Annotated in this window: 50 protein-coding genes (1 of these 50 only partly in view); 36 read left to right on the top strand and 14 right to left on the bottom strand. The window is 57.4% G+C overall.

The window, feature by feature from the left end:
* Positions 1-12, bottom strand: partial view of a maltose/maltodextrin ABC transporter substrate-binding protein MalE gene (gene malE, locus AC1M2H_RS25940; protein ID WP_480149606.1) — the 5' portion only. The gene continues 1179 nt to the left of window position 1, outside the view; the window shows 12 of its 1191 coding nt (coding positions 1-12); the start codon lies at positions 10-12; its stop codon lies off the left edge, out of view.
* Positions 13-380: 368 nt separating this feature from the next.
* On the opposite strand from malE, the gene malK reads away from it, so the two are divergent.
* The 5 genes from malK to ubiA all read left to right on the top strand — a co-directional run bounded on the left by malK (position 381) and on the right by ubiA (position 5515).
* Entirely contained in the window at positions 381-1490 is a 1110-nt protein-coding gene (gene malK / locus AC1M2H_RS25935) for a maltose/maltodextrin ABC transporter ATP-binding protein MalK (RefSeq protein ID WP_480149605.1), read from the top strand.
* A 100-nt stretch (positions 1491-1590) separates the two neighbouring features.
* Complete coding sequence (locus AC1M2H_RS25930) at positions 1591-2901, top strand: maltoporin (protein WP_426813480.1); 1311 nt, start codon at positions 1591-1593, stop codon at positions 2899-2901.
* A 109-nt stretch (positions 2902-3010) separates the two neighbouring features.
* Positions 3011-3949 (top strand): maltose operon protein MalM, encoded by a 939-nt coding sequence (gene malM, locus AC1M2H_RS25925; RefSeq protein WP_480149604.1) that lies wholly within the window; start codon positions 3011-3013, stop codon positions 3947-3949.
* A gap of 186 nt (positions 3950-4135) precedes the next feature.
* Entirely contained in the window at positions 4136-4633 is a 498-nt protein-coding gene (gene ubiC, locus AC1M2H_RS25920; RefSeq protein ID WP_480149603.1) for a chorismate lyase, read from the top strand.
* 12 nt (positions 4634-4645) lie between these two features.
* Positions 4646-5515 carry a 4-hydroxybenzoate octaprenyltransferase gene (gene ubiA, locus AC1M2H_RS25915; RefSeq protein ID WP_480149602.1) on the top strand — a complete coding sequence of 290 codons (870 nt, stop codon included), beginning with the start codon at positions 4646-4648 and terminating at the stop codon, positions 5513-5515.
* 63 nt (positions 5516-5578) lie between these two features.
* On the opposite strand, the gene plsB is transcribed toward ubiA, so the two are convergent.
* The gene (plsB, locus tag AC1M2H_RS25910; RefSeq protein WP_480149601.1) at positions 5579-8002 is read right to left on the bottom strand and encodes a glycerol-3-phosphate 1-O-acyltransferase PlsB; all 2424 of its coding nucleotides are present in this window, start codon (positions 8000-8002) and stop codon (positions 5579-5581) included.
* A 129-nt stretch (positions 8003-8131) separates the two neighbouring features.
* Between plsB and AC1M2H_RS25905 the strand changes: the two genes are divergently transcribed.
* From AC1M2H_RS25905 to AC1M2H_RS25890, 4 genes are all read left to right on the top strand, one after another.
* Positions 8132-8500 (top strand): diacylglycerol kinase, encoded by a 369-nt coding sequence (locus AC1M2H_RS25905; RefSeq protein WP_426813475.1) that lies wholly within the window; start codon positions 8132-8134, stop codon positions 8498-8500.
* 214 nt (positions 8501-8714) lie between these two features.
* On the top strand, positions 8715-9323 hold the full coding sequence (gene lexA / locus AC1M2H_RS25900) for a transcriptional repressor LexA (RefSeq protein ID WP_045853459.1): 609 nt from the start codon (positions 8715-8717) through the stop codon (positions 9321-9323).
* A gap of 70 nt (positions 9324-9393) precedes the next feature.
* On the top strand, positions 9394-10710 hold the full coding sequence (gene dinF / locus AC1M2H_RS25895) for an MATE family efflux transporter DinF (RefSeq protein ID WP_480149600.1): 1317 nt from the start codon (positions 9394-9396) through the stop codon (positions 10708-10710).
* Between the two features lie 126 nt (positions 10711-10836).
* Positions 10837-11046 (top strand): CsbD family protein, encoded by a 210-nt coding sequence (locus AC1M2H_RS25890; RefSeq protein WP_480149599.1) that lies wholly within the window; start codon positions 10837-10839, stop codon positions 11044-11046.
* A 92-nt stretch (positions 11047-11138) separates the two neighbouring features.
* Here the strand turns inward: AC1M2H_RS25890 and zur are convergent, their stop codons facing one another.
* Complete coding sequence (gene zur, locus AC1M2H_RS25885; protein WP_480149598.1) at positions 11139-11654, bottom strand: zinc uptake transcriptional repressor Zur; 516 nt, start codon at positions 11652-11654, stop codon at positions 11139-11141.
* A gap of 114 nt (positions 11655-11768) precedes the next feature.
* Here zur and AC1M2H_RS25880 point away from each other — a divergent pair, with 114 nt between their 5' ends.
* From AC1M2H_RS25880 to pspG, 3 genes are all read left to right on the top strand, one after another.
* Complete coding sequence (locus AC1M2H_RS25880) at positions 11769-12257, top strand: cupin domain-containing protein (protein ID WP_426813470.1); 489 nt, start codon at positions 11769-11771, stop codon at positions 12255-12257.
* Between the two features lie 102 nt (positions 12258-12359).
* Entirely contained in the window at positions 12360-13358 is a 999-nt protein-coding gene (gene dusA, locus AC1M2H_RS25875) for a tRNA dihydrouridine(20/20a) synthase DusA (protein WP_480149597.1), read from the top strand.
* Between the two features lie 138 nt (positions 13359-13496).
* A complete protein-coding gene (pspG, locus tag AC1M2H_RS25870; protein ID WP_480149596.1) occupies positions 13497-13739 on the top strand; it encodes an envelope stress response protein PspG in 243 nt (80 codons plus the stop codon).
* Positions 13740-14206: 467 nt separating this feature from the next.
* Here the strand turns inward: pspG and AC1M2H_RS25865 are convergent, their stop codons facing one another.
* A complete protein-coding gene (locus AC1M2H_RS25865) occupies positions 14207-15190 on the bottom strand; it encodes an NADPH:quinone reductase (protein WP_480149595.1) in 984 nt (327 codons plus the stop codon).
* Positions 15191-15253: 63 nt separating this feature from the next.
* Between AC1M2H_RS25865 and dnaB the strand changes: the two genes are divergently transcribed.
* From dnaB to AC1M2H_RS25840, 5 genes are all read left to right on the top strand, one after another.
* Positions 15254-16669 carry a replicative DNA helicase gene (gene dnaB / locus AC1M2H_RS25860; RefSeq protein ID WP_426813452.1) on the top strand — a complete coding sequence of 472 codons (1416 nt, stop codon included), beginning with the start codon at positions 15254-15256 and terminating at the stop codon, positions 16667-16669.
* 137 nt (positions 16670-16806) lie between these two features.
* Positions 16807-17886: an alanine racemase gene (gene alr, locus AC1M2H_RS25855; RefSeq protein WP_480149594.1), complete on the top strand. Its 1080-nt coding sequence runs from the start codon at positions 16807-16809 to the stop codon at positions 17884-17886.
* A 220-nt stretch (positions 17887-18106) separates the two neighbouring features.
* A complete protein-coding gene (tyrB, locus tag AC1M2H_RS25850) occupies positions 18107-19300 on the top strand; it encodes an aromatic amino acid transaminase (RefSeq protein WP_480149593.1) in 1194 nt (397 codons plus the stop codon).
* Between the two features lie 288 nt (positions 19301-19588).
* On the top strand, positions 19589-20302 hold the full coding sequence (gene aphA, locus AC1M2H_RS25845) for an acid phosphatase AphA (RefSeq protein ID WP_480152037.1): 714 nt from the start codon (positions 19589-19591) through the stop codon (positions 20300-20302).
* 237 nt (positions 20303-20539) lie between these two features.
* Complete coding sequence (locus AC1M2H_RS25840) at positions 20540-20896, top strand: MmcQ/YjbR family DNA-binding protein (RefSeq protein ID WP_480149592.1); 357 nt, start codon at positions 20540-20542, stop codon at positions 20894-20896.
* On the opposite strand, the gene uvrA is transcribed toward AC1M2H_RS25840, so the two are convergent.
* Positions 20897-23722, bottom strand: a complete 2826-nt coding sequence (gene uvrA / locus AC1M2H_RS25835; protein WP_480149591.1) for an excinuclease ABC subunit UvrA — start codon at positions 23720-23722, stop codon at positions 20897-20899.
* Between the two features lie 252 nt (positions 23723-23974).
* On the opposite strand from uvrA, the gene ssb1 reads away from it, so the two are divergent.
* The 4 genes from ssb1 to AC1M2H_RS25815 all read left to right on the top strand — a co-directional run bounded on the left by ssb1 (position 23975) and on the right by AC1M2H_RS25815 (position 29092).
* Positions 23975-24505, top strand: a complete 531-nt coding sequence (ssb1, locus tag AC1M2H_RS25830) for a single-stranded DNA-binding protein SSB1 (protein WP_426813447.1) — start codon at positions 23975-23977, stop codon at positions 24503-24505.
* Positions 24506-24944: 439 nt separating this feature from the next.
* A complete protein-coding gene (locus tag AC1M2H_RS25825; RefSeq protein WP_480149590.1) occupies positions 24945-26033 on the top strand; it encodes a cellulase family glycosylhydrolase in 1089 nt (362 codons plus the stop codon).
* 45 nt (positions 26034-26078) lie between these two features.
* A complete protein-coding gene (locus AC1M2H_RS25820; RefSeq protein ID WP_480149589.1) occupies positions 26079-27473 on the top strand; it encodes an MFS transporter in 1395 nt (464 codons plus the stop codon).
* 275 nt (positions 27474-27748) lie between these two features.
* On the top strand, positions 27749-29092 hold the full coding sequence (locus AC1M2H_RS25815) for a carbohydrate porin (protein ID WP_480149588.1): 1344 nt from the start codon (positions 27749-27751) through the stop codon (positions 29090-29092).
* A gap of 332 nt (positions 29093-29424) precedes the next feature.
* Here the strand turns inward: AC1M2H_RS25815 and AC1M2H_RS25810 are convergent, their stop codons facing one another.
* Positions 29425-29775: a helix-turn-helix transcriptional regulator gene (locus tag AC1M2H_RS25810; RefSeq protein WP_480149587.1), complete on the bottom strand. Its 351-nt coding sequence runs from the start codon at positions 29773-29775 to the stop codon at positions 29425-29427.
* A gap of 398 nt (positions 29776-30173) precedes the next feature.
* On the opposite strand from AC1M2H_RS25810, the gene AC1M2H_RS25805 reads away from it, so the two are divergent.
* The 3 genes from AC1M2H_RS25805 to AC1M2H_RS25795 all read left to right on the top strand — a co-directional run bounded on the left by AC1M2H_RS25805 (position 30174) and on the right by AC1M2H_RS25795 (position 35198).
* A protein-coding gene (locus tag AC1M2H_RS25805; RefSeq protein ID WP_480151850.1) for an IS3 family transposase occupies positions 30174-31381 on the top strand; the annotation gives its coding sequence in 2 pieces (ribosomal slippage) (positions 30174-30495 and positions 30495-31381; 1209 coding nt in all).
* A gap of 395 nt (positions 31382-31776) precedes the next feature.
* On the top strand, positions 31777-34200 hold the full coding sequence (gene bamA, locus AC1M2H_RS25800; protein ID WP_480149586.1) for an outer membrane protein assembly factor BamA: 2424 nt from the start codon (positions 31777-31779) through the stop codon (positions 34198-34200).
* A gap of 303 nt (positions 34201-34503) precedes the next feature.
* Positions 34504-35198, top strand: a protein-coding gene (locus AC1M2H_RS25795; RefSeq protein ID WP_480147781.1) for an IS1 family transposase whose coding sequence is annotated in 2 segments (ribosomal slippage) — positions 34504-34750 and positions 34750-35198 — 696 coding nt in all. Because the reading frame shifts where the segments join, the coding sequence is not laid out codon by codon here.
* 179 nt (positions 35199-35377) lie between these two features.
* On the opposite strand, the gene AC1M2H_RS25790 is transcribed toward AC1M2H_RS25795, so the two are convergent.
* Positions 35378-36075 (bottom strand): IS1 family transposase gene (locus AC1M2H_RS25790; RefSeq protein WP_480149585.1). Its coding sequence is split into 2 segments (ribosomal slippage): positions 35378-35826 and positions 35826-36075, totalling 699 coding nucleotides; the frame shifts between segments, so codons are not numbered across the junction.
* 61 nt (positions 36076-36136) lie between these two features.
* Between AC1M2H_RS25790 and AC1M2H_RS25785 the strand changes: the two genes are divergently transcribed.
* From AC1M2H_RS25785 to AC1M2H_RS25770, 4 genes are all read left to right on the top strand, one after another.
* Entirely contained in the window at positions 36137-37186 is a 1050-nt protein-coding gene (locus AC1M2H_RS25785) for an ABC transporter ATP-binding protein (protein WP_480149584.1), read from the top strand.
* A 29-nt stretch (positions 37187-37215) separates the two neighbouring features.
* The gene (locus tag AC1M2H_RS25780) at positions 37216-38355 is read left to right on the top strand and encodes an ABC transporter substrate-binding protein (RefSeq protein ID WP_480149583.1); all 1140 of its coding nucleotides are present in this window, start codon (positions 37216-37218) and stop codon (positions 38353-38355) included.
* A gap of 68 nt (positions 38356-38423) precedes the next feature.
* Positions 38424-39254 (top strand): ABC transporter permease, encoded by an 831-nt coding sequence (locus AC1M2H_RS25775; protein ID WP_480149582.1) that lies wholly within the window; start codon positions 38424-38426, stop codon positions 39252-39254.
* Positions 39255-39268: 14 nt separating this feature from the next.
* On the top strand, positions 39269-40111 hold the full coding sequence (locus tag AC1M2H_RS25770) for an ABC transporter permease (protein WP_133601227.1): 843 nt from the start codon (positions 39269-39271) through the stop codon (positions 40109-40111).
* A gap of 53 nt (positions 40112-40164) precedes the next feature.
* On the opposite strand, the gene AC1M2H_RS25765 is transcribed toward AC1M2H_RS25770, so the two are convergent.
* Positions 40165-40446 (bottom strand): YjcB family protein, encoded by a 282-nt coding sequence (locus AC1M2H_RS25765; protein WP_480149581.1) that lies wholly within the window; start codon positions 40444-40446, stop codon positions 40165-40167.
* A 492-nt stretch (positions 40447-40938) separates the two neighbouring features.
* On the opposite strand from AC1M2H_RS25765, the gene AC1M2H_RS25760 reads away from it, so the two are divergent.
* Positions 40939-42543: an EAL domain-containing protein gene (locus AC1M2H_RS25760; protein WP_480149580.1), complete on the top strand. Its 1605-nt coding sequence runs from the start codon at positions 40939-40941 to the stop codon at positions 42541-42543.
* Here the strand turns inward: AC1M2H_RS25760 and soxS are convergent.
* The gene (gene soxS / locus AC1M2H_RS25755; RefSeq protein WP_041143630.1) at positions 42528-42857 is read right to left on the bottom strand and encodes a superoxide response transcriptional regulator SoxS; all 330 of its coding nucleotides are present in this window, start codon (positions 42855-42857) and stop codon (positions 42528-42530) included. The two genes, AC1M2H_RS25760 and soxS, sit on opposite strands and share 16 nt — an antisense overlap.
* Positions 42858-42943: 86 nt before the next feature.
* On the opposite strand from soxS, the gene soxR reads away from it, so the two are divergent.
* From soxR to AC1M2H_RS25735, 4 genes are all read left to right on the top strand, one after another.
* Complete coding sequence (gene soxR / locus AC1M2H_RS25750; RefSeq protein ID WP_480149579.1) at positions 42944-43402, top strand: redox-sensitive transcriptional activator SoxR; 459 nt, start codon at positions 42944-42946, stop codon at positions 43400-43402.
* Between the two features lie 257 nt (positions 43403-43659).
* Complete coding sequence (locus AC1M2H_RS25745) at positions 43660-44328, top strand: glutathione S-transferase family protein (protein ID WP_480149578.1); 669 nt, start codon at positions 43660-43662, stop codon at positions 44326-44328.
* 393 nt (positions 44329-44721) lie between these two features.
* Positions 44722-46071, top strand: a complete 1350-nt coding sequence (locus AC1M2H_RS25740; protein ID WP_464414989.1) for an NCS2 family permease — start codon at positions 44722-44724, stop codon at positions 46069-46071.
* Positions 46072-46220: 149 nt separating this feature from the next.
* Positions 46221-47867 (top strand): Na+/H+ antiporter, encoded by a 1647-nt coding sequence (locus AC1M2H_RS25735; protein WP_480149577.1) that lies wholly within the window; start codon positions 46221-46223, stop codon positions 47865-47867.
* 84 nt (positions 47868-47951) lie between these two features.
* Here AC1M2H_RS25735 and AC1M2H_RS25730 read toward each other — a convergent pair whose 3' ends face one another.
* A complete protein-coding gene (locus AC1M2H_RS25730; protein WP_426813435.1) occupies positions 47952-48836 on the bottom strand; it encodes a LysR family transcriptional regulator in 885 nt (294 codons plus the stop codon).
* A 103-nt stretch (positions 48837-48939) separates the two neighbouring features.
* On the opposite strand from AC1M2H_RS25730, the gene AC1M2H_RS25725 reads away from it, so the two are divergent.
* Together AC1M2H_RS25725 and AC1M2H_RS25720 are read left to right on the top strand one after the other, a co-directional pair.
* Entirely contained in the window at positions 48940-49350 is a 411-nt protein-coding gene (locus AC1M2H_RS25725; protein ID WP_480149576.1) for a CidA/LrgA family protein, read from the top strand.
* Positions 49343-50032 (top strand): LrgB family protein, encoded by a 690-nt coding sequence (locus tag AC1M2H_RS25720; protein WP_480149575.1) that lies wholly within the window; start codon positions 49343-49345, stop codon positions 50030-50032. The genes AC1M2H_RS25725 and AC1M2H_RS25720 overlap by 8 nt, the downstream gene beginning before the upstream one ends.
* 33 nt (positions 50033-50065) lie before the next feature.
* Here AC1M2H_RS25720 and actP read toward each other — a convergent pair whose 3' ends face one another.
* The 3 genes from actP to acs form a co-directional block, all read right to left on the bottom strand.
* On the bottom strand, positions 50066-51715 hold the full coding sequence (gene actP, locus AC1M2H_RS25715) for a cation/acetate symporter ActP (protein WP_480149574.1): 1650 nt from the start codon (positions 51713-51715) through the stop codon (positions 50066-50068).
* Positions 51712-52026 carry a DUF485 domain-containing protein gene (locus tag AC1M2H_RS25710; protein ID WP_480152036.1) on the bottom strand — a complete coding sequence of 105 codons (315 nt, stop codon included), beginning with the start codon at positions 52024-52026 and terminating at the stop codon, positions 51712-51714. The genes actP and AC1M2H_RS25710 overlap by 4 nt, the downstream gene beginning before the upstream one ends.
* A gap of 190 nt (positions 52027-52216) precedes the next feature.
* Complete coding sequence (gene acs / locus AC1M2H_RS25705; protein ID WP_480149573.1) at positions 52217-54172, bottom strand: acetate--CoA ligase; 1956 nt, start codon at positions 54170-54172, stop codon at positions 52217-52219.
* 414 nt (positions 54173-54586) lie between these two features.
* Between acs and gltP the strand changes: the two genes are divergently transcribed.
* Entirely contained in the window at positions 54587-55897 is a 1311-nt protein-coding gene (gltP, locus tag AC1M2H_RS25700) for a glutamate/aspartate:proton symporter GltP (RefSeq protein WP_464414988.1), read from the top strand.
* 904 nt (positions 55898-56801) lie between these two features.
* Here gltP and AC1M2H_RS25695 read toward each other — a convergent pair.
* Entirely contained in the window at positions 56802-57485 is a 684-nt protein-coding gene (locus AC1M2H_RS25695; RefSeq protein WP_480149572.1) for a tetratricopeptide repeat protein, read from the bottom strand.
* Positions 57486-57671: the final 186 nt, after the last annotated feature.

Genomic DNA, 57671 nt, shown 5'->3' with positions numbered 1-57671 from the left:
TTTGATTTTCATATACCAGTCCTTTTTGGTGACGTGCTTGTGGATACACTTAGGTGGCTTAACGGTGACGAGTTTCCTTTTTTAACAACCCCTTTCCATCCTCCCTATGTCTACGCCCCACCCCTGGTTTGTGTGATCTGGCTTGCAGAAACGCCGGTATTGGGGCGTGGAGCACATAAAAAGGCGGCTATTTTTGCAACCTGTGTCACGAAATTGACTTTGGCGCGCCGTCCCCGGCAGCGAGACGAAATCTCTCATCCTCCCGTCTCCTCCCCCATAAAAAAGCCGGGGGTGGAGGATTCACCAGGTTAATGAATGCCGCATAGTCAGCCCATCTTGAATGTGTCTTTAAGTGACAAGTTGTAAGGAAGGGAGATGGCATGGCGAGCGTACAGCTGCGGAATATAACGAAAGCCTGGGGAGACGTGGTGGTATCGAAAGATATCAATCTCGACATCCAGGAAGGGGAGTTCGTGGTGTTTGTCGGGCCATCGGGCTGCGGCAAATCTACCCTGCTGCGTATGATCGCCGGGCTGGAAACCATCACCAGCGGTGATTTGTTTATCGGCGATACGCGGATGAACGATATCCCACCCGCGGAACGCGGCATCGGCATGGTCTTCCAGTCTTATGCGCTCTACCCCCATCTCTCCGTCGCAGAAAATATGTCTTTCGGCCTGAAGCTGGCCGGCGCCAAAAAAGATGTGATCAACCAGCGCGTCACCCAGGTGGCTGAGGTGCTGCAGCTGGCGCACCTGCTTGAGCGTAAGCCGAAGGCGCTTTCCGGCGGCCAGCGTCAGCGCGTGGCAATCGGTCGTACCCTGGTGGCGGAGCCTCGCGTATTCCTGCTGGATGAACCGCTTTCCAACCTCGATGCCGCGCTGCGCGTGCAGATGCGTATCGAAATCTCCCGCCTGCATAAGCGGCTGGGACGCACGATGATTTACGTGACCCACGATCAGGTTGAAGCGATGACTCTGGCCGACAAGATTGTGGTGCTGGATGCGGGTCGCGTAGCGCAGGTAGGGAAACCGCTTGAGCTGTATCACTACCCGGCCGATCGCTTCGTTGCGGGCTTTATTGGCTCGCCGAAGATGAACTTCCTGCCGGTGAAAGTCACCGCAACCGCCATTGAGCAGGTTCAGGTGGAGCTGCCAAACCGCCAGCAGGTCTGGCTGTCGGTAGACAGCGCCCGCGTTCAGGTTGGCGCCAATATGTCCTTAGGCATCCGCCCGGAACATCTGCTGCCCAGCGATATTGCCGACGTGACCCTCGAAGGGGAAGTGCAGGTGGTTGAGCAGCTTGGTCACGAAACGCAAATTCATATCCAGATCCCCGCCATCCGTCAGAACCTGGTCTACCGCCAGAACGACGTGGTGTTGGTAAAAGAGGGAGCTACATTCGCCATCGGTTTGCCGCCGGAACGTTGCCATTTATTCCGTGAGGATGGCACGGCGTGTCGTCGGTTGCATAAAGAGCCAGGCGTGTAAGGCTTCCCATTAAAAAAAAACGCGAACCCCTTAGCGCTGCAGCAGCAGGCGGCACGACGGGCGAAGTGTTCAAAGAAAAGCAATGATCTCAGGAGATAGAATGATGATTACTCTGCGCAAACTTCCACTGGCGGTCGCCGTCGCAGCAGGCGTTATGTCTGCTCAGGCGATGGCCGTCGATTTCCACGGCTATGCGCGTTCCGGTATCGGCTGGACCGGCAGCGGTGGCGAACAGCAGTGCTTCCAGGCAACCGGTGCTCAAAGTAAATACCGTCTTGGTAACGAATGTGAAACCTATGCGGAATTAAAACTGGGCCAGGAAGTCTGGAAAGAAGGTGATAAGAGCTTCTACTTCGATACTAACGTTGCGTACTCCGTATCGCAGCAGAATGACTGGGAATCAACCAGCCCGGCATTCCGTGAAGCCAACGTGCAGGGTAAAAACCTGATCGACTGGCTGCCAGGTTCCACCATCTGGGCCGGTAAGCGTTTCTACCAGCGTCATGACGTTCACATGATCGACTTCTACTACTGGGATATTTCAGGTCCTGGTGCTGGTATCGAAAACATCGATCTGGGCTTCGGTAAGCTGTCTCTGGCGGCAACCCGTTCTTCTGAGTCCGGCGGTTCTGCCACCTTCGCTGAACGCGATGCGCTGGGCAACCGTATTTATGACAACCTGGTGCCGAACGACGTCTTCGACGTGCGTTTAGCGCAGATGGAAATCAACCCAGGCGGTACCCTGGAGCTCGGCGTCGACTACGGTCACACCAACGTTCCAGATAACTACTACCTGCAGCCGGACGCGTCTAAAGACGGCTGGATGCTGACCGCTGAACACACCCAGAGCATGCTGAAAGGCTACAACAAGTTCGTGCTGCAGTACGCCACCGACTCGATGACCTCCAACGGTAAAGGCGTTCCGCAGGGCGGCAGCATCAACAACGATGGCTCCCTGTGGCGCGTGCTTGACCACGGTGCGATCTCGCTGGGCGATAGCTGGGATCTGATGTACGTCGGTATGTACCAGGATATCAACCTGGACAACAACAACGGCACCAAATGGTGGACCGTCGGCGTACGTCCGATGTACAAATGGACGCCGATCATGAGCACCTTGCTGGAAGTTGGCTACGACAACGTCGAGTCGCAGAGAACCGGCGACAACAACAACCAGTACAAAATCACCCTGGCACAGCAGTGGCAGGCTGGCGACAGCATCTGGTCCCGTCCGGCAATCCGCGTATTCGCAACCTACGCCAAGTGGGATGAGAAATGGGGCTATGCGAACGGCGACTCCGGTGCCGGCTACACCTCCGGCGTGGCGTATAACGACACTTCCGCGAAGACCTTCAGCCGTGGCGATAACGACGAGTGGACCTTCGGCGCCCAGATGGAAATCTGGTGGTAATCCAGTCTGACCTGTCATAAGCAAAAGAGGGGCGCAAGCCCCTCTCTATCTTAGGCCCAGCGAGCTATTGCCTGGCTACCGCTCGGCCATCGGAATTGAGGTGATAACAATGAAAATGAATAAAAGTCTCGTTGCCCTCTGCCTGTCCGCCGGCCTGCTGGCCAGCGTACCCGCAGTCAGTTTTGCCGATGTGAATTTTGTGCCGCAGAATACCTCTGCCGCACCGACGATCCCCGCCTCCGCGCTACAGCAGTTAACCTGGACGCCGGTCGATCAATCGAAGACCCAGACCACCAGCTTAGCGACGGCAGGACAGTCGCTGAATATCGCCGGTATCACCGGGCCGGTTGCCGCCTATAGCGTCCCGGCGAATATCGGTGAGCTGACCATTACGCTGACCAGCGAAGTCAACAAACAGACCAGCGTATTTGCGCCGAACGTGCTGATCCTTGACCAGAACATGACGCCATCTGCGTACTTCCCCAGCAGCTACTTTACCTACCTCGAGCCGGGCGTGATGAGCTCGGATCGCCTCGAAGGGGTGATGCGCCTGACGCCGGCGCTGGGCCAGCAAAAGATTTACGTCCTGGTCTTTACCACGCCGCAGGATCTGCAGCAAACCACCAAATTAATCGATCCGGCGAAGGCCTACGCCAAAGGTACCGGTAATGCGGTACCGGATATTCCGGACCCGATTGCCAGACACACCACCGAAGGTTCCCTGAGCCTGAAAGTGAAAACCTCTTCCGGCTCCAGCGTGCTGGTTGGCCCGCTGTTTGGCTCCTCTGGCCCGGGTCCGGTCACCGTTGGCAATACGGCCGCGCCTGTATACAGCGCGCCGGCCGCCGCTCCGGCCCCGGTCGCCGCGCCGGCGGCGAAGAGCGAGCCGATGCTGGACGATACGGAAACCTACTTTAACAACGGCATCAAGCAGGCGGTTGCGAAAGGAGATATCGACAAAGCCCTCAAATTGATGAACGAAGCTGAACGCCTTGGCTCGAAATCTGCCCGTTCCACCTTTATCAGCAGTGTAAAAGGCAAGGGGTGATCGTCTCCCCACAATGCTGATGTTTAGGCACAGCCTTTAGGTGCGTCCGCCTGGACGCGCCTTTTTTCTCGCGCGCGGCTTCTGTTGCATGGCTGTTGCGCGGAAGATCGTATCTTGATGTTTGCCCGCCCCGATTGGCCTATTCTGCGATACAATGCCTTCACGTTATGTATCGGAGAATCAGGCATGTCACATCCTGCGCTTACGCAACTGCGTGCGCTGCGCTATTTTGCCGCTATGCCCCCGCTGGAACCCTCGCTGCGCGACTGGCTGCTGCTGGAAGACTCAATGACCAAACGCTTTGAGCAGCAGGGAAAAAAGGTTAGCGTTATGCTGATCAACGAAGCGTTCGTCGGACGCGAGGCGCTGGTCGGTGAAGAGGCGCTGCTGCCGGATGAAGCGCGTTACTGGCTGCGGGAAATCATTCTCTGCGCCGATAATGAACCCTGGCTGGCCGGGCGCACTATCGTCCCGGAATCGACGCTGAGCGGTCCCGAACTGGCGCTGCAGCAGCTTGGGCAGACGCCGCTGGGCCGCTATTTGTTCACGTCTTCGACGTTAACCCGTGATTTTATTGAAATTGGGCGTTATGCAGAGCTCTGGGGGCGTCGTTCCCGCCTGCGGCTGAGCGGTAAACCGCTGCTGCTGACAGAACTGTTTCTGCCCGCATCGCCGCTGTATTAAGAGGAAGAGAAAATGGAGTGGAGTCTGACGCAGAATAAGCTGTTGGCGTTTCACCGCCTGATGCGTACTGACAAACCGATCGGCGCGCTGCTGCTGCTGTGGCCGACGCTGTGGGCGCTATGGGTGGCGACGCCGGGTATCCCGCCGCTGTGGATTCTGGCCGTCTTTGTCGCCGGGGTGTGGCTGATGCGCGCCGCCGGCTGCGTGGTCAACGACTATGCCGACCGCAAATTTGACGGTCACGTTAAACGTACCGCGCGCCGTCCGCTGCCGAGCGGGGAGGTGACGGAGAAAGAGGCCCGGGTGCTGTTTGTCGTGCTGGTGCTGCTTTCGTTCCTGCTGGTGCTGACCCTCAATACCATGACCATTCTGCTGTCGGTGGCGGCGCTGGCGCTGGCGTGGGTCTATCCATTCATGAAGCGCTACACCCACCTGCCGCAGGTAGTGCTGGGCGCGGCGTTTGGCTGGTCGATTCCGATGGCCTTCTCCGCGGTGAGCGAATCGCTGCCGCTGAGCTGCTGGCTGATGTTCCTCGCCAATATTCTGTGGGCGGTGGCCTACGATACCCAGTATGCGATGGTTGACCGCGACGATGACCTTAAAATCGGCATCAAATCGACGGCGATTTTGTTTGGCGAAAACGATCGCCTGATTATCGGCATGCTGCAGATCGCGGTGCTGGTCCTGATGGCGGCGGTAGGGTGGCTGAACGGTCTGAGCTGGGAATATTACTGGTCGCTGTTTATCGCCGCGGGGCTGTTTTTCTGGCAGCAGAAGCTGATTTTCCGCCGTGAACGCGACGACTGCTTTAAAGCGTTTTTAAACAATAACTACGTCGGGCTGGTGCTGTTCCTCGGCCTGGCGATGGGCTATATGGCGTAGTTTTCTCTGGCAGGGTCCTGACTCCCCGGCTTACGTCGCGCAAGCCGGGGCAAGTCTCAGGCGCTACGCTCCATCCTGCGCGGCGCTTTCAATCGTCAGACGCACGTCCGATGTAATCAGGTTCGCCAGCATCTGGTAAACCTTCAGCGTCTCTTCCGGCTCGGCGTCGCCGGTATCGCTAATATAGCCTTCATCACGCAGCGTCAGCACCAGCGTACTGAACACCGCCTTATCGAAGAACTCCGGCGCGTTGATGCCGTGCAGAACCGACAGGCGCTGAGCCATCGTACGGCTCTCTTTCTCCAGCGAACTGCGGTTAATCGCCGGATTTGCGCTCAGCAGCCAGAAGGTGATGGCATAGCGCTGGAGCGTTTCGCGCGCGCCGGCGGCCAGCAGCTGCAGGGAGCGGGAGTGGGACGGATTGATGCTTATTTCATCATCGCTCAGAACAATCAGCCCCTGGCGCTGCATTTCGACCAGCAGCGCATCGATAACGCTCGCCAGCTCCTCTTTTTCCCAGCGCAGGAACAGCTCGGCCTTCAGCAGCGGATAGAACATCTTGACGTGACGCAGCGCTTCCGCGCGGGCGATCCGCCGATGCTGGGTGACGATAGCCGCCAGCAGCGAAGGCATCATCAGCATATGGGCGATGTTGTTGCGATAGTAGGTCATCAGCACCGCCTGCTCGCGCGGCAGAATGATGATGTCGCCGATGGTGTCTTTCTCGACCTCGAACTTATTCATCTTCAGCGCGTGGTCGATAAGCTCGCTAGCGGAAGCCGGCGGCGTGGTCGCATCCGGGGAGTAAGGCACGTTACGCAGCAGATCGAGATAGCACTCCAGCTGCTGGGTCAGCTGCTCGCGGGTCAGCGAACGCTGGCGCGACGCCAGCAGAGCGGTACAGCACAGGTTCATGGCGTTCGCCGCGCCGGCGTTGTTGATGCGCACCATCAGATCGGCGGCGATGCTGTTTACCGCCGGCGTCAGCCAGGACGGGCGAATGGCTTCGATAGGATCGATGGACTCGCGCCACTCCGGCACGTGCTGGTTGAGCCAGGTCATCAGCGGCAGCGGCTCGCCGAAGTTAACGTATCCCTGGCCGAGGTTACGCAGCTTGCTCAGGCCGCGCAGCATCTGCGGCAGGCTCTCTTTCTCTTTGGTCGCGCCGCGCAGCTCTTTGGCATAGGTGCCGACTTCCATCACGTGCTCGTAGCCGATGTAGATAGGCACCAGGGTGATCGGGCGGGTGCCGCCGCGCAGCATCGCCTGGATAGTCATCGACAGGGTGCCGGTTTTCGGGTCCAGCAGGCGTCCGGTACGGGAGCGTCCGCCCTCGACGAAGTACTCCACCGAATAGCCGCGGCTGAACAGTTCGCCAAGATATTCGCGGAATACCGTTGAGTAGAGCTTATTGCCCTTAAACGTGCGGCGAATAAAGAACGCGCCGCCGCGGCGGAAAATCGGCCCAGCCGGCCAGAAGTTGAGGTTGATGCCGGCGGCGATATGCGGCGGCACCAGCCCCTGATGGTAGAGCACGTAAGAGAGCAGCAGGTAGTCCATATGGCTGCGGTGGCACGGAACGTAGACGATCTCGTGTCCTTCATGCGCCAGCTGGCGCACGCGCTCGGCGTTATGAACGTTAATCCCCTGATACAGGCGGTTCCAGGTAAAACCCAGCACGCGGTCGGTCAGGCGAATCATCTCGTAGGAGAAGTTGGCGGCGATCTCCTCCATCAGCGCGATGGCGTTTTGCTGCGCCTTCTCATGGGAGATTTTCTTGCTGCGGGCTTCGTCTTCCACCGCGCGGGCGATGGCTTTTGACGCCAGCAGCTTGTTGAACAGATCCTGACGCGCCGGCAGGCGCGGGCCGACGGCGGCCAGGCGCTGGCGGGCGAAGTGCATACGCGCCACGCGGGCCAGCTTCTGGGCAATGGTCTTATCGGTGCCGTGTTCGGACGCCATTCGGCGTAGCGACACCGGCGGCGAGAAGCGCACGAAGCTGTCGCGGCCGAGCCACAGCACGGCGAAGAATTTCTGAATGCCGTTAAGCATGCGCAGCGGCGGATTGACCTCGCCCTTTTCGCGTCCGGGCGCACGACCAAACATCACTGAAACCGGCACCATTTGCACGTCGAGGTCAGGGTGGTTGCGGTGCAGATCGAGGTAGTCGTGGAACAGCTTGATGGACTCTTCTTTCGGCGTGTAGTAGGTAAAGACGCGCGGGCCGCCGTGGATAAAGACGTAGCGCGGCAGCTGGGTGCCGTCGATTTCCAGCGGTTCGAGCGGATCGGCTAAATCGTGCTCCAGGCACTGCGCGCGCAGCGTCAGCAGGTCTGCCTTCGAGTTATAGGGCAGAACGTACATAATCGGACGCGAGGTATCCAGTCCCAGTTCCTGAGCAGGTTCTGCGGGAATAGACTTGCTTTTTACCAGCAGCCGTAATGGTAAATTCAGTAATTTATAGTAAATTCGTTGCCAGCCGGACATAAACGATGTGAAGCCTCTGGTTAATCATGCAAATGCGCGGCAAGAATAACAGAAAGTGCGCAAAATTTCCGTTGCCACGCGGCAAACGCGTACACTCATTGACGTCATTTACATAAAAAGGTTCTTTTGATGGCCAATAATACCACCGGGTTAACCCGAATCATTAAAGCGGCTGGGTATTCCTGGAAAGGTTTTCGTGCGGCATGGATAAATGAGGCCGCCTTTCGTCAGGAAGGTATCGCCACCGTTATTGCCATTGCGATCGCCTGCTGGTTGGATGTTGACGCCGTTACGCGCGTGCTTTTGATAGGCTCGGTCCTGTTAGTGATGATAGTCGAAATTCTTAATAGCGCGATTGAGGCGGTGGTGGACCGGATCGGCCCTGAGCACCATGAGCTTTCCGGACGGGCGAAGGATATGGGCTCTGCGGCGGTATTTCTGGCGATCGCCATCGCGCTGATCGTCTGGGTGACGCTGCTGTGGGCGCACTATCGCTAAGCCTCCGCAGCATCAGGCCGCCCGGTCGCCCTCCGCGCGGCTTTTTTTGCGCCGCGTGGAGCAGCAGCGCTTCGCCGCAACTTCCTCCGTGCTAACCGGCCGTAGCGGGCGGCAAAAGAAAAGAATCTCCTGATTTTTGTGTGAAATTTGATTCCAAAATCACCGTTAGCTGTATATACTCACAGCATAACTGTATATACACCCAGGGGGCGGGATGAAAGCGTTAACGACCAGGCAGCAAGAGGTGTTTGATCTCATCAGGGATCACATCAGCCAGACGGGCATGCCGCCGACGCGTGCGGAAATTGCTCAGCGCTTGGGGTTCCGTTCTCCAAACGCGGCGGAAGAGCACCTGAAAGCGCTGGCGCGTAAAGGCGCTATCGAGATCGTTTCCGGCGCTTCCCGCGGCATCCGCCTGCTGACTGAAGAAGAGCCCGGCCTGCCGCTGATTGGCCGCGTCGCCGCCGGCGAGCCGCTGCTGGCGCAGCAGCACATCGAAGGCCACTTCCAGGTCGATCCGGCCATGTTCAAGCCGAGCGCCGACTTTCTGCTGCGCGTCAGCGGTATGTCGATGAAAGACATTGGTATTCTGGACGGCGATCTGCTGGCGGTACACAAAACGCAGGACGTGCGTAACGGACAGGTGGTGGTTGCGCGTATCGACGAAGAAGTGACGGTTAAACGCCTGAAAAAGCAGGGTAACGTCGTCGAACTGCTGCCGGAAAACAGCGAGTTTTCACCGATCGTGGTGAACCTGCGCGAGCAAAACTTCACTATTGAAGGACTGGCCGTCGGCGTCATCCGCAACGGCGAGTGGCTGTAACCCTCTGTTCTGACGCAGCATCGTCCGATGCGTGATGCTGCGCTGTCTCTCCTCGCTCAGGCTCTTCTCCATGTTTTTTAACGCTGCTGATAAGGCCCTGTGGCGCCTGGCGCTACCGATGATTTTCTCCAATATCACCGTCCCGCTGCTGGGGCTGGTGGATACGGCGGTTATCGGCCATCTTGATAGCCCGGTTTACCTGGGCGGCGTGGCGGTCGGGGCTACGGCAACCAGCTTTCTGTTCATGCTGCTGCTCTTTCTGCGCATGAGCACCACCGGCCTGACGTCGCAGGCGTTCGGCGCAAAGGATCCCGTTCGCCTGGCGCGCGCGCTGGTGCAGCCGCTTGGACTGGCGCTGGCCGCCGGTCTGCTGATCGTTCTGTTTCGTATGCCGCTCATTAACCTGGCGCTGCATATCGTCGGCGGTAGCGAAGCGGTGCTGGAGCAGGCCCGGCGTTTCCTCGAAATCCGCTGGCTGAGCGCCCCGGCCTCGCTCGCGAACCTGGTGCTGCTGGGCTGGCTGCTGGGCGTCCAGTATGCCCGCGCGCCGGTGATCCTGCTGATTGTCGGCAACCTGCTGAATATCGTCCTCGACCTGTGGCTGGTGATGGGCCTGCACATGAACGTGCAGGGCGCGGCGCTGGCGACGGTGAGCGCCGAATACGCCACCTTTATCATTGGCCTGCTGATGGCGAAACGCGTACTGACGCTGCGCGGCGTGTCGTTCGCTATGCTCAAGGGCGCCTGGCGCGGCGATATCCGGCGGCTGCTGGCCCTGAATCGCGACATTATGCTGCGCTCCCTGCTGCTGCAGTTCTGCTTTGGCGCGGTGACCGTGTTTGGCGCGCGTCTGGGGGGCGATATCGTGGCGGTGAACGCTATTCTGATGACTATGCTCACCTTCACCGCCTATGCGTTAGATGGCTTTGCCTACGCCGTGGAGGCCCACTCCGGGCAGGCCTACGGCGCGCGCGATGGCAGCAGGCTGCTGGAGGTGTGGCGTGCCGCCTGCCGACAATCTGGCATGGTCGCGCTGGCTTTTGCGCTGATCTACAGCGTGGCGGGAGAGCAGATTATCGCCCTGCTGACCTCGATACCCTCGCTCCAGCAGCTCGCCGACCGCTATCTGTTCTGGCAGATGATTCTGCCGGTGATTGGCGTCTGGTGCTATCTGCTGGACGGGATGTTTATCGGCGCGACGCGCGGCAGCGAAATGCGTAACAGCATGGCGGTGGCCGCTGCGGGCTTTGCCTTAACCCTGCTGACTCTGCCGGTGCTCGGTAACCACGGCCTGTGGCTGGCGCTGACGGTGTTCCTGGCGCTGCGGGGCCTGTCGCTGGCGCTGATCTGGCGACGGCACTGGCGGCGCGGAACCTGGTTTTCATAACGCATTCTGTCTTTAATATGGTTAAAGATTCCGAATAATAAAATCAACCCAGCATTCTCATCTATAGTTAACTCTATGTCCGGCACACAGCGGGCTGTTAACTCACCGAACGATGAGGACTGAATCATGAATAAAGACGAAATCGGCGGTAACTGGAAACAGTTAAAAGGTAAAGCAAAAGAGCAGTGGGGCAAGCTTACCGACGATGATATGACCGTCATCGAGGGCAAGCGCGATCAGCTGGTCGGTCGAATCCAGGAGCGTTACGGTTACGCTAAAGATCGGGCGGAGAAAGAGGTGTCCGACTGGGAAAGCAAAAATGACTATCGCTGGTAGCGAGCAAATTTAGAGCGCTAACCCTTTGTTATTGCCTGCCCGAACGCGACAAGGATGTGCGAAATCCCCTGATTCCCGCTGTGGCTAACGCCTCAGCGGGCTTTCTTTTTAATCTGGATCGTGTGGTCATGATGGCAGCGATCCGGCGCGTTACAGGCCTCTACCTCGACGCAGCCCGCGCACAGGCCGTGCGCTTCAATCACGTTATGGCGCAGGGCGAAGCCCATTCTTGCCGCCAGCGTATGCATGATGTCCTCTACGCCTTCCGCGCACTCTTCTGTCACCACCCCGCAGCGATCGCAGATAAACATCGCTGAGCTATGGGTTGGCTGATCGAACAGATGGCACAGCACGTAGCTGTTGGTTGATTCCACCTTGTGCACGAAACCCTGCTCCAGCAGAAACTCCAGCGCCCGATAGACCGTTGGCGGCTTGGCCTGCGGCTCTTTACCGCGCAGGAGATCGAGCAAATCGTAAGCGCTGATCGCTCCCTGCTGCAGGCTCATCAGGCGCAACACTTCCAGGCGCTGCGGAGTCAGGCGCACGCCCCGCTGCGCGCAGAGCTTTTCAGCATGCGCTAACATGTCTTGCGAAGTGGACTTATCCATGAGCATCCTCTGGTTGCGTAACGATGAAGTTGTTACTTTATCACGATCCTGGCAAAACGCCGAGAACCCACGGTTTGTGCTATACCTGATGCATCTCATTTTCGGGAGAAAACGATGAAACGACCTGATTGCATTCGACATTGGCGCGAGCTGGAAGGGCCGGATGACGCCACCTACCCCGACAGCGGCGAGCTCTTTTCCATCGGCGCTCCGCTGGCCCGCGGTCTAAGGCTAAACCGGCTGGGGATCCATCATGAGCGCCTGCCGCCGGGACGGCGCACCTCTTATCCGCATGCGGAAAGCGATGAAGAAGAGTTTATCTACGTGCTGGAGGGGTATCCGGAGGTGTGGATAAACGGCTATCTGTGGAAGCTGGAGCCGGGGGATTGCGTCGGTTTTCCCGCCGGCACCGGGGTATGCCATACCTTTCTGAATAACACCGAGGAGGAGGCGTGCCTGCTGGTGGTGGGCGAAGCGAACAAAAAATTTAACCGGATCTACTATCCGCTAAACCCCGGCTATGCCGCGACGCGTCAGGATCGCTGGGTCGACCATCCGCCGCAGTTCTTCGGCCCTCACGACGGTAAGCCGCGCAGGAAATAGCGTTTTTTCCAGCGCAGGATACGGCCATTGGCGCTATGCGCCTGTGGTTTATCTTTGTGCTATAGTAGCGCCCCTTTTTACCCGGATGCCTATTTATTCGCCATGATGCCAGAATCAACGTCAACCGCTTTTGCTGCCCACCGTTTTTCCATCGCCCCGATGCTCGACTGGACCGACAGGCACTGCCGCTATTTCCTGCGCCAGCTGACGCGCCATACGCTGCTGTACACCGAAATGGTGACCACCGGGGCGATTATTCACGGTAAAGGCGACTACCTGGCCTATAGCGAAGAGGAGCATCCGGTTGCGCTACAGCTGGGCGGTAGCGATCCGGCGGCGCTGGCGCAGTGTGCGAAGCTGGCGGAAGCGCGCGGTTACGATGAGATCAACCTCAACGTCGGCTGTCCGTCTGATCGCGTGCAGAACGGGATGTTTGGCGCCTGCCTGATGGGCAATGCGCAGCTGGTTGCCGACTGCATTAAAGCGATGCGCGACGTGGTGTCGATTCCGGTGACGGTAAAAACCCGCATCGGCATTGATGACCAGGATAGCTATGCGTTCCTGTGCGATTTCATCGAGACCGTCTCCGGGAAGGGCGAATGCGACATGTTTATCATTCACGCCCGTAAAGCCTGGCTCTCCGGCCTGAGCCCAAAAGAGAACCGCGAAATCCCGCCTCTGGACTACCCGCGCGTCTATCAGCTAAAGCGTGATTTTCCGCATCTGACGATGGCGATCAACGGCGGCATCCGCTCGCTGGAAGAGGCGAAGCTGCACCTTGAGCATATGGACGGCGTGATGGTTGGCCGCGAGGCGTACCAGAATCCAGGCATGCTGACCTCCGTTGATCGGGAGATTTTTGCTGCCAATGGCGCGGATACTGACCCGGTTGCCGTAGTGCGCGCCATGTATCCGTATATTGAGCGTGAGCTGAGCAACGGGACCTATCTTGGCCACGTGACCCGCCATATGCTGGGCCTGTTCCAGGGGATCCCCGGCGCTCGCCAGTGGCGTCGCTATCTGAGTGAGAACGCGCACAAGGCCGGGGCCGATATTAACGTTCTGGAACACGCGCTGAAGCTGGTTGCCGATAAGCGTTAACGTTTCGCTAAATTTTAGTCAAATACGCCACGCCCTGAAGCTTGCTTTGGGGCGTTTTTATTTAAATTCAATAAATTATACCTGGCACGCTTCTTGTAATATCTGAGCAATGAGGGTTATTACCTGGGAGAGAAGACGATGTTCGAACTGCTATTTATTATTGGATTTTTCGTCATGCTGCTGATGACTGGCGTGTCGCTGCTGGGCATTATTGCCGCCATTGTTGCGGCGACGGCGCTGATGTTCGTCGGCGGTCTGTTTGCGATGATGATTAAGCTGCTGCCGTGGCTGCTGCTGGCCGTTGCGGCGGTATGGGTGATTCGGGCGATAAATACGCCAAAAATCACCCGCTACCGTAGCAACAACCGCTGGCGTTATTAAGGGAGTGAGTGGTCGGTCACAACCTGAGGAATTTTGCATAAAACGGCGTAGGTTTTGCTTATTAAATCTGTCACTATTAGCGCGTTAACGAATTCATCGCGCTGTACCCTACATACAGCCGAACTAAAAAAAGTCAGGGCTTCCGTTTGGAAGCCCTAAACTTTTCTACCCTCCCGCCTCTCCCGTCATACTTCAGACTACAGGTGCGTTGGCTGCGTTAACTCACCCCGGTCACTTACCGGAGTAAGCTCCCGGGGATTCGTTATCTTGCCGCCTTCCTGTAGCCCGAATTATTTAGGCAGGGCTTCCCGTCATACTTCAGACTACAGGCGCGTTGGCTGCGTTAACTCACCCCGGTCACTTACCGGAGTAAGCTCTCGGGGATTCGTTATCTTGCCGCCTTCCTGTAGCCCGAATTATTTAGGGAGGGTCTCCCGCCATACTTCAGGCAGCAGGTGCGTTTTGCATTAAGGCCGCAGCAGGCTTGAGCCTTCGGTGGCTCGGCTTTCGAGAACCTCATGCGCGCGTCGCGCCTCGGCCAGCGGATATTTTTGACTCTCCGCGACGTCGACGTTAATCACCCCGCTGGCGATCAGCGAAAAGAGCTCGTTACTGGCTTCCTCCAGCTCTGCGCGGCTGGTGATATAGCCCTGCAGAGAAGGGCGGGTCACGTACAGCGAGCCTTTCTGATTGAGGATCCCCAGATTAACGCCGGTAACCGGTCCGGAGGAGTTGCCGAAGCTGACCATCAATCCTCGGCGCTGCAGACAGTCGAGCGAGGCTTCCCAGGTGTCCTTGCCCACGGAATCGTAGACCACGTGCACCTTCTTACCCTCGGTGATCTCTTTCAGCCGCTCGGCGATATTCTCCTCACGGTAGTTAATCGTCTGCCAGGCGCCGGCCTGCTTCGCGCGCTGCGCTTTTTGCGCGCTGCCGACGGTGCCGATCAGCTTTGCGCCCAGCGCCTTCGCCCACTGGCAGGCAATCAGCCCGACGCCGCCGGCCGCGGCGTGGAACAGGAACGTCTCGCCGGCTTTGATTTCGTAGGTTTTACGCAGCAGATAATGGACCGTCAGCCCCTTAAGGAAGGAGGCCGCCGCCTGCTCGAAGGAGATAGCCGCAGGCAAAATCGCGGCTTTATCGGCGGGAACGTTATGCACCGAGCTGTAGGCGCCCAGCGCCGACTGGGCGTAAACGACGCGATCGCCGGCTTTAATATGCGTGACGCCGCGCCCGACCTTGCTCACCACGCCGGCGGCTTCGGTACCTAATCCGCTCGGAAGCGAAGGAGGTGGATAGAGGCCGCTGCGAATATAGGTATCGATGTAGTTGATACCTATGGCTTTATTCTCTACCTGGATCTCGTGTTCCGCCGGATCCCGTGCCACAAACTCCACCACCTGCAGAACGTCCGGGCCACCGTGCTTGTGAAATTCAATACGTGTTGCCATGCTTCCTCCTGAACTATGTGGTAACCTTTCGAGCCAATTTCTATAGCGGGAATTCCATTCAATATGGCAGGAAATAAACCCTTCAACAAACCCCAGACTGAACCCCGAGTTCGCGATCCGCAGGTCGCCGGGCTGAAAGTACCGCCGCACTCGATTGAAGCGGAGCAGTCGGTGTTGGGCGGTTTAATGCTGGACAACGAGCGCTGGGACGACGTTGCCGAGCGCGTGGTTGCGGAAGACTTTTACACGCGTCCGCACCGGCATATCTTTATTGAAATGGCCCGCCTGCAGGAAACCGGCAGCCCGATTGACCTTATTACGCTGGCGGAATCGCTGGAGCGCGAGGGGCAGTTGGACAGCGTAGGCGGATTCGCCTATCTGGCCGAACTGTCAAAAAATACGCCAAGCGCGGCGAACATCAGCGCTTATGCCGATATCGTGCGCGAACGGGCGGTTGTCCGGGAGATGATCTCGGTGGCGAACGAAATTGCCGAAGCGGGCTTTGACCCCCAGGGCCGCACCAGCGAAGACCTGCTCGATCTGGCGGAGTCCCGGGTGTTTAAGATCGCCGAAAGCCGCGCCAATAAAGACGAAGGTCCGAAAAATATCGCCGAAGTGCTTGATGCCACCGTGGCGCGTATCGAGCAGCTGTTCCAGCAGCCGCACGACGGCGTCACCGGCGTGAATACCGGCTATGACGACCTGAATAAAAAGACCGCGGGTCTGCAGCCGTCGGATTTAATCATCGTCGCGGCGCGTCCGTCGATGGGTAAGACGACTTTTGCGATGAACCTCGTCGAAAATGCGGCGATGTTGCAGGATAAACCGGTGCTTATCTTCAGCCTCGAGATGCCATCTGAGCAGATTATGATGCGTTCTTTGGCCTCGCTGTCGCGCGTCGACCAGACCCGCATTCGTACCGGCCAGCTCGATGACGAAGACTGGGCGCGAATTTCGGGCACCATGGGCATTCTGCTGGAAAAGCGCAATATCTATATCGATGACTCCTCCGGCCTGACGCCGACGGAAGTGCGCTCCCGCGCCCGCCGTATCGCCCGCGAGCACGGCGGGATCGGCCTGATTATGATCGACTACCTGCAGCTGATGCGCGTACCGTCGCTCTCCGATAACCGTACCCTGGAGATCGCCGAAATCTCCCGCTCGCTGAAGGCGCTGGCCAAAGAGCTGCAGGTGCCGGTGGTGGCCCTGTCGCAGCTTAACCGCTCGCTGGAACAGCGCGCCGATAAGCGCCCGGTCAACTCCGATCTGCGTGAATCAGGCTCTATCGAGCAGGATGCCGACTTAATCATGTTTATCTATCGTGATGAGGTTTATCACGAGAACAGCGACCTGAAAGGCATCGCCGAAATTATTATTGGTAAGCAGCGTAACGGCCCAATTGGTACGGTACGTCTGACGTTTAACGGGCAATGGTCGCGCTTCGATAACTATGCCGGCCCTCAGTATGATGATGAGTAAATCTCCGTAGTCCTGCACGCCGCTGGTACGTTGACTCGCCCGCCCGCCTCGATCGCTTAGCCTGTTCCGGGGCTCCCGGGCCTGTCGCCTCCCCGCAGCGCGATGGATACCGGTGATTCTTTTATTAAGGAATTGAAATGCAAGCGGCAACTGTAGTCATTAACCGCCGCGCTCTGCGACACAACCTGCAACGCCTGCGTGAACTGGCGCCTGCCAGCAAGCTCGTTGCAGTCGTGAAAGCGAACGCTTACGGACACGGTCTTATCGAGACCGCGCGAACGCTCCCTGATGCCGACGCCTTTGGCGTCGCCCGTCTTGAAGAAGCCTTACGCCTGCGGGCGGGCGGCATTACTCAGCCTATCCTGCTGCTGGAAGGTTTTTTTGCGGCCACCGACCTGCCGGTTATTGCCGCCCAGCGGTTGCAAACGGCGGTGCATAGCCCCGAACAGCTGGCAGCGCTTGAAAACGCGGAGCTGAGCGAACCGGTCAGCGTCTGGATGAAGCTCGATACCGGTATGCATCGGCTGGGCGTGCTGCCGGAAGAGGCGGAGGCGTTCTACCAGCGCCTGAGCCGCTGTAAAAACGTCCGCCAGCCGGTGAACGTCGTCAGCCACTTTGCCCGGGCGGATGAGCCGGAATGCGGGGCCACCGAGCGGCAGCTGGATATCTTCACCACCTTTACCGATGGCAAGCCGGGCCTGCGCTCTATCGCCGCCTCCGGCGGGATTTTGCTGTGGCCGCAGTCGCACTTCGACTGGGCGCGTCCGGGCATTATTCTCTACGGCGTGTCGCCGTTGGAGAATCAATCCACCGGGGCCGATTTCGGCTGCCGGCCGGTGATGTCGCTGACCTCGAGCCTGATTGCCGTCCGCGAGCATAAAGCGGGTGAGCCGGTGGGCTACGGCGGGACCTGGATTAGCGAACGCCATACCCGGCTGGGCGTAGTCGCGATGGGCTACGGCGACGGCTATCCGCGCGCCGCGCCGTCCGGTACGCCGGTGCTGGTTAACGGTCGGGAAGTGCCGATTGTCGGCTGCGTGGCGATGGATATGATCTGCGTCGACCTCGGCCCCGAGGCGCAGGATAAGTCCGGCGACCCGGTAGTGCTGTGGGGGGAAGGTTTACCCGTTGAACGGATTGCAGAAATTACAAAAGTAAGTGCTTACGAACTTATCACGCGCCTGACTTCTCGCGTTGCGATGAAGTACGTCGATTAACCCCGATTTGCCGCAACGTTCCCCGGTGGCGCTACGATTAGCGGGACCGGGGCGATATGCGACGGCCCGGCTACGGCGTTAACGCCACGAGCCGGGAAAAATCCCGGATGCGCTCCGCGGGACGTTCGACGTCGGCAATCCGCCAACATCCTCTCGACCTGCCACGGCTTCCGGTTTATTGTGTTATTACCTGCCTTTTGTAAACCTGGAGAAACATCGCGTGTTTCAGAAAGTTGACGCCTACGCTGGCGACCCCATTCTTTCCCTGATGGAGCGTTTCAAAGAAGATCCGCGGAGTGACAAAGTAAACCTCAGCATCGGTTTGTACTATAACGAAGACGGCATTATCCCGCAGCTGCAGGCGGTGGCGGAAGCGGAAGCGCGCCTTAACGCGCAGCCGCACGGCGCCTCGCTGTATCTGCCGATGGAAGGCCTGAATCCTTACCGTAGCGCCATTGCGCCGCTGCTGTTTGGCGCCGATCACCCGGTACTGCAGCAGCAGCGCGTCGCTTCCATTCAGACGCTGGGCGGTTCCGGCGCGCTGAAAGTGGGGGCGGATTTCCTCAAGCGCTACTTCCCGCAGGCCCGCGTATGGGTCAGCGATCCGACGTGGGAAAACCACATCGCCATCTTTGAAGGGGCTGGCTTCGAAGTAAGTACTTACCCTTGGTTTGATAATGAGACCAACGGCGTGCGCTTTGAGGCGCTGCTCGAGACGCTGCGGACGCTGCCTGAAGGCGACATCGTGCTGCTGCATCCGTGCTGCCATAACCCAACCGGCGCCGATCTGAGCCACGCCCAGTGGGATGAAGTGGCAAAAGTGCTGAAAGCGCGCAACCTGATCCCCTTCCTCGACATCGCCTATCAGGGCTTTGGCGCGGGAATGGACGATGATGCCTGGGCGATCCGCACGATTGCCAGCGCCGGCATGCCGATGCTGGTCAGCAACTCGTTCTCGAAAATCTTCTCCCTGTACGGCGAGCGCGTAGGCGGCCTGTCGGTGGTTTGCGAAGATTCAGAGACCGCGAGCCGCGTACTGGGGCAGCTGAAGGCGACCGTACGCCGTAACTACTCCAGCCCGCCGAGCTTCGGGGCGCAGGTTGTCGCCGCCGTGCTGAACGACGCGGAGCTGAAGGCCTCATGGCTGGCGGAAGTCGAAGAGATGCGCACGCGCATTTTAGAGATGCGCCAGGAGCTGGTGAACGTCCTGAAAGACGCGGTACCCGGCGTTAATTTCGACTACCTGCTCAAGCAGCGCGGGATGTTTAGCTACACGGGATTCAGTGCCGCTCAGGTCGATCGCCTGCGCGAAGAGTTTGGCGTCTACCTGATTTCCAGCGGCAGGATGTGCGTGGCGGGCCTTAACTCGCGCAACGTCCAGCGCGTGGCGCAGGCATTTTCTGCGGTGATATAACCCCTCGGCAATATCTGGCCCTTTCCGGCGTATAAAGGAGAGGGCAATCCCTTTCCTGAAGTGTGATCATTCTCTTTTTCTATGACATTCGCGCAGAAACCTCTTTCCATCACCGGATGCCGGGGTTAAGGTCATGGTGAATTTATAAGCACCCACATTATTGAAAATTATAATTATTCGGTTATTTACACACGCAATCATGCAAAATGCGTCTGAGCCCCCGGGAGCGTTCGGCTAATCGTGGCTGACAGGGAGGCAGTTTGAATGATGACGTTAAAAGGGATAAATATGCGCAAAATCACCCTGGCCTTCGGGGCCGCCTGCCTGCTGTTGACGCTCAATTGCGCCGTCGTTGCCCGCGCCTCGATGCCGCAGCCCCTCTCGACGGGAACCAACGTTGCTAAGCTCGCGGAACAGGCGCCGATCCACTGGGTATCGGTGGCGCAGATTGAAAATAGCCTGCTGGGGCGTCCGCCGATTGCGGTGGGCTTTGATATTGACGATACGGTGCTGTTTTCCAGCCCAGGATTCTGGCGCGGCCAGAAAACCTTCTCGCCCGGCAGCGATGCTTACCTGAAAAATCCCGAGTTTTGGGAAAAAATGAACAACGGCTGGGATGATTTCAGCATGCCGAAAGAGGTCGCGCGTCAGCTGATTGCGATGCACGTGAAGCGCGGTGATAGCATCTATTTTGTGACCGGCCGCAGTCAGACCAAAACCGAAACGGTATCAAAAACCCTGCAGGATGATTTCCTGATCCCCGCGACAAGCATGAATCCGGTCATTTTTGCCGGCGATAAGCCGGAGCAGAATACTAAAACCCAGTGGCTGCAGGAGAAAAGCATTAAGGTCTTCTACGGCGACTCGGATAACGATATTTCCGCCGCCCGAGAGGCGGGCGCGCGAGGTATTCGCGTTCTGCGCGCCTCCAACTCCTCTTACAAGCCTTTACCGATGGCCGGGGCCCAGGGGGAAGAGGTTATTGTGAACTCCGATTACTGATCGCCTGCGGGTGAAATGATAGCGAGCAACAGCGGCAGCCAGCGGGCTGCCGTTTTTTTGTACAAAATCCGCCCCGGAAGGTTTTACCTTTTCGCTTATTGCTGCACACTTAGAAAGATTCATTCGCAGCATGGATGGCTTTCTGACATCGACAGTCGGGCCGCGGTGTGGCTCACGGAATATCGCATTCACGGCGGTTCGCGCCATCGCGTCGCGACGCTCATGGGGGAAGATTAGATGACAATTTCGGAGTTATTGCTCTACTGCATGGCCAAACCTGGCGCGGAGCAAAGCGAGCACAGCGACTGGAAGGCCACGCAGATTAAAGTGTCGGACGTGCTGTTTGCGATGGTCAAAGAGGTGGAGGATAAGCGCCCGGCGGTGTCGCTGAAAGCCAGCCCGGAACTTGCCGAGCTTCTGCGGGAGCAGCACGTTGACGTTCGCCCTAGCCGGCATTTGAACAAGGCCCACTGGAGTACGGTGTTCCTTGACGGTTCGCTGCCGGATTCGCAGATTTACTACCTGGTCGACGCCTCTTATCAGCAGGCGGTTCGGCTGCTGTCGGAGCCGGCCCGACAGCAGCTTTCGCCGTGATTAGCTCAGCAACGGTTTGAGGAAGTGCGCGGTGTGCGAGGCTTCGCACTCGGCAACCGTCTCCGGGGTCCCGGAAACGAGAATTTCCCCGCCGCCGCTGCCGCCTTCCGGCCCGAGGTCCACAATCCAGTCCGCGGTTTTGATAACGTCCAGGTTGTGCTCAATGACCACGATAGTGTTGCCCTGATCGCGCAGCTGATGCAGGACTTCCAGCAGTTGCTGAATATCGGCGAAGTGCAGACCGGTCGTCGGCTCATCGAGAATATAGAGCGTCTGCCCGGTTCCACGCTTCGACAGCTCGCGCGCCAGCTTCACGCGCTGGGCCTCGCCGCCGGACAGCGTGGTCGCTGACTGGCCAAGGCGGATATAGGTCAGGCCAACGTCCATCAGGGTTTGCAGCTTACGCGCCAGCGCCGGCACGGCGTCGAAGAACTCGCGCGCCTCTTCGATAGTCATATCCAGCACTTCATGGATAGTCTTACCTTTGTACTTAATCTCCAGCGTTTCGCGGTTATAGCGCTTGCCCTTGCACTGGTCGCACGGTACGTAGATATCCGGCAGGAAGTGCATCTCGACCTTGATGACGCCGTCGCCCTGACAGGCTTCACAGCGGCCGCCGCGAACGTTAAAGCTAAAGCGCCCCGGCGTGTAGCCGCGTGAACGTGATTCCGGCACGCCGGCGAACAGCTCGCGTACCGGCGTAAACACGCCGGTATAGGTTGCCGGGTTAGAGCGCGGCGTGCGGCCAATCGGGCTCTGGTCGATATCGATAACCTTATCGAAATGTTCCAGCCCCTGCACGTCGCGATACGGCGCCGGTTCGACGATAGTCGCGCCGTTGAGCTGGCGCTGGGCAATCGGGAACAGGGTGTCGTTAATCAGCGTTGATTTACCGGAACCGGAGACGCCGGTAATGCAGGTAAACAGGCCCACCGGCAGCGTCAGGGTAACGTCCTTCAGGTTGTTACCGCGTGCGCCGGTCAGCTTCAGCACCTTTTGCGGGTCGGCGGCTACGCGCTGTTTCGGTACTTCAATCTTGCGCTTGCCGCTCATGTACTGGCCGGTCAGGGATTCCGGCACCGCCATAATATCCTGCAGCGTGCCCTCAGCCACCACCTGTCCGCCGTGTACGCCAGCGCCGGGACCGATATCGATCACGTGATCGGCGGCGCGAATCGCGTCTTCATCATGCTCAACGACAATGACCGTATTACCCAGATTACGCAGGTGGATCAGCGTCCCGAGCAGGCGTTCGTTATCGCGCTGATGCAGGCCGATGGACGGCTCATCGAGAACGTACATCACGCCCACCAGCCCGGCGCCGATCTGGCTTGCCAGACGAATACGCTGGGCTTCGCCGCCGGACAGCGTCTCCGCCGAACGCGAGAGCGTCAGGTAGTTCAGGCCGACGTTGACGAGGAACTTCAGGCGATCGCCGATCTCCTTCAGCACCTTTTCCGCGATCTGCGCCCGCTGGCCGGAGAGCTTCAGGTTGTTGAAGAAGTCCATCGCGTGGCCGATGCTCATATCGGAGATCGTCGACAGCGGCGTATTTTCGACGAAGACGTGGCGCGCTTCGCGGCGCAGACGGGTGCCATCACAGCTGGTACAGGAGCGGTTGCTGATAAACTTCGCCAGCTCTTCGCGCACCGCGCTGGATTCGGTCTCTTTGTAGCGACGTTCCATATTGTGCAGAACGCCTTCGAACGGATGGCGGCGCACGGATGTGTCGCCGCGATCGTTCATATACTTGAATTCAATGTTCTCTTTGCCTGAGCCGGACAGAATGACTTTCTGCACGTCGGCGTTGAGGGTGCCCCACGGCGCTTCGATATCGAACTGGTAATGCTCAGCCAGCGACTTCAGCATCTGGAAATAATAGAAGTTGCGCCGATCCCAGCCGCGGATCGCGCCGCCCGCCAGCGACAGCTCCGGGTTTTGGATAACCCGCTCGGGATCAAAGTACTGCTGCACGCCCAGGCCGTCGCAGGTTGGGCAGGCGCCGGCGGGGTTGTTGAAGGAGAACAGCCGGGGCTCCAGTTCGCGCATGCTGTAGCCGCAAATCGGACAGGCGAAGTTGGCGGAGAACAGCAGCTCTTCCGCTTTCGGGTCGTCCATATTGGCAACAACGGCGGTGCCGCCGGAGAGATCCAGCGTGGTCTCAAACGATTCGGCCAGCCGCTGGGCGAGATCGTCGCGCACCTTAAAGCGATCGATAACCACTTCGATGGTATGTTTCTTTTGCAGCTCAAGCTTTGGCGGATCGGAAAGATCGCAGACTTCACCGTCGATCCGCGCCCGGATATAGCCCTGGCTGGCCAGGTTTTCCAGGGTTTTGGTATGCTCGCCTTTACGCTCTTTAATAATCGGCGCCAGCAGCATCAGGCGCTGGCCTTCCGGCTGGGAAAGCACGTTGTCGACCATCTGGCTGACGGTTTGCGCCGCCAGCGGGACGTTGTGGTCCGGACAGCGCGGCTCGCCGACTCGAGCGTAGAGCAGACGCAGATAGTCGTGAATTTCGGTAATGGTGCCTACCGTAGAGCGGGGGTTATGGGACGTTGATTTTTGTTCGATGGAAATCGCCGGCGACAGCCCCTCGATATGGTCGACATCCGGCTTCTCCATCAGCGACAGGAACTGACGCGCGTAGGCGGAGAGCGATTCAACGTAGCGGCGCTGCCCTTCGGCATACAGCGTGTCGAAAGCCAGCGAGGATTTGCCTGACCCTGAAAGCCCGGTGACGACAATCAGCTTGTCGCGGGGGATTACGAGGTTGATGTTTTTGAGATTATGGGTGCGGGCGCCCCGAACTTCGATCTTATCCATTCACCTTTCCCGGTAGGTAGATACACGGATTGCCTGGTTTGTATGAAGAACAAACGGCGGAAACGGCTAATTATGGCACAATCCGACCTGTTTGAATATACAGTATTGGAATGGCGACGGGAGTTGATGGTGAAAAATTGTATAGCGATAAGATGTTTACTGGAATCGCCGTCCCAGCTATCAAAATGCACCTTTGTGGTGTTAGTATTACCGGTTTACACTTATTAAGAAACGTATTCAGGAGATTCGATCATGGCCAGCAGAGGCGTAAACAAGGTGATTCTCGTCGGTAATCTGGGGCAGGACCCGGAAGTACGCTACATGCCAAGTGGCGGCGCAGTCGCTAACTTCACGCTGGCGACTTCCGAATCCTGGCGCGATAAGCAGACCGGCGAAATGAAAGAGCAGACCGAATGGCACCGCGTCGTGCTGTTCGGCAAGCTGGCGGAAGTGGCTGGCGAATACCTGCGTAAAGGCTCGCAGGTTTATATTGAAGGCCAGCTGCGTACCCGCAAATGGACCGATCAGTCCGGTACTGAGAAATACACCACCGAAGTCGTGGTCAACGTTGGCGGTACCATGCAGATGCTGGGCGGCCGTCAGGGCGGCGGCGCTCCGGCAGGCGGCGGCCAGCAGCAGGGCGGTTGGGGTCAGCCTCAGCAGCCGCAGGGCGGCAACCAGAACCAGTTCAGCGGCGGCGCGCAGTCTCGTCCGCAGCAGCAGGCTCCGGCAGCGCCTTCTAATGAACCGCCGATGGATTTCGATGACGACATCCCGTTCTGAGTTTTAGAACGGCGGTTTAAGAACCATAAACCCTGCTGCGGCAGGGTTTTTTTACTAATATGACCTGCTTCCTGCTTCCTGCTTCCTGCTTCCTGCTTCCCGCTTTCTTATTCCCATTTCCCGCCTGCGCTTCTCAGCTTCCCGCTCCGACTGCGGGCCGGATCAGACCGCCGCATCTGACGTCGGTTTTAAATAAATTATTTTTATAAACAAAGTGTTAATATGTTTCTTTCGTTCCACCGCTTCCCAATCCTTCTCTTACCTTCTGGCTAAATAGCCCCGTTCTTCCGGTCCGCGCCTTCTGCGCAGTCGATCACGTTTCATCGCCATCAGGGCCTCAGGATTGTGAGGATTATCTCTTTTCTGAACGCCGCTATTTGCTCATTTATGCCTTAGCTAATATTTATTAGCTAATTATTATCAGCGGTCAGGAGCAGCGATGAAACAGCAGTGGAGTAAAGAGCAGGCGCAGGCGTGGTATCAGCAGCAGGGTTGGCTTTGCGGGTTTAACTATCTTCCTTCGACGGCGGTCAACTGGACCGATATCTGGCAGGAGGAGACGTTCGATGCGCCAACCATCGATCGCGAACTGGGCTGGGCGGCAGAGGCGGGCTACAACACGCTGCGCATCAACCTGCCGTTTATCGTCTGGGAGGACGACCGTGATGGCCTGATGGCCCGCATCGAGCGTTTCCTGACAATTGCGGATAGCCACGGCTTTAGCACCATGCTGACGCTGATGGACGACTGCGGTTTTTCGGGCGACGAACCCTATCTGGGGCCGCAAAAGCCGCCGGTACCCGGCAAGCACAACAGCCAGGCGGCGGCGAGCCCCGGACGGGAGAAGGTTTGCGACCGGGATTGCTGGCCGCAGATCGAATGCTATATCCGCGACGTTATCCGCCAGTTCCGCGACGATAAGCGGGTTCTGCTCTGGGATCTCTATAACGAGCCGGGCAATCGCGGCATCTTTGCCACCGGTACGGTTGAGGTGCTGTACGACGAAAAGCTGGAAACCTATGCCCAGGAGCTGATGGAGCTCGCCTTCCGCTGGGCGAGGGAAGAGGACCCGACGCAGCCGCTTACCGTCTGCGCGTGGCGCCTGCCGGAGGAAGTTGAAGGAGAGACATTCTACCAGCATCCGCTGGATCGGGCCGCGCTGGCGCTTTCGGACGTGATCAGCTATCACGCCTACACCAATACCGCCCGCATGACGGCGATTATCCAGCAGCTCCAGCAGCTGGAGCGGCCGCTTTTTTGCACCGAATGGTTGGCTCGCCACGTCGGCAGCACCATCGAAGAGCAGCTGCCGCTGATGTATATAGCGAAAGTCGCACCTTACCAGTGGGGCCTGGTGCGCGGTAAAACCCAAACGTGGCTGCCGTGGCCGGTGGTGATGAAGGAGTCTGGCGATTACTGCCGGCTGTGGTTCCACGACGTCTTTGAAGAGAATGGGATCCCGTTCTCCCGCAAAGAGATTGCGCTTATGCGCAGGCTTCGTCACATTGCCCAGCCGTCACGGGCATAATAATAATATATCCGGCGGTACGCCGCCGGGATTAGGGTACGCACTATGGCAACGACAATGAAAATACCGTCTCGGGAGTTGTGGTCTTATTTTGGCTATGGTTTAGGTCAGTGTTTTAGTTTTGGTTTAGTGGGCTCGTTTATTAACTATTTTTATACCGATGTGCTGGGGATCTCGGCGCTGGCGGCGAGTACGATTTTCCTTATTGCGCGCGCGTGGGATGCGGTTCACGACCCGCTGTTCGCCAGCATTATGGATACCATTAACAGCCGCTTTGGTAAGTTTCGTCATTTCCTGCTGATTGCGCCGCTGTTAATTACCGGGGTCACGCTGCTGGCGTTTTATAAAATCGAAGCAGATATGACCACCATGATTATCTACGCCGGGGTGACCTATATATTGTGGGGCACGCTGTACGCAATATCGGATATTCCGTTCTGGTCGATGTCCTCGGTGATGACCAACGACTCCGGTCAGCGCACCCGTGCGGTGACGGCGGCAATGCTGGGGGTCAATGCCGGTATCGCCTGCGCCAATATCTTCTTCCCCAGGCTTGCGGCGTTCTTTGCCCAATACAGCAACGATAAGGGCTATTTTATGGCGGCGCTGGTGATGATGATGGTCGGCCTGCCGCTGATGCTGAACGGCTTTTTCCAGATTAAAGAGCGCGTGCAGGCCGGTCCGGAAAAGGTCACCATGCGCGATACCTTCCATAATCTGCGGCAAAATAAGCCGCTATTTATTGTCCTGCTGTCGTTCTTTTTCTGCATATTCCACAACGTCGCCGGCGGTATTTACATCTATTTCTTTATCTACAATATGGGCGACGGCGGGCTGCAAATGGCGATCGGTATTATGGGGATCGTCGCCGCGGTGCTGTGCCTCGTGGCCCCGATGCTGACGCGCAGAATGCAGAAGCGGAAGCTGTTTATGATCCTTTGCGGGCTGGATATCCTGGTGCGCGTGGTGATGTGGTTTTCCGGCTATCAGCACGCAATGCTGCTTTTTATTCTGCTGGGTTTAAGCACGCTGTTTGTGATGATGTCCAATATTCTGACCTCGTCAATGATTGCCGATACCATTGAATACGCCGAATATCACACCAACAAACGCTGCGCGGCGATTACCTTCTCCGGGCAAACGTTTACCGGCAAAATGTCGGTGGCCGTCGGCGGCGGATTAATCGGCGTATTTCTGACGCTGATAGGCTACGTGCCGCAGGCGGCCAGCCAAAGCGAGAGCGTGCTTAACGGTCTGTTCTTCGGCATCTGCCTGCTGCCCGCGGTTGGCTCGCTGATTCGTATGGGCTGTATGTCGCGCTACACCTTTACGGAAGATAAGCACGCTGAGATTTGCGCTTTACTGGCGGAGCGCCGACAGGCTGCGCGTCCGGAAAACGATAGTGAGGATAATCTGAAGCAGCCGCTGCCGATAAACTAGTTACGCCGATAAAATATACCGTCCGGGGAATCGGTGATGATATTCCTGTGCGGAGATATATCCTCAGGAGAAAATAGACCGGCAGGCCTGAATAGCCCTGCGCTTATGTCGCCGCGGGATGCTGGCGCCGCCGTCCGGTCGCACGAATAATATTGCTATTGTCGTTAATAACCCGTCCGTGACGACGGGCGGGTTATTATTGTCATCATCGTCATGCTTTATTCATAAACCCTAAAAATAAACTTCGTTTAATTAAATAATAAAAGGCTTTACCGATGAATAAAATCTGGGTCGGATGTTTTCTGACGTCTTTATTTACCCCTCTGGTCAATGCACAGGCGTCGTTATCCCTTGAGGAGCGACTGGCACAAATGGAACAACGGCTGAAGGCGACCGAGCAGCGGGCGGCAAGCGCGGAGGCGGAGATCGACCAGCTAAAACGTCAGGATAAGCCGGCGGCGGTAGCCAGCGCCGCGCCGGCTAAACCCGCTTTACAGCTTAATGATTATGGCGATATAAAATTCTACGGCGACGTCGAGTTTAATATGGACGGCGCCAGCCGTACCGGTAGTTTGACCTCGATAAAAACCAGCGCTAATAAAAACTGGGCTCCGGGAGACAAAGAGCGCTGGGATATTAACGGACGAATTCTTCTGGGCTTTGATGGATTGCGTAAAGGCGCTAACGGCAAATACGCCGGGTTTAGCGTACAGCCGCTGGCGGATATGAATGGCAAAATGAATCTTGATGACGCGGCGTTTTTCTTTGGTCAGGAGGATGACTGGAAAATTAAAATCGGTCGCTTCGAAGCCTACGATATGTTCCCGCTGAACCAGGATACGTTTATTCAGTATTCTGGTAATACGGCGAACGATCTGTACAGCGACGGCTATGGCTATATCTATATGATGAAAGAGGGGCGCGGGCGCAGCAGCAGCGGCGGCAACTTCCTGCTCAGCAAAACCCTGGATGACTGGTATTTTGAGGTCAATACGCTGGTGGAGGACGGCAGCTCGCTGTTTGTTGGCCAGAGCTATCACGGCAATGCGCTGGATAATCGTAAAAACGTGGTTTACGTGCGCCCGGTGGCGGCGTGGCGCTCCGGAGACTGGTCGGTGGCGGCGGCGCTGGAGAGCAACCTCGTGAATAACGCCTACGGTTATCAGGACCAAAATGGCCGCTGGGTCGATCGCTCCAGCCGTACCGGCTACGGAATGACCCTAAGCTGGAATACGCAGAAGGCCGATCCGCAGGATGGCGCGGTGGTCAATTTGAGCACCGCGTATCTGGATGCGGCGGACGAAAAGGACTTCAGCGCCGGTATCAATGCGCTATGGCATCGCGTAGAGCTGGGCTATATCTACGCGCATAACAAAATCGACGAGTTCAATCTGTCCGGCGTGAGCGCGGAGTGCGACGGTGACTGTGCGATTCTGGCGCCGGGACGCTATGACATCCATACCATTCACGCCTCGTGGCAGCTGCCGAATATTATGGATATGCCGAACTTTAATATTTACCTCGGGGCCTACGCATCGTGGCTGGACTCGTCGGCAGCGAAAACCGGCAATACCGATGAACGCTATGGCGCGCGGGTGCGTTTCAAATACTTCTTCTGATTGGGTAAAGGACGCGCGTTGTGGAATGCACCGTGCCGGCTGACGAAAACCCCGCTTCGGCGGGGTTTTTTAGTACCTCTGCGCCTTACTGCACTGCAGGGACGTCTCCCGTCTTGAGCGGCGTCTCCTCGCGCCGGGCGGCGGCGGTTTTTTCTCAGCGGAAGCGGCATAAACGGAGCCAACTAACAGCATCGCGAGGAGGCAGGTAGACCAGGCGATAAATAATCGCGGCAAACAGAGGATGCTCATGGCGCGGCGCTCCGCAGGGACATCCGTTTATTTTAGTCAACCCTGCCGGGTTAGCGTGTCGGTCAGGCGCCTGGACGGCGGCTTTATACCGCCGAAATTTTACGAAACTGCGAGGGCGTGACCGAATAGTATTTTTTAAAGGTTCGGTTAAATGCGCTGATGTCCTCATAGCCGACCATAATGCAGATATCGACGATGCGAAAGGCTGGCTTTATCTGCAGCAAATCCCGGCACAGCAGCATCCGCTGCCGCCTGATGAATTCCATTGGCGACATCTGGAAATATTGCTGGAAGAGGCGAAACAGGTGCCACTCTGAATAGCCGGAAAAAACGCTTAGCGCATTGACGGTGAGTTTTTTCTCGAGATTATTTTTTATCCAGCGCACCAGTTCGTGCAGCACGGCCTGTTGGATCCCTTTTTTACGCTGATTCATGCCGGTTCCAGAACGATGGCGCCCGTCGCTTCATGGCGCGGGCAGAGGGTGAAGTCGCGGTCAGGTTATCGCCCGGCATGGCTCTCTGCCGGGCCCTGGTGTCCAGCGCCGCCGCGGGGAAATGCCTTACCGTCCCTGGCAAGGCGCCACTACTTTGCTTTTAGATATCGCAATCGGCTTTCGATGATGCTCCCCTAAGCCTCTGCGACCATATCCTGTCATTTTGAGGAAAATATGAAGAATCTGGATTAATATCCCTGCAGATATATTTTGCGCATACGTAATGGTTTCTCTGCATAATTTTTTCTGATGTAGCCCCCTGAAACACCGGACAGTAGCTGTATCTCCAGATAAGAGATAGGCTTAAATATATGTCTAACAACCATGTTAATTTTGAGATGACCGGGATCCTGTTAGGGCAAGAAGCCCGTAAGCGTAAGACTCCGCAAGAGAAAATTGCCATCATCCAGCAAACAATGGAGCCGGGTATGAATGTCTCCCACGTTGCTCGTCTGCACGGTATTCAGCCCAGTCTGCTGTTTAAATGGAAGAAGCAATATCAGGAAGGTAGCCTCACCGCCGTTGCGGCCGGAGAGGAAGTGGTTCCGGCTTCGGAGCTGGCGACTGCACTCAAACAGGTCCGGGAACTACAGCGTCTCCTGGGTAAGAAGACGATGGAAGTTGAGATCCTCAAAGAAGCGGTGGAGTACGGCCAGTCGCGAAAATGGATAGCGCACGCGCCCTTGTTGCCAAAGGACGGGGAATAGCTCTGGTTAGTCGCACCATGAGCGTGTCGCGTGCGCAGTTATCACTGCGGGTGAGCCGCTCTGCCGACTGGCAGGACAGGCGCAGCAACCGGCGTAATGACGAAGCTGATGCAGAGATACTGTCGGAGATCCTCGGCATCATCAGCGACATGCCCAGCTACGGTTACCGGCGGGTGTGGGGTATCCTGCGTAAGCAACGCCGTGTAGAGGGACTTCCACCGGTGAACGCCAAACGGCTTTACAGGATAATGAGCGAGCATAACCTGCTGTTGTTGCGTGATAAACCAGAGCGTCCGAAGCGGGAGCATAAAGGCAAAATCGCGGTAGCGGAAAGCGATATGCGCTGGTGTTCAGACGGCTTCGAGTTCGGTTGTGACAACGGCGAGAAGCTTCGGGTGACGTTCGCACTGGACTGTTGCGACCGGGAGGCCATAGACTGGGCAGCGAGCACGGGAGGCTACGACAGTTCAACGGTACAGGATGTGATGCTGAGGTCAGTGGAAAGGCGCTTCGGTAGCACGCTGCCGGGTAAACCAGTGCAGTGGCTGACAGATAACGGTTCAGCGTACACCGCGCATGAAACGAAGAAGTTCGCGCGAGAACTGAATCTGGAGCCGTGTACAACAGCGGTGAGCAGCCCACAAAGTAACGGCATGGCCGAACGGTTCGTGAAAACGATGAAGGAAGATTACATCGCGTTCATGCCAAAACCAGATGTGGGAACAGCGCTACAGAACCTTGCAGCGGCGTTCAATCACTACAATGAAAATCACCCGCACAGTGCGCTGGGATATCACTCTCCGAGAGAGTACCGGCGGCAGCGGGCATCGTTAACTTAAGATACAAAAGCTGTCCGGAGATGGCGGGTCAAGATCACTGCATAATTTTTTCAATATCTCTTCATTTTATCTGCGGTATTTTAAGATAACTTTTGCGTGTTCCTGGTCAACCCCAGAGAGCATCATTCCTAACAAGATCTTTCCCCCTTTCAACCAATGCGAAAGGGGGCTTTTTGTTTTTTTTAATTAATTAAAAGTACGCTATATATTACTTCCTGACCCTCTCAGACCGAAAAAATAGGCTCGAGTTCCGTCGATAAATGTTTTTATTTACGGTTCTTTAAGATCCATTTTTTCTCCATTGTTTCACCATAATTAAGTGCAATTCTGCGCCTCGCTTAGGTTAATCCCAGCAGACTCCTGCTATTTCTAAATCTCTTTTAAATAAAACGCCCATGCTAAAGAAAAAAAATATCATTGCCGGATTATTGATTTCACCCTTAACGCTTTATGCCGCGACTTCGTACACTATTGATGATATTCGCTTTGAGGGCTTGCAGCGCGTTACCGTAGGAGCGGCACTGTTGAACATGCCCGTTCATCCGGGAGAAGAGATCTCGAACGACGATATCAGCGACGCGATACGTGGCCTGTACGCCAGCGGCAACTTTGAGAGCGTGCAGATCCTGCGCGATGGCCGTGCGCTGGTGGTACAGGTTAAAGAGCGCCCGACCATTGCCAGTATCAGCTTCGCTGGCAATAAATCGGTGAAGGACGAGATGTTGAAAGAGAACCTCACCGCCAGCGGCGTTGATGCGGGTAGCGCGCTGGATCGTAACGCCCTCAGTGAAATAGAAAAGGGGTTGCAGGATTTCTATTACAGCGTCGGGAAATATAGCGCCACGGTCCATGCGGTGGTGACGCCGCTGCCGCGCAACCGCGTGGATTTAAAATTTGTCTTTCAGGAAGGGAAGTCGGCAACCATTGCCCAGATTAATATTATTGGCAATAAAGCGTTTAGCGAGGAAACGCTGCTCGACCAACTTCAGCTCCGCGATCGGGTTCCGTGGTGGAACGTTATCGGTGATAAAAAATATCAAAAACAAAAAATGGCGGCGGATCTTGAAACGCTGCGCAGCTATTATCTCGATCGTGGCTATGCGCGTTTTGCCATTAATTCCAGCCAGGTCAGTATTACCCCGGATAAAAAATCGCTCTATCTTACGATCGACCTTACAGAGGGAGAACGCTACAAAGTCAGCCGCACCGTGGTGACGGGTGAGATGGCCACGCATGGCCAGGAAATTGAGGAGCTGGCCCAGCCGCTGTCCGGCAGGTGGTATAGCGGAGCCGAGATTACCGCCGTCGAAAATGCGATTAAAAAGCGCTTCGGTAAATATGGCTATGCCTGGCCGCAGGTGACGACGCACGCCGAAATTGACGATCGGCAGAAAAGCGTGACGCTGCGTATTAGCGTCGATGCCGGGCGCCGCTACTCCGTACGCCAGATTCGTTTTATCGGCAACGATACCTCGCGCGATGCCGTTTTACGTCGCGAAATGCGGCAAATGGAGGGCGCGTGGCTCAACGATGAAAAGGTACAGCAGGGAAAAGAGCGTCTTGATCGCACGGGTTATTTCGAGAGCGTTGATAAAGAGATAACCCCGGTTGCCGGCAGCCAGGACCAGGTTGACGTCGTCTATAAGGTGAAAGAGCGCAATACCGGCTCATTTAACGTTGGCCTGGGCTTTGGTACCGATAGCGGCGTCAGCTACCAGCTGGGAGTGACCCAGGATAACTGGCTGGGCACCGGCAACAGCGTCAGCTTTAACGGCACCCGCAATAGCTATCAGTCCTACGTTGAGCTCGGCGCGACTAACCCCTATTTCACCGTCGACGGCGTGAGTCTGGGCGGCAAGATTTTCTATAACAGCTATGACGCCTCCGATGCCGACTCCGGCAGCTACAACCAGCAAAGCTACGGCCTTGGCAGCAATCTCGGCTTCCCGATTACCGAAAATAACTCGCTGAATCTGGGCGTTGATTATGTCCACAACCGCCTGACCAATATGGATCCGGAGCTCACGACCTGGAATTACCTTAACTCGCGAGGCATTTATCCGCAGGTGGTGACCAAAGATGGCGACAGCGGGGCGGAATACAGCGCCAACGATTTTTTTATCAGCCTCGGATGGAGCTATAACGATCTCGATCGCGGGTTTTTCCCCCGCTCCGGCAATAAAAGCAGCCTGAGCGGCAAAGTGACCGTCCCGGGATCGGATAACCGCTATTACAAGCTCACCCTTGATAGCACCCAGTATGTGCCGCTAAATGAAGGCCAAAGCTGGGTATGGATGGAGCATCTGAAAGCGGGCTATGCCGGCGGCCTGCAGGGGAGCACGGTACCCTTTTACGATAATTTCTACGCCGGGGGATCGTCATCGGTGCGCGGCTTCTCCTCAAATACTATCGGCCCGAAGGCGGCCTATTATCGCTGTAATGGCTCTGAAAGCAGCTATAGCGGTTGCCCGCTGGAGAGCTCTTCCGACGCGGTTGGAGGAAATGCGATGGCGGTGCTGAACAGCGAGTTTATTATTCCTACGCCGTTTATTAGCGACAAATATGCCGACAGTTTGCGGACCTCGTTCTTTGTTGATGCGGGCACGGTATGGAGCACCTCGTGGCAGAATAACGCCCAAACTCTGGCGGCGGGGATCCCGGACTATAGCGACCCGCTGCATATCCGAATGTCGGCGGGGATTGCGGTACAGTGGATGTCGCCGCTGGGGCCGCTGGTCTTCTCCTGGGCTGAGCCATTTAAAAAGTACGATGGCGATAAGGCCGAGCAGTTCCAGTTTAATATCGGCAAAACCTGGTAAGCGGGGGGCAAAGAACCTTTCTACTACCGCCGCGCCGCCGCGCCGCCGCGTGAGAGATGACGCTCTGATGGCTATCATTCACGCAGTGGGCGCCGAGGCCTTTCTACTCCCATAACCCCCGGCGGCGAGCTGCCCGCCAGGGGTAAGCGTGAGCATGGACGGCAAAATAGTCTATTTTGCCGTTATGTCGTTGTTTAATCTGAATTCCGCGTCGATATTTTTTTGTAAAGTTATGCAGGGCTATTTGGTAATGCCTTCAATCGATAGAAAACCATGATATGCTACTGGTATTTAGGGCTTTCTATGGCTACCGTTACTGTTCATTGTCCTCGTTGCCATTCCGATTCTGTTTATCGCCATGGGCACAGCTGTTCCGGGCACGAGCGCTTTCGTTGCCGGTCATGTCGCCGCGTTTTTCAGCTGGCTTATACCTATGAAGCCAGAAAACCCGGTGTAAAAGAACAGATAGTTGAACTGGCACACAACGGTGCCGGCGTCCGCGATACCGCCAGAGTTCTTAAGGTCGGTATCAATACCGTCATACGGACATTAAAAAGCTCTCGCCGTCCCGGATAACCGCTTCTCCTGTCGCTCATGCCGATGTGGCACTCATCTGCGAGCTTGATGAGCAGTGGGGCTTTGTTGGCAGTAAAGCCCGGCAGCACTGGCTCTGGTATGCTTACAATACCAAAACGGGTGGCGTACTGGCTTATACTTTCGGCCCACGTACCGATGAGACATGTCGGGAACTGTTGGCCCTGTTGACGCCCTTTAGCATCGGCATGATTACCAGCGATAACTGGGGCAGTTATGCCAGAGAGGTGCCGAAGGAGATACATCTGACTGGTAAAATTTTCACACAGCGCATTGAGCGAAACAATCTGACGCTGCGAACCCGTATCAAGCGGCTGGCACGCAAAACAATATGTTTTTCACGTTCCATCGAATTGCACGAAAAGGTCATCGGTGCCTTCATCGAAAAGTACATGTTCTACTGATTGGAGGCATTACCATTTTAAGTAGTAAGATGAGGTACAAAATGACTTTTTGCTTGATTTGAGCGGATAGCGACAAACGATCAGCGACGTTCTGCTCGACGGATAGTGATTGGTGATATATACCGTTTGCCCCTCGGAACAGGTGATGTGCTTATCCTGAAGAAGGTAATGACTCCAATTTATTGGTAATGATTTATCGTCAGATAGTGCCCAATGACTTTGTCATGCAGTTCCACTGATTTTGAGAACGACAGCGACTTCCTGCCCAGCCGCGCCAGATGCTGCCTCAGGTTCAGGTTGTGCCGCTCAATACGCTGCGTGTAACGCTTGCTGATAACGTGCAGCTTTCCCTTAAGACGGGATTCATACAGCGGCCAGCCGTCTGTCATCCATACCACCACTTCAAAAGCCGACAGCAGGCTCAGAAGACGTTCCAGTGTGGCCATGGTCCGCTCACCAAAGACGTGTGCCACCACCGTCCTGCGTATCCTGTCATACGCGTAAAACAGCCAGCGCTGGCGCGATTTGGCCCCGACGTAACCCCACTGCTCGTCCATCTCCGCACAGACGATGACGTCACTTCCCGGATTTATCCGGGAGGTTACTGACTGTGGCCTGAGTTTTTTAAATGGCGGAAAATGGTGTTGAGGCCAATGCCCATAATGCGTGCGGTAGCGCGGCAACCGACTCCGTTCATGGCCATATCAATGATTTTCTGGTGTGTACCGGGCTGAGAAGCGGCATAAGTGAACTGAAGCTGCCATGTTTTACGGCAGTGAGAGCAGAGATAACGCTGATGCCCGGCAGTACTTTTGCCGTTACGCATCACGCCCTCAGTGGCGGAACAGGAGGGACAGCAGACGGAGACGGAAGCCACAGGTGCACCTCAAAAACACCATCATACACTAAATCAGCAAGTTGGGTGCATTACCCCGAATATGAGCTATCTGCACATTGCTAATCTGAGAATTAGCTACGGCGATAAGGTTGTTCTGCATAATATCGATCTGGCGGTAGAGAAGGGGGAGATGATCGCCCTGCTGGGGCCATCGGGCTGCGGCAAAACCACGCTGCTCAACGCGCTCTGCGGCTTTATTCCGGTACAGAGCGGAGAGATCGTTGTCGCCGGCAGGGAGATTACCCATAGCGCGCCGGAGCAGCGCAATATTACGATGGTTTTTCAAAGCTATGCGCTGTGGCCGCATCTAACGGTGGCCCGCAATATCGGCTACGGCCTGAAGCTGCGCGGGTGGCGTCGCGACGATATCGACCGCCGGGTGGCGGAGCTGCTGCATATCGTTAACCTGCCGGGCCTGGCGGAGATGAAGGTGACCGAACTTTCCGGCGGCCAGCGTCAGCGGGTTGCCCTGGCGCGCGCCCTGGCGATTGAGCCGGACGTGCTGGTACTGGATGAACCGCTCTCCAATCTGGATGCCAAAGTCCGCCTTAACGTCCGCCATGAAATAAAAGCGCTGCAGAAGAAGCTCGGCTTCACCTCATTAATTGTCACCCACGACCAGCAGGAGGCGTTGGTGATGGCCGATCGTGTCGCGGTATTAAATAACGGAAGCATTGAGCAGTTAGGGACGCCGGAGGAGATATATCAGCGACCCGCCACGCCTTTTGTCGCCGATTTTATGGGCGCCGATAATAAAATAAATAGCCGCGATATCCGCACCCTCGACGTTATTAACTGGCGCAGCCCAACGGCATATTCAGACGCCGATGCTGACGAGCAGGTGATCTATTTCCGCAGTACCGACGCGGCGCTCTTTTCATTAACGGATAGCGCGCCGCAGGAGGGGCTGACCCTCGACGGCATCGTCGAACAAAGCGCCTTCCTCGGCCATTTATATCGCCACAGCGTGCGCTGTCGCGATCGCCTGCTGCTGGCGGATTCTACCCGCTGCTGGCCCGCCAGCTCGCCGGTCAGGCTGCACGTGCCGACGCCGGCGCTGCATATTTTTCCTTCATCTCATGCAAGTTGACATCATCGTGTTCATTCTGGGGATAAACCATGTTTACGAAAACAAACGTTGCGCTAGCGGCCGCCGTACTCCTGAGCTACGGCGCGCAGGCCGATACCATCCTGAACGTCGCGACGGCGGGCGATCAGAATATGGTGGATTACGTAAAAACCTGGCTGGGGCCGAAGTTCGAGGCCGCGCATCCGGGCGTCAAGGTGCAGGTTATCGGCACCGGGCCGGGGGACGCGGGATCGAACAAAATTATCGAAAAGCTGACGGCGCAGAAGGAGAGCGGCGCCGACAGCTGGGATATTGACGTTGCCGTGGTGCATCAAAACGCCGGCGGCGAGCTGGTCGAGAAGGGGCTGCTGGCGAAGTACCGCTCGCAGATTAAGACCGGCAGCCTGGTCAGCGCCGATAACGCTAAAAATGCCCTCGGCGTTAACGTTGACGGCTACGTGATGCCGATGTTTTTAAGCCAGACCGCCATTGCCTGGAACAGCGAGACGATCAAAACCCCGCCGGCCTCCTACGATGAGCTGGTGGCCTGGGCGCAGAAAAACCCGCAGGCTTTCGGCTATAACGGGATTAAAAACGGCATGTCCGGGGTCAGCTTCGTGGTGGGATGGATGTACGCCTACGGCACCGATGCGCAGCGCCTCTCCTCCCTGCCGTACGATAAAGGCGTGGAGAAAAACTGGGGCCAGGCCTATGAAAAGCTGAAGGCTTTTAATAAAAACGTCACCTTCACGCCGGGCAACGCCGGGACGCTCGATATGCTGACCCGCGGGGAGATCGCGATGGGGCCGGTATGGGTGGATATGTTCTACAGCTGGAAAGATCAGGGCAAACTGCCGCCGTCGATCAAGCTCTCCCTGCTGGCGCCGGGCATGCCCGGGCAGCCGATGTATTACGTCACTCCGGTGAAGGCGGCGAATCCGCAGCTGGCGCGCGAATTTATTGCGCTGGCGACCAGCCCGGAGGTACAGGCGCAGGGGATCGTGAAGCAGTTTAACTGGTATCCCGGCATCGATGCGCAGCACGTTAAGCCGCAGCTGGATGCGGGGACGTGGCAAAAGCTGTTTGCTGAGATCTCGCCGCAGGCGCTGGCGGAATACGGCAAAAGCTTCCCGATTAGCGCCTATTTTGACGATATTAAAGAAGGCTACGAAAGTCAGGTCGCCAACTAATCTTCGTCGATGCCCGGAACGGCTCCGCGCCGGCCCGGGCGTTTCTCTCCGCTAATATCAGGTTTGCTATGCGTATTTCGCTGAAATATCTGCTGCTGGTGGCTCCCGCCGCGCTGACCATCACCGTGCTGTTTTTATATCCGCTGGGCTTCTCGCTGATTGCCGCCTTTACCGACGATGCGCAGCGGCTGACCCTGGCCCACTTTCGCAAAGTCTATGCGCTCTACTCCAACGATATTCTGTTTACGCTGATCGTGGTGCTGAGCTCCGTGGCGCTGTTGGCGCTGATTTCCATCACCCTCTCCGCGGTGATTACCTTGTCTTCCTGTCGGCCGATTGTGCGGATGCTGGCATTTTTATATCGCCTGCCGCTGTTTATTCCCTTTATCGTTGCGGCGCAGATGATGCGCACCTTTCTGGCCAAAAACGGCCTCATGAACAACGCGCTGGTCGCCAGCGATCTGCTCACCCCGCTGGAGACTATTTCCTGGCTGGGCTGGAAGGGCATCATTATCACCTTCGTCTGGAAGCAGCTGGCGTTCGCCACGCTGCTGATCTGCGGCGCTATGGCGGCGCTTGAGCAGTCGCAAATTCTGGCGGCGCGCAACCTCGGCGCCTCTCGCCCGCGGATCCTGTTTGATATTATTCTGCCGCAGGTGCTGCCCGCTATCGGCGTGGTGCTGGTGCTCTCGACCGTCACCATGATGTCGGTGCTGTCGGTGCCGCTGATGATAGGCGTCGGCACGCCGACGATGATCACCGTTGATATGGCGTTTCGCGTGAACTCCTACGGAGATTACGCCGTAGCTAACGCCCTGGGCGTCGTTTCGCTGCTTATCTGTGGCGCGCTGTCGTGGTTTTATCTGCGTCATAGCCTGCGGCAAAAAGGGGGAGAATGATGAAGGAGGTTACGATGACGCCACCCGCGACGCTGCTGGCGAAAGGGCGGAGAAAGCTAAGCGCCAGCCTGCCGCTGCAGACGCTGCTGCTGGTTCTGATGCTGCTGGCGATGTTTGGCCCGCTGCTGAATCTACTGATTTGGACGGTGGCCGAAAGCTGGTTTTTTCCCCACGCCCTGCCCAGCCAGTGGGGGCTGAAATACTGGTATCAGGTGTTCAGCCCCTATAGCGATGTCTCCGGCTCTTTGCTGACCAGCGTGCTGATTGCCGTGCTGTCGGTGCTGGTGTGCCTGCTGATTTCGATCCCCGCCGGCTATGCGCTATCGCGGCGAGGCATGCCGCTGCGGGTGGGCTTTATGCTGCTGTTTCTTATTCCGCAGGCCTTCCCTAACCTGACGGTATATATGAATATCGCCCGACTTTTCTATCAGTGGGGGCTCAACGGCACCGTGGCCGGCGTGGTGCTGGTGCACAGCGTGCACGGTCTGATGTATTCGGTATGGATCTGCGTGGCGGCGTTCTCAGCGGTCGATCCGCTGCTGGCAAGAGCGTCACGTAATCTGGGAGCCGGGGCGGTGTATACGTTTTGGCATATCGTTTTGCCCCAGGCATCGCCGGGGATAATCGCCGCCAGCATCTTTGTGTTTCTGGAGTCGCTGGATGAGTTTACCGGCACCTTTTTTGTCGGCGCGCCGGATATCACCACGCTGCCGCTGCTGCTATACAACGCCAGCATGTCGGGAAACTATCAGGTGTCGTCTATTACCGCGCTGATTTTATTACTGCCGTCGCTGCTGTTTATGCTGGTTATTCATAAATTTATGCGCCCGGAAATGCTGGCGAAAATGGGCAAATAGCGCTCAGGCTACCCGCCAGTAAAAACGCTTCCCGGTGGGAAGCGTTTTTACTATCAGGTCATAATCATCGGCCACTCTGGCGGCGTCTGGCTCATCACTTCAACCATGACGTCTTTAATGTTGCCCCAGATTTTGGCAACGTCGATCAGCGTGATGCCGAGCAGGCCGGTGGCAAACCAGCAGGCGGCGACCAGCCCCAGGCCGCTGCAGATCACCGCTAAGCCGGCGTAGTCGCTTTTACGCAGCTGAATATTCATCGAGCTGGCTAAAAACATCAGCACTGCGCTCACCAGCGGCCAGCGCAGCAGTATGACACTGGTAGTAATGGAAGCCATTAACCTGATCCTCAAAGAAAGTCGGGGCCTTTGACAACCTGGCGAGACTGACGATGACGTGGCGCTCTGGCTATCGACGGGCAAACAAACGAACAATGAAACAATGTTTCCGTTTCATTAGGATATGTGAACTATATCACACTTGTTCTTTTATTCACCAGCCAAAAATTGCGTTTTTTATGTGCTCTTAAACCATTTTAATATTGTGGTTAATGGCGCGGCGAGCCATAGCCACGCCCGCCATGACGGTAAAGCTGGCGCTTTAATACGCCGGACTCTTTTTTTGCCATACTTATAAACGCGGCGCCGCTCTCATTATGTCGAGAATGTTTCTCGATTGTTCTATAAATTAGTATTATTCATCATTATCAGGTGTATGGTTTTTACGCCAAATAGCCGATTGCTAAATGACTGAGTGTTGTATAAGAGTAGGCATCTGCCATTGTGGGCTTTTACCGTGACTAAGGCGTATCGCATGGATATAAAGCGGAAATGAGTCGTAGTGTTTCGCATAAGGCGTTGAGAATATTCGGTATTACCCTGTTCATCCTGCTGCCAGTGGTTGTGGCATCGTGGCTTGCCCAACACCGGGCAAGGGTGGAAACCGACGACCAGCTCCGCTCGTTTTCTCAACTGGCGCTGCAGCAAACCGAAATGGTTATTCATGAGGTCGAACAAGCGCGGGAAAAGGCCCTGCAATACCAGGGGATAATATGTTCGCCGCAGCATCAGAGATATATGCTGGATATTGTTCGCAGCCTGCTTTACGTCGATGATTTAATCTATGCGAAAGGCGCTGATTTCTTTTGCTCAACCGCCGTTCGCCCCGATACGGCATGGCGTATCGGGACAGCTAATTATACAAAGAAACCGGATATCGCTATCTATTACTATCGTGATACGCCGTTTTATCCCGGTTTTGCCATGACCTATATGCAGCGCGGTCACTATGTCGCGGTGATTAACCCACTTTCCTATAGTACGCTCATATCCAGCGATAGAGATTTAGCCTACGGTCTGTTCGATACCAAAACGAATCAGTTTTTCTCCGTCAGCAAAAATACCGACGCCGCGGCGCTACGTCCGCTGATCCGCCCTGAAGATACCTTTTTCCAGCAGGATCGCCGGGTCTACACCGTTGCCCATTCGGCGAAGCGCCCTATTGCGGTGATCATGTCCACCTCGCGCGTTGGTTATTATAAAAATTTATATGACCAGATAATGATTACCCTGCCGCTGGGCCTGATTTGTAGCTCATTGATTTTACTGATGTGGCTGAGAACCCGGCGGCAGTATCACTCCCCGCGCAGCATGCTACAGCGCGCGCTGTGCCGCCGCCAGCTGTGCCTGCACTATCAGCCGATCGTTGATATTAAAACGAACCGCTGCGTCGGGGCCGAAGCGCTGCTGCGCTGGCCCGGGCGCGATGGTCCGGTGATGAGCCCGGCTGAGTTCATCCCGCTGGCGGAAAACGAAGGGCTGATCGCGCAGGTGACGGACTACGTGGTGGATGAGGTGTTTGCCGATCTGGGCGAATTCCTCGCCAGCCATCCTCAGCTGTACGTCGCGATTAACCTCTCGGCCACGGATTTCCACTCCGCGCGGCTGATTAGCCAGATTAGTGAAAAGGCGCGAAGCCATGCGGTGTGCATCAACCAGATTAAAATCGAAGTGACCGAGCGCGGGTTTATTGACGTGCAGAAAACGACGCCGGTGATCCAGGCCTTTCGCGAAGCGGGATATGAAGTCGCCATCGATGATTTCGGCACCGGCTACTCCAACCTGCATAACCTCTCTTCGCTCAATGTCGATATTCTCAAGATCGATAAGTCCTTTATCGATACGCTGACGACCCACGGCACCAGCCATATGATCGCCGAGCATATTATTGAGATGGCGCGCAGCCTGCACCTGAAAACCGTGGCCGAGGGCGTCGAAACGTCGGACCAGGTTAAGTGGCTACAGAAGCGCGGCGTCCGCTATTGCCAGGGCTGGCACTTTGCGAAGGCGATGCCGGTGCAGGAGTTTAAGCAGTGGCTGATTAAGGTACCAGCCCGGCTTAGCCCCTGCGCGCAAAGCCGTCAGGCGGAAATCTGATGGCGATAGTCGCTGGGGGTGCGGTCATACTCCCGGCGGAACACCCGTGAAAACGTCTGCTGCGAGACGTAGCCCAGATCCATCGCGATATCAAAGATCGGGCGCTGGGTGGTTCTGAGGGCTTCCGCGGCCAGCAGCAGCCGGCGCTGACGAATGTAATCACCCAGCGTCTGATGCGTAACGGCGCGGAACATCCGCTGAAGATACCATTTCGAGTACCCCGACTTTTTGGCGACTACATCAATGTTAAGTGGTTGATCGATATGTTCATCAATCCATTCAATAAGCGTTTGGATAATATCCTGATGGGACATAAAGCGGCCTCTCTCTCAATTCTCGATTCGTCGTTTTGTCTGCGGGCGAGTATAATTCCTCAAGTTAACTTGAGGTAAAGCGCTTTATGGAAAAGAAATCACCCCGTATTAAAACGCTGTTGACCCCGGGCGAAGTGGCGAAACGTACCGGCGTTGCCGTCTCGGCGCTCCATTTCTATGAAAGCAAAGGGCTGATTCACAGCCAGCGCAACGCCGGCAACCAGCGGCGCTATCGTCGCGACGTGCTGCGCGCGGTGGCGATTATCAAAATTGCGCAGCGCATTGGCATTCCTCTGGCCACCATCGGCGACGCCTTTGGCGTCCTGCCCGAAGGCCACAACTTAAGCGCCAAAGAGTGGAAGCAGCTGTCGTCGGTGTGGCGGGATGAGCTGGACCGGCGTATTCATACGCTGACCGCGCTGCGCGATCAGCTGGATGGCTGCATTGGCTGCGGCTGCCTGTCGCGACGGGACTGCCCGCTGCGCAACCCGGGAGACAAGCTGGGCGAAGAGGGAACCGGCGCGCGACTGCTGGAGGATGATTAAAAAACTAAAGCGCCACAACAGGGCGCTTTAGTTGTTTTCCGGTCTTTGTCTTTCGCTCTATCCCGCTGGTTCGCAGGAGGGTTTCCCCCGACGTCGGCTCACCTCAGTATTGCGCAACGGTTGATGGAGGTTCCGGATTGCGCCGACAATCTAATTGTGGCACATCCCCTGACGTCTACTCGTTTATTTCAGCGAAATTTTCCCGCCATTCGCCGCCAGTTCCTATAGTTAATTTGAACAAATGACGGGAGAGACCCATGCTGACGGTACATCACCTGAATCAATCGCGATCGCAGCGCGTGCTCTGGGCCCTGGAGGAGCTGCAGCTGCCCTACCAGATCGTCTGCTATTCGCGGCAGAAAAATATGCTGGCGCCGCCGGAGTTAAAAAACATTCACCCGCTGGGCAAGTCCCCGGTCGTGGAGGACAACGGCTACGTGCTGGCGGAGTCCGGGGCGATACTCGAATATCTGCAGGAGACCTACGATAGCACGCAGCAGCTGCGGCCCCAGGCGCTGGCGGACAGGCTGCAGTACCGCTTTTGGCTGCACTATGCCGAAGGTTCGCTGATGCCCCTGATGGTGATGAAGCTGGTCTTGTCTCGTCTCGGCAAGGCGCCGGTGCCGTTCGGCATGCGCACGCTGGGCGGCGCGCTGGGGAAGGGGATGCAGAAGGCCTGGCTTGACCGGCAGATTGCCACCCACGCCGCCTTTATCGAAGAGCACCTCTCCCGATGGCCGTGGTTCGCCGGCGAAAACCTGAGCATGGCCGATATTCAGATGAGCTTTCCGCTGCTGGCGCTGCAGTCGCGCGGCGGAATCGACGGTCTTGCGCACATCGCCCGCTGGACCCAGCGTATCGAACAACGTCCGGCCTGGCAGCGCGCCATTGAGCGCGGCGGCCCCTTCACGCTGCAGGGCGCCTGAGGCATCACCTTTTACGATGGCCGGCGCGAATTGCTATCGGCGCTATGCAAAAATGTTAGCAGATTGCGCATAGACGATAACGTTTGCGCATCGGCTGGTTATTTCCTGAACGTCATAAGCGAAATTTAGCGAAAGACGTCAAACTCCAGTTGAAAAGGGCCATCTAAAGGCTGGATAATCGTTTGCCTTATTATTTTGCTCGCTATTTATCCTGCCAACAGGAGGGGAGCAAAGTAATTTTGACCACCGTATTGTATGCGCGGAGTTAAACGTTTGCTTTTTTTGCAGCCCCCCTGGCGCTGCGATATAGCACAAGGAGATCGCGTTGAACTGGCAGTGGATGGTCCACCACGCATACCGACGAATGATAAAAATTCTCAGGGGAAGTTTTCTATGTCTACGCCTTCAGCGCGTACCGGCGGTTCATTAGACGCCTGGTTTAAAATTTCAGCTCGCGGCAGCTCCGTGCGTCAGGAGATTGTTGCCGGTTTAACCACCTTTCTGGCGATGGTGTACTCGGTCATCGTGGTACCGGGCATGCTGGGTAAAGCCGGGTTCCCACCGGCGGCGGTGTTTGTCTCCACCTGCCTGGTGGCGGGCGTCGGCTCTCTGGTTATGGGGCTGTGGGCCAACCTGCCGCTGGCAATCGGCTGCGCTATCTCGCTGACCGCCTTTACCGCCTTCAGCCTGGTGCTGGGGCAGCACATCAGCATCCCGGTTGCGCTGGGCGCCGTGTTCCTGATGGGCGTGCTGTTTACTATTATCTCCGCAACCGGCATTCGCAGCTGGATCTTACGCAACCTGCCGCAGGGCGTTGCGCACGGCACCGGCATCGGTATCGGTCTGTTCCTGCTGCTGATCGCCGCCAACGGCGTGGGCCTGGTGATTAAGAACCCGCTGGACGGCCTGCCGGTAACGCTGGGGCATTTCGACAGCTTCCCGGTGATTATGTCGCTGGTGGGGCTGGCGGTGATTATCGGCCTCGAAAAAATGAAGGTGCCGGGCGGCATTCTGCTGACCATTATCGGCGTGTCGATCGTCGGCCTGATTTTCGACCCTAACGTCCACTTCTCCGGGATTTTCGCCATGCCGTCGCTGAGCGACGACAAAGGCAACTCGCTGATCGGCAGCCTCGATATCATCGGCGCGCTGAATCCGGTGGTGCTGCCGAGCGTGCTGGCGCTGGTGATGACGGCGGTCTTCGATGCCACCGGCACCATTCGCGCGGTCGCCGGGCAGGCGAACCTGCTGGATAAAGACGGGCAGATCATCAACGGCGGTAAAGCGCTGACCACCGACTCCCTGAGCAGCGTCTTCTCCGGCCTGGTCGGCGCGGCGCCGGCGGCGGTGTATATCGAATCAGCCGCGGGTACCGCCGCCGGCGGTAAAACCGGCCTGACCGCGGTGACGGTTGGCGTGCTGTTCCTGCTGATCCTGTTCCTCTCTCCGCTCTCCTATCTGGTTCCCGCCTACGCCACCGCGCCGGCGCTGATGTACGTCGGCCTGCTGATGCTGAGCAACGTGGCGAAAATCGACTTTAACGATTTTGTCGATGCGATGGCGGGCCTGATTACCGCGGTCTTTATCGTGCTGACCTGCAACATCGTTACCGGCATCATGATCGGCTTCGCGTCGCTGGTTATCGGGCGCCTGGTTTCCGGGGAGTGGCGCAAGCTGAACCTCGGCACCGTGATCATTGCCGCGGCGCTGGTTATCTTCTACGCCGGCGGTTGGGCAATTTAAGCTATTTTTGCTGACAACGGGCGGCTCAGGCCGCCCGTTTAATTTTTAAGCCACATCCTGTTTCCTTTTGCGTTAATCTGGGTAGCGTATCATTTCGAGACATGACGCCTCAGATGTAAAAATAAGAACACGCAGCAAACAGGGAACACATGGAAATATTCTTTACCATACTCATCATGACCCTCGTGGTCTCTCTCTCCGGGGTGGTTACACGCGTACTGCCCTTTCAGGTTCCGCTACCTTTAATTCAGATCGCCATCGGCGCGCTGCTGGCCTGGCCTACCTTCGGGCTGCACGTCGAATTCGATCCTGAACTCTTCCTGGTCCTCTTTATTCCGCCGCTGCTTTTTGCCGACGGCTGGAAGACGCCGACCCGCGAGTTCATCGAGCACGGGCGAGAGATTTTTGGCCTCGCGCTGGCGCTGGTGCTGGTGACGGTGGTGGGGATCGGCTACCTCATTTACTGGATTGTCCCGGGCATTCCGCTGATCCCGGCCTTTGCGCTGGCGGCGGTGCTGTCGCCAACCGATGCGGTCGCGCTCTCCGGGATTGTCGGCGAAGGGCGGATCCCGAAAAAAATTATGGGGATACTGCAGGGCGAAGCGTTGATGAACGACGCTTCCGGCCTGGTCTCGCTGAAGTTTGCCGTCGCGGTGGCGATGGGCACGATGGTCTTTACCGTCGGCGGCGCGACGGTCGAGTTCTTCAAGGTGGCGATAGGCGGCATCCTCGCCGGTTTTGTCGTCAGCTGGCTGTACGGGCGCTCGATGCGCTTCCTCAGCCGCTGGGGCGGCGACGAGCCGGCCACGCAGATTGTGCTGCTGTTCCTGCTGCCGTTTGCCTCCTACCTGATCGCCGAACACATCGGCTTTTCCGGGATCCTGGCCGCGGTCGCCGCGGGGATGACCATCACGCGTTCCGGGGTGATGCGCACCGCGCCGCTGGCGATGCGCCTGCGCGCCAACAGCACCTGGGCGATGCTGGAGTTCGTGTTTAACGGCATGGTGTTCCTGCTGTTAGGCCTGCAGCTGCCGGATATTCTGTCGAGCTCGCTGGTGGCGGCGGAAGCGGACCCCAACGTCGAAACCTGGATGCTGTTTACCGATATTGTCCTGATTTACGCCGCGCTGATGCTGGTTCGTTTTGGCTGGTTGTGGACGATGCGCAAGCTCAGCCAGCGCTTCCTGAAGAATAAACCGATGGAGTTTGGCTCCTGGACAACCCGCGAGCTGCTGATCTCCTCGGTGGCCGGGGTGCGCGGGGCTATCACCCTCGCCGGCGTGCTGTCGATACCGCTGCTGCTGCCGAGCGGCGACGTTTTCCCGGCGCGCTATGAGCTGGTGTTCCTTGCCGCCGGGGTGATTCTGTTCTCGCTGTTTGTCGGCGTGATTGCGCTACCGATTCTGCTGCGCCACATTGAGTCGACCGACCATGTTCAACAGCGTAAAGAGGAGCGCCTGGCGCGCGCGGCCACCGCGGACGTGGCGATCGTGGCGATTCAAAAAATGGAGGAGCGGCTAGCGGCGGATACCAAAGAGAATATCGATAACCAGCTGCTGACGGAGGTCAGCTCGCGGGTGATCGGTAACCTGCGCCGGCGGGTCGACGGGCGCAACGACGTGGAAACCTCGATCCTCGAAGAGCAGCTTGAGCGCCGCTTCCGCCTGGCGGCGCTGCGGTCAGAGCGCGGCGAGCTGTATCATCTGCGCGCCACCCGTCAGATCAGCAACGAGACGCTGCAGAAGCTGCTGCACGACCTTGACCTGCTGGAAGCGCTGTTAATCGAAGATCAATAGCCGCCGCCGCGCCCGGTCGGGGCCGTGCGGTGGATAGTCTGTCGTGGATCGCCCGGACCGGCGCAGCGCGCCGCCTCCGGGCGCTTATTCATTGAGCCAGAAGCGCTTACTGCACGCCAGCCACGCCTGGGCGCTATGCGACAGGTAAACGCCCTCCCGCCAAATCATCCCCAGCTCCCAGCTTAGCCCGCTCTGCAGCGGGATCGTGCAGAAATGTCGGGTCTCGAGGCGTTCACAAATCGGCTGCGGCAGAATCGCCACGCCAATTCCCGCCTGAACCATCGCGGCGAGGAAATCCCACTGCCCGCTGCGCACTGCGATGCTGGGCTTCACCTCATGCTCGCTAAACAGCTGCATCAGCTGCTGGCTGAGGGCGAAATCTTCGTTATAAATCACCAGCGGATGGGCGGCGAGCTCCTGCGGTGACAGCGAGCTGACGCGCTCCCACTGCGGCGTTCTCGGCGCCAGCACGCACAGCGGATGATTGAACAGCGGCAGGGTCGCCAGGCCGCTCTCCTCATCGACCGGCAGCGCGGTCATGGCCAGATCCAGCTCGCCGTTGCTGACCGCCTGCTGCACGGTCAGGCCGCCGAACTCGGCAATTTTCAGCTCCACGCCCGGATAGCGCTGACGAAACAGGCCGATAGGCTCGGCCATCAGCATCCCGACCATCGGCGGGATCCCCAGCCGCAGAATGCCCTTATGCAGATGGTTAATATCGCTAAGCTCGGATTCCAGCTGGCGGAATTCGCCGAGAATCGCCTGTCCGCGCTCGAAAACCACCCGGCCGGTATCGGTCAGCAGGAGCCGGCGGCCGTCGCGAATAAGCAGCGTACAGTTGAGCTCATCTTCGAGGTTTTTTAGCATCTTGCTGATGGTGGGCTGCGTGACGAACAGCTTCTCAGCCGCGCGAGTGAAGCTTTGCTGGCGGACAACTTCGACAAAATAACGCAGCGTGCGGATATCCATAATTATTCCCTGAGACTATGCCTGTGATGATTTTAATTCATTTCTGTCCAACCTGGCGGCTCACTATACTGCTCGCCTGGCTTCTTTTTCAGGAATATCGCTCATGGCCTTCGCGCCAGCTCGCGTTACCCCCTTCATTGTGCAACGCCTCCAGGTACCGCTTCAGGTACTGGTTTACGCCGGGCTGTTTGTCTGCGCTCAATATCTGGTTAACTGGCTGCACCTGCCGCTCCCGGCGAATCTGGTCGGCATGCTGCTGCTGCTGGCGCTCATCGTCTGTCGGGTGATCCCGCTGAACTGGGTGCGCGCCGGCGCCCGCTGGCTGCTGGCGGAAATGCTGCTGTTCTTCGTGCCGGCGGTGGTGGCGGTGGTCAACTACACCCAGCTGCTGCTGCTGGACGGCTGGCGCATTCTACTGGTGATTGCGCTGAGCACGACGCTGGTGCTGGGCGTCACGGCGTGGGTGGTGGATAAAGTTTATCGCTACGAAATCAGTAGGTTGAAGAATGAGTGATCTCCATTTGAGCATCCTGTGCCTGATCGTGACGCTGGCGCTCTATTTTGCCAATAAACGCCTCTACCGCCGCTTTCACAAGCTGCCGCTGATGCCGCTGGTTTTTACCCCGCTCCTGCTGGTGCTGATTCTGGTCTTTGGCCATATTTCATATCAAAGCTATATGGGGGAGGCCCACTGGCTGCTGTGGCTGCTGGGGCCGGCGACGATCGCTTTTGCCGTGCCGGTATATGACAACCTCGCGATTATTAAACGCCACTGGATGTCGTTGAGCGCCGGGGTGGTGACGGCCTCAATCGTGGCGGTCTGCAGCTCGGTCTGGCTGGCGCGCCTGTTCACCCTTTCCGATGAGATTCAGCGCAGCCTGGCGGTGCGTTCGGTCACCACGCCGTTTGCGCTGGCCGCGGCCCGGCCCCTCGGCGGCCAGCCGGATCTGGTCGCGCTGTTTGTGGTGGTCACCGGGGTATTTGGCATGGCGATCGGCGACGTGCTGTTTTTGCGCCTGTCGATTCGTGCAGGAATGGCGAAAGGGGCGGGATTCGGCGCCGCCTCGCACGGCGCCGGGACCGCGCGATCCTACGAACTCGGGCAGCAGGAGGGCGTTGTCGCCAGCCTGGTGATGATGCTTTCGGGAGTGGTGATGGTGCTGGCGGCGCCGCTGGTGCGCCTGCTGATGTTTTGATGAGCCCCGGCCGCCTGGCCGGGGTTAAGAGGCTTAATGCGCCTGGCCGCGTTCGATACCGATACCGGTTTGTGAACGGATAAACTGGGCGCGGAACAGCTCGCGTTCGCGCAGCCCTTCCGCCGAGTTATCGGTGGCGGAGAAGACCCAGATGCCGATAAAGGCGATGGCAATCGAGAACAGCGCCGGGTATTCGTACGGGAAGATAGCCTTCTCATGGCCGAGGATCTGCACCCAAATAGTCGGGCCGAGGATCATCAGGATAACCGCGGTCAGCAGCCCCAGCCAGCCGCCAATCATCGCCCCACGCGTGGTCAGCTTCGACCAGTACATCGACAGCAGAATGATCGGGAAGTTACAGCTGGCGGCAATCGAGAACGCCAGTCCAACCATAAAGGCGATGTTCTGGTTTTCGAACAGAATCCCCAGCAGAATGGCCACCACGCCGAGGATCAGCACGGTAATTTTCGATACCCGCAGCTCGTCGCGCTCGCTGGCGCCCTTACGGAAGACGTTGGCGTAGAGGTCGTGGGAGACCGCCGACGCGCCGGCGAGGGTCAGGCCCGCGACCACCGCAAGGATGGTGGCGAAGGCCACGGCCGAAATAAAGCCGAGGAACAGATTACCGCCCACCGCGTCGGCGAGGTGCACCGCCGCCATGTTGTTGCCGCCGATAAGCGCGCCCGCCGCGTCTTTAAACACCGGATTGGCGCCCACCAGCATGATGGCGCCGAAGCCGATAATGAAGGTCAGGATGTAGAAGTAACCCATAAAGCCGGTGGCGTAGAATACGCTTTTACGCGCTTCGCGCGCATCGCTCACGGTGAAGAAACGCATCAAAATATGCGGCAGGCCGGCGGTACCAAACATCAGCCCCAGCCCGAGCGACAGCGCCGATATCGGGTCTTTCACCAGCCCGCCGGGGCTCATGATCGCCGCCCCTTTGGGGTGGACCGCCATCGCTTCGCTGAACAGGTTATTGAAGCTGAAGCCGACGTGCTTCATCACCATAAAGGCCATAAAGCTAGCGCCGCACAGCAGCAGGACCGCCTTAATGATCTGCACCCAGGTGGTCGCCAGCATGCCGCCGAACAGCACGTACAGCACCATCAGCACGCCGACCAGCACTACCGCAACGTGGTAGTTAAGGCCGAACAGCAGCTGGATAAGCTTGCCGGCGCCGACCATCTGCGCAATCAGATACAGCGCCACTACCACCAGCGAGCCGCAGGCGGAGAGGGTGCGGATTGGCCCCTGCTTCAGGCGATAGGAGGCGACGTCGGCAAAGGTATAGCGTCCGAGGTTGCGCAGACGTTCGGCGATCAGGAACAGAATGATCGGCCAGCCGACCAGGAAGCCGAGCGAGTAAATCAGCCCGTCGTAGCCGGAGGTATAAACCAGCGCGGAGATCCCGAGGAAGGAGGCGGCGGACATAAAGTCGCCGGCAATCGCCAGACCGTTCTGGAAGCCGGTGATGTTCCCGCCGGCGGTATAGTAATCTTTACGCGAGCGTACCCGCTTGGACGCCCACCAGGTGATATAGAGCGTCAGGGCGACAAAGATCAGGAACATGATAATCGCCTGCCCGTTTGTCGGCTGACGCTGCACCGCGCCGGTAATGGCGTCGGCGGCGTTCGCGGCGGCGGGGAGCGTGGCGGCAAGCGCCGTCAGAACTTTCTTCATGATGCCTGCACCTCGCTGATAATGCTTTTCGTCAAATGGTCGAATTCACCGTTGGCGCGCCAGACGTAAACCCCGGTGAGCACGAAGGAGATAACGATAACGCCGATGCCGATGGGGATCCCGCGGGTGACGCTGGTTCCCGCATGCAGCGGCGTCCCGAGCCAGCCGGGGGCAAAGGCGATAAGCAAAATGAAGCCGACGTAGATAACCAGCATGATGAGTGACAAAATGGCGGCAAACCTTTGCCGGGTTGCAACTAACTCCCTGAAATGCTCACTATTTTCTATCCGCTGACAAATTTGATCATTCATCATAGCGTCTCCAGAGGTATTCCTTTCGTCATCCACGCGCGGGACATCGGCAGCACGCGTCCGCCCGGCAGCTAACCGCCGGGGATTCGCCTGCTTACCGCTTTCCTGCTGCCTGGAATCCTCAGGAAGGTTTTATGTTTATGTCCTCTCCCCGATTGGGGAGAGGGTGTAGGGAATCAGTACGTATTGACTATGGCATTGCGATGGACTGCTTCTCTTCGAGCAGTTTTTCCACCACGCCAGGATCGGCGAGCGTTGAGGTATCGCCGAGGTTGCTGGTATCGCCGGCGGCAATCTTGCGCAGGATGCGGCGCATGATTTTACCGGAGCGGGTTTTCGGTAACGAATCGGTCCAGTGCAGCACGTCCGGGGTTGCCAGCGGGCCGATCTCTTTACGCACCCAGTTGCGCACTTCCGCGTACAGCTCCGGCGTCGGCTCTTCGCCGTGATTCAGCGTCACGTAGGCGTAAATAGCCTGGCCTTTGATGTTATGCGGAATGCCGACCACCGCCGCTTCGGCGATTTTCGGGTGTGAAACCAGCGCCGATTCAATTTCGGCGGTGCCCAGGCGATGGCCGGAAACGTTCAGCACGTCGTCCACGCGGCCGGTTATCCAGTAGTAGCCATCCTCGTCTCGACGCGCGCCGTCGCCGCTGAAGTACATGTTTTTAAAGGTCGAGAAGTAGGTTTGCTCGAAGCGCTCGTGGTCGCCGAACAGGGTTCTCGCCTGGCCAGGCCAGGAGTCGGCGATGGCGAGGTTGCCTTCGGTGGCCCCTTCCAGCGGCGTGCCTTCGTTATCGACGAGCACCGGCTGCACGCCGAAGAACGGACGGGTGGCGGAGCCGGCCTTCAGCTCAATGGCGCCCGGCAGCGGGGTGATCATAAAGCCGCCGGTTTCGGTCTGCCACCAGGTGTCCATCACCGGGCATTTCTCGTTGCCGATTTTTTTCCAGTACCACTCCCAGGCTTCCGGGTTGATCGGCTCGCCGACGGAGCCCAAAATACGCAGGGAAGAGCGGTCGGTGCCTTCGATGGCCTTATCACCCTCGGCCATCAGCGCGCGGATCGCCGTCGGGGCGGTATAGAGGATGCTGACCTGGTGTTTATCCACCACCTGGCACATGCGCGCCGGAGTCGGCCAGTTTGGCACCCCTTCAAACATTAGCGTCGTCGCTCCGCAGGCCAGCGGGCCATACAGCAGATAGCTGTGGCCGGTCACCCAGCCAACGTCGGCGGTGCACCAGTAGATGTCGCCAGGGTGATAATCGAATACGTATTTGAAGGTCGTCGCCGCATATACCAGGTAACCCCCGGTGGTGTGCAGAACGCCTTTCGGCTTGCCGGTTGAGCCGGAGGTATAGAGGATAAACAGCGGGTCTTCGGCGTTCATCTCTTCCGGCTGATGCTGGTCGCTGGCGTTTTCCAGCAGATCGCTCCACCACAGGTCGCGACCCTCGTGCCACTCCGTTTTGCCCCCGGTACGTTTGAGGACGACTACGTTTTCAATGCTGGTCACGTTAGGGTTTTTCAGCGCGTCATCGACGTTTTTCTTCAGCGGAATGGCGCGACCGGCGCGCAGGCCCTCGTCGGCGGTGATCACCAGCCGCGAGCTGGAGTCGATGATGCGTCCGGCCACCGCTTCCGGCGAGAAGCCGCCGAAAATAACCGAGTGGATGGCGCCAATGCGGGCGCAGGCCAGCATAGCGACCGCCGCTTCAGGCACCATCGGCATATAGATAGCAACCACGTCGCCTTTTTTAATTCCGAGACCGAGCAGGGCGTTGGCAAAGCGGCACACGTCGCGATGCAGCTCGCGATAGGTAATTTTCTTGCTCTGGCTGGCGTCGTCGCCTTCCCAGATGATGGCCGTCTGCTCGCCGCGCTCCGCGAGGTGGCGATCGAGACAGTTAGCCGCCAGGTTCAGGGTTCCGTCTTCATACCATTTGATAGAGACGTTGCCTGGGGCAAACGAGGTATTCTTCACCCGCGTATAGGGCCGAATCCAGTCGAGAATTTTACCCTGCTCGCCCCAGTACGCGTCGGGGTCGGTCACGGATTGGTGGTACTGCGCCTTGCACTGTTCCGGGTTAATCAGGCAGCGGTCCGCAATATTTGCGGGAATAGAGTGTTTATGTATTTGGCTCATGGCTTTTTTTCTCCTTTGGATTGTTAAATATATGTCAAATAAACGTTAATAGTAGGGGCTTTGAGCGCTTTGTTTGCTATTTGGGGGGCAGATCACGCATTAATTCAACTGAATGAAAATTAATCAAATGAAACTTTTGAGTGTAATAATTTCGTCAGTGAATTTATAGAAATGGAATCGATTAAAATTTTTTTATAACAGATACTTATGCAATGTAAGTGGGGGTAATTAGCGGCTTTATGCATAAAACCAGAGTAAAGGCCTGTTCTTAAAGGCTTGCGCAGCATGCCGTGCAAATGATACTCATACCGCGCGTTAAAAAATCCCATAGAGCAACGCAACACAATTCATACCCCTTTCAGTGGGTAACATTACCTCCGGTAATGGTGCCTTTCATTGAGGAAGTCTGTAGTGATGAAAAAAACAAAAGTCAGCCTGGCCTGGCAAATTTTGCTGGCCCTGGTGCTGGGCATACTCCTGGGTAGCTACCTGCATTACCATGCCGAAAATCGTGATTGGTTAATCTCGAATCTCCTGACGCCGGCGGGCGATATCTTTATTCACCTGATCAAAATGATCGTGGTGCCGATTGTGATTTCGACGCTGGTGGTCGGGATTGCGGGCGTTGGCGACGCTAAGCAACTGGGGCGTATTGGCGCCAAAACGATTATCTACTTTGAAGTGATCACCACGGTGGCCATCGTGCTGGGGATTACCCTGGCCAACGTTTTCCAGCCGGGAAGCGGCATTGATATGTCGCAGCTGGCGGCGGTCGATATTTCGAAATACCAAAGTACGACGGCTGAGGTGCAAAGCCACGCGCACGGGCTGATGGGGACGATTCTGTCGCTGGTGCCGACCAATATCGTCGCCTCGATGGCCAAAGGCGATATGCTGCCGATTATCTTCTTCTCGGTGCTGTTCGGCCTTGGCCTCTCTTCGCTGCCGGCCACGCACCGTGAGCCGCTGGTGACCGTTTTCCGCTCCATTTCCGAGACCATGTTCAAAGTGACGCACATGGTGATGCGCTATGCGCCGGTGGGGGTATTTGCGCTGATCTCGGTGACCGTCGCTACCTTTGGCTTCGCCTCCCTGTGGCCGCTGGCCAAGCTGGTGATTCTGGTTTATTTCGCGATTCTGTTCTTTGCGCTGGTGGTGCTGGGGCTGGTCGCGCGTTTCTGCGGCCTGAGCATCTGGATCCTGATTCGCATTCTGAAGGACGAGCTGATTCTGGCGTACTCCACCGCCAGCTCCGAGAGCGTGCTGCCGCGTATTATTGAGAAGATGGAGGCCTACGGCGCGCCGGCCTCAATCACCAGCTTTGTGGTGCCGACCGGCTACTCCTTTAACCTCGATGGTTCGACGTTATACCAGAGCATTGCGGCGATCTTTATCGCCCAGCTGTACGGGATTGACCTGTCGCTGTGGCAGGAGATCACCCTGGTGCTGACGCTGATGGTGACCTCGAAAGGGATTGCCGGCGTGCCGGGCGTCTCCTTCGTGGTGCTGCTGGCGACCCTGGGCAGCGTCGGTATCCCGCTGGAAGGACTGGCCTTTATTGCCGGCGTTGACCGTATTCTCGATATGGCGCGTACCGCGCTGAACGTGGTGGGGAATGCCCTGGCGGTGCTGGTGATTGCCAAGTGGGAACATAAGTTTGACCGTAAGAAGGCGCTGGCGTACGAACGTGAGGTGCTGGGTAAGTTTGATAAGACCGCGCAGTAAACGCGCGATCAAATAGCAAGCCCGGCGCCCTGCGCCGGGTTTTTTTTATCGTAGGGCAGGGGATTCCAGCCAACGGTGGTTTGGGCGAAGTCCGGATCGCTTACATGTGGTATGCCAGGTTACGGTGGAATGTTCCGTTCACCATTGGTCCCGCATACTTCTGTTTACTGCTGCATAGGTGAACGGCCCAGGGCCGGTTTCGCCCGGCCCTGGGGACCCGGCATCCCGGCAAGAAAAATCGTCGCTGCGCGATACCTTCGTCTCCGCCGTCTGGCTATTCGGGGACGGCAAGAGGTAACGTCCCTGTAAGGCTTGCCTCCGCCAGCATCCATGCTGGCGGCCCCGGCCAGCCGCCTGCGCCTCAGCGATTTTTAGCCGGCCCAACCCCCCTGCTGTATGTCCCGATGCCTCATGCCTGCATGGTCATTGCTGAAAAAGCCTTCAGCAATGATTTGGCTGCTGGTATCTACGGGCTGACAGCGCGAGGGGTAAGGCGCATCAAGAAAACTGGCGGGAACGCAGGCGCGCATCCAGGACTGGCCGCCAGGACAAAAACGCCGGGAGCGTTTTTGAACGACGTTAACGTCGGCCCCGAAGGGGTGAGTTCCATGGATGGGACGAATAAAGCGGCCAGAGAGGCAGGTCGAGACAGGGACGTCGAGTCCTGCCCGGTCCGCCAGATGAAGCCGGAGTGGAGCGTACCGCGCAGCGGCAGTTTTCAGCGCCATGCCGGGGGCCACGGGGGGCGGGCGAAACGCCCCCCGTGCCGTTCACCCGCAGCGGGTATCAGAAAAGCGCTGGATTCATCGTGAACGGAACATTCCACCGAACATTTCACGGAACAAGCTAAGAAAAAACGCCTTCGCCCAAACCACCGTAAAAAAGCCATTCAGGCGCGAAGAGGCTACCCCTTGGTAATCCGCTCAAACTCCTCGCATCCGGTATCAAACCCCTCCTGGCAGCTGACGTTCAGCCAGTGCAGAGCCTTCTGCTGATTGGGTTCGATAAAGCCTTTCTCCCCCTGCTGGAACATCATCCCGGCCCAGTATTCGGCGTAGCCGGTGCGGGACAGCGAGGAGCTGCGTTTAAAATAGAGGGTAGCCGCGGCGTCATCTTCCGCAGCCTGCACGCCGCTGGCGTAAATCAGCCCGAGCAGCATCTGCGCGTCGACGGCGGAGTCGCTTTCCGGGTCCTGGGCCGCGTCCTGCAGCAGGGTGATGGCGTGCGAATAGTCCGGCTTGCCGGCCTGATGATTGACCAGCACCCGGGCAAGCACGATCTCCCCGGCCTTGCTCCCCGCCTGCACCGACTTTTCCGCCAGTTGCCTGGCCTGCTTGTAGTCAGCGTTCTGCGGGTTACGGATCTTCAGCTGGGCCAGCAGCGCCAGCGCGTCGCCATCGCCGTTTTCCGCCGACTTCTGCGCCCAGTATTCGGCCTGCGGGTAATCGCCGGAGCTGACGTAGGTATCGGCGAGGTAGTACTGCGCGCGCGGGTCGCCCGATTCCGCCTGCTGTTTGTACTGACTGCCGGGTTCCACGGCGCCTGCGGCGAGGGAGACCAGCGCCAGCAATAAATAGAGGTATTTCATTTTTTATTATCTATTAGGGATACGGCTAACAGTATAAAGGGAGGAGTAAGAGAAGAAAATGACAGGCGCGAAGCAGGGGCGATGAAACCGGGGCGATAAATGTGTCCCTCCGGTAAGCATCGCACCGCCGGAAGGGCCGATCCGCACCCCGGACAGGCGCGGCGCGCCCCTGCGGATAAACGGTCT

This window comes from Klebsiella sp. F11 (assembly GCF_056712265.1).
Note: the sequence above shows the minus strand (reverse complement) of the source record. Positions and strands in the feature narration are given on the sequence as shown.

Coding starts and splice junctions, on each gene's coding strand:
- malK (WP_480149605.1), top strand. CDS start 381: ATGGCGAGCGTACAGCTGCGGAATATAACGAAAGCCTGGGGAGACGTG.
- AC1M2H_RS25930 (WP_426813480.1), top strand. CDS start 1,591: ATGATGATTACTCTGCGCAAACTTCCACTGGCGGTCGCCGTCGCAGCA.
- malM (WP_480149604.1), top strand. CDS start 3,011: ATGAAAATGAATAAAAGTCTCGTTGCCCTCTGCCTGTCCGCCGGCCTG.
- ubiC (WP_480149603.1), top strand. CDS start 4,136: ATGTCACATCCTGCGCTTACGCAACTGCGTGCGCTGCGCTATTTTGCC.
- ubiA (WP_480149602.1), top strand. CDS start 4,646: ATGGAGTGGAGTCTGACGCAGAATAAGCTGTTGGCGTTTCACCGCCTG.
- plsB (WP_480149601.1), bottom strand. CDS start 8,002: ATGTCCGGCTGGCAACGAATTTACTATAAATTACTGAATTTACCATTA.
- AC1M2H_RS25905 (WP_426813475.1), top strand. CDS start 8,132: ATGGCCAATAATACCACCGGGTTAACCCGAATCATTAAAGCGGCTGGG.
- lexA (WP_045853459.1), top strand. CDS start 8,715: ATGAAAGCGTTAACGACCAGGCAGCAAGAGGTGTTTGATCTCATCAGG.
- dinF (WP_480149600.1), top strand. CDS start 9,394: ATGTTTTTTAACGCTGCTGATAAGGCCCTGTGGCGCCTGGCGCTACCG.
- AC1M2H_RS25890 (WP_480149599.1), top strand. CDS start 10,837: ATGAATAAAGACGAAATCGGCGGTAACTGGAAACAGTTAAAAGGTAAA.
- zur (WP_480149598.1), bottom strand. CDS start 11,654: ATGGATAAGTCCACTTCGCAAGACATGTTAGCGCATGCTGAAAAGCTC.
- AC1M2H_RS25880 (WP_426813470.1), top strand. CDS start 11,769: ATGAAACGACCTGATTGCATTCGACATTGGCGCGAGCTGGAAGGGCCG.
- dusA (WP_480149597.1), top strand. CDS start 12,360: ATGATGCCAGAATCAACGTCAACCGCTTTTGCTGCCCACCGTTTTTCC.
- pspG (WP_480149596.1), top strand. CDS start 13,497: ATGTTCGAACTGCTATTTATTATTGGATTTTTCGTCATGCTGCTGATG.
- AC1M2H_RS25865 (WP_480149595.1), bottom strand. CDS start 15,190: ATGGCAACACGTATTGAATTTCACAAGCACGGTGGCCCGGACGTTCTG.
- dnaB (WP_426813452.1), top strand. CDS start 15,254: ATGGCAGGAAATAAACCCTTCAACAAACCCCAGACTGAACCCCGAGTT.
- alr (WP_480149594.1), top strand. CDS start 16,807: ATGCAAGCGGCAACTGTAGTCATTAACCGCCGCGCTCTGCGACACAAC.
- aphA (WP_480152037.1), top strand. CDS start 19,589: ATGCGCAAAATCACCCTGGCCTTCGGGGCCGCCTGCCTGCTGTTGACG.
- AC1M2H_RS25840 (WP_480149592.1), top strand. CDS start 20,540: ATGACAATTTCGGAGTTATTGCTCTACTGCATGGCCAAACCTGGCGCG.
- uvrA (WP_480149591.1), bottom strand. CDS start 23,722: ATGGATAAGATCGAAGTTCGGGGCGCCCGCACCCATAATCTCAAAAAC.
- ssb1 (WP_426813447.1), top strand. CDS start 23,975: ATGGCCAGCAGAGGCGTAAACAAGGTGATTCTCGTCGGTAATCTGGGG.
- AC1M2H_RS25825 (WP_480149590.1), top strand. CDS start 24,945: ATGAAACAGCAGTGGAGTAAAGAGCAGGCGCAGGCGTGGTATCAGCAG.
- AC1M2H_RS25820 (WP_480149589.1), top strand. CDS start 26,079: ATGGCAACGACAATGAAAATACCGTCTCGGGAGTTGTGGTCTTATTTT.
- AC1M2H_RS25815 (WP_480149588.1), top strand. CDS start 27,749: ATGAATAAAATCTGGGTCGGATGTTTTCTGACGTCTTTATTTACCCCT.
- AC1M2H_RS25810 (WP_480149587.1), bottom strand. CDS start 29,775: ATGAATCAGCGTAAAAAAGGGATCCAACAGGCCGTGCTGCACGAACTG.
- bamA (WP_480149586.1), top strand. CDS start 31,777: ATGCTAAAGAAAAAAAATATCATTGCCGGATTATTGATTTCACCCTTA.
- AC1M2H_RS25785 (WP_480149584.1), top strand. CDS start 36,137: ATGAGCTATCTGCACATTGCTAATCTGAGAATTAGCTACGGCGATAAG.
- AC1M2H_RS25780 (WP_480149583.1), top strand. CDS start 37,216: ATGTTTACGAAAACAAACGTTGCGCTAGCGGCCGCCGTACTCCTGAGC.
- AC1M2H_RS25775 (WP_480149582.1), top strand. CDS start 38,424: ATGCGTATTTCGCTGAAATATCTGCTGCTGGTGGCTCCCGCCGCGCTG.
- AC1M2H_RS25770 (WP_133601227.1), top strand. CDS start 39,269: ATGACGCCACCCGCGACGCTGCTGGCGAAAGGGCGGAGAAAGCTAAGC.
- AC1M2H_RS25765 (WP_480149581.1), bottom strand. CDS start 40,446: ATGGCTTCCATTACTACCAGTGTCATACTGCTGCGCTGGCCGCTGGTG.
- AC1M2H_RS25760 (WP_480149580.1), top strand. CDS start 40,939: ATGAGTCGTAGTGTTTCGCATAAGGCGTTGAGAATATTCGGTATTACC.
- soxS (WP_041143630.1), bottom strand. CDS start 42,857: ATGTCCCATCAGGATATTATCCAAACGCTTATTGAATGGATTGATGAA.
- soxR (WP_480149579.1), top strand. CDS start 42,944: ATGGAAAAGAAATCACCCCGTATTAAAACGCTGTTGACCCCGGGCGAA.
- AC1M2H_RS25745 (WP_480149578.1), top strand. CDS start 43,660: ATGCTGACGGTACATCACCTGAATCAATCGCGATCGCAGCGCGTGCTC.
- AC1M2H_RS25740 (WP_464414989.1), top strand. CDS start 44,722: ATGTCTACGCCTTCAGCGCGTACCGGCGGTTCATTAGACGCCTGGTTT.
- AC1M2H_RS25735 (WP_480149577.1), top strand. CDS start 46,221: ATGGAAATATTCTTTACCATACTCATCATGACCCTCGTGGTCTCTCTC.
- AC1M2H_RS25730 (WP_426813435.1), bottom strand. CDS start 48,836: ATGGATATCCGCACGCTGCGTTATTTTGTCGAAGTTGTCCGCCAGCAA.
- AC1M2H_RS25725 (WP_480149576.1), top strand. CDS start 48,940: ATGGCCTTCGCGCCAGCTCGCGTTACCCCCTTCATTGTGCAACGCCTC.
- AC1M2H_RS25720 (WP_480149575.1), top strand. CDS start 49,343: ATGAGTGATCTCCATTTGAGCATCCTGTGCCTGATCGTGACGCTGGCG.
- actP (WP_480149574.1), bottom strand. CDS start 51,715: ATGAAGAAAGTTCTGACGGCGCTTGCCGCCACGCTCCCCGCCGCCGCG.
- AC1M2H_RS25710 (WP_480152036.1), bottom strand. CDS start 52,026: ATGAATGATCAAATTTGTCAGCGGATAGAAAATAGTGAGCATTTCAGG.
- acs (WP_480149573.1), bottom strand. CDS start 54,172: ATGAGCCAAATACATAAACACTCTATTCCCGCAAATATTGCGGACCGC.
- gltP (WP_464414988.1), top strand. CDS start 54,587: ATGAAAAAAACAAAAGTCAGCCTGGCCTGGCAAATTTTGCTGGCCCTG.
- AC1M2H_RS25695 (WP_480149572.1), bottom strand. CDS start 57,485: ATGAAATACCTCTATTTATTGCTGGCGCTGGTCTCCCTCGCCGCAGGC.